Origin of the sequence: Acinetobacter sp. AG1 (assembly GCF_001005525.1) — a bacterium.
In the GTDB taxonomy this organism is placed as follows: Bacteria; Pseudomonadota; Gammaproteobacteria; order Pseudomonadales; family Moraxellaceae; genus Acinetobacter; species Acinetobacter modestus.
Window position 1 is genome coordinate 1 of sequence record NZ_LBMZ01000104.1, and the last position, 57,671, is coordinate 57,671.

The following is a 57,671-nucleotide window of genomic DNA, read 5'->3' on the forward strand; positions in this document are numbered from 1 at the left end:
TTCTGAATATCCTGCACATGACTCAGGTCATGTGTTGACTGAGATGATTCTTGTTTGGGTTCATCTGTATAAAACTCCTCCACAATATCCACCCCCTCTTCACCACCGACCTCAAAGCTGGCATTGCCGTAACCCTGCCTTGCCACATAATCCAAAGCCTCCTGATAAAATCCTGCTGCCTTACTCTGCTCATCAATTTGTTTGGCTGAAGTAATCGCTTCTTTAAGATTTGTGCCGTCACGTAAGGTTAAATCCACGTAATAGATCGGAGTACGATAACTTTGTGTAGTGCTTTTACCTCGTAAAGTCAGTTGTAATGGCAAGCATGAAAGTAAATCACCTGAAGCTGCATGGTAATAACTCAGTCGTGCTGCCAGCGTCCGAATACTATTAAAGCCTGTGGTTCTAAAGATAAATGTACCAAACTCATCTGATTCATCTAAATTGACATAGAGTCTTCCGTAGGGCTTGCATAGTCCACCCTGTGCCAGTGGACATAAATCAGGTGATGGGCATGAGTGTTGTTCAATGCCATTTGGTCCAAGTCGCTGACAGCTTTCGCCATTGCCTGAGCAGATTAAACGTCCTGTTTGTCGATCAAATAAGCTGTACTCTGCTCGTAGGTTCAATTCAGGATCATTGAAAATCATCCGTACTGGAATGGTTCTGAGTTTTTGGTTTTGATTGGGTGCTTTAGCACGTAGTTGCTCATCTAATGGATGTTTCACCCAACCATCCTTATTTTGGATTTGGCTGGTAATGGTAAACTGATCATCCTTTTCAGGCAGTCTTTTTCCATTCTTTTCGACAATCTTGCCGATGCTGATACGACCGAGTACAGGTGGGGTAATAGCTAAACCTTTAATCATGGTGATGTCCTCTATAGTGATGTATAAATTCGGGTAAATAAAATTTTGCGCATAAAAAATCCCATACCTATTGAGGCATGGGATCAGTGATTTTTTGATATTGATTGATTTGATACGTAGTTAGGAAATAAATGGTGGATATGCGTTTCTTCCTTATCCACCATTCGGGTAGATTTGAAATCTTCGCGTTCCTGCTTTAGTTTGAGGGAACTGCTGTAGGTATTCAGGATGCTCTTTCAGTAAGGATTTACTGTCTAGGCTGACCGAGTCTTGAGACTTTTTCCAAGTGACTGATCCACCTGTAAATACCGCTCTCTCTGCATCTTTCATCATCATTTGTAGTTGATGTTTGAGTTCATCAAAATACTGTTGGTGTTGCTCAACCTTATGCCTTTCCTCAAGCAATTGGTTAAATAAATAGTTGGCTTGTTCATTTTGGCTGAGGTCTTCTACTGATAACGGAATTTGCTGAGGGTAGAGTTGCTGCAAAGCTTTGGCTGCTGAATCAGAAGCATCGACACTCGGTGGAATATCTGATTCCACACATTGCCAGAAGTGACGTTCGGCATTAATGATGTGCTGGATCACGGTTTCATTCCGTGTGACTTTGAAAATCTTGGTTTCATGTCCACAGATCAAGGCACAAATATGTGCGGCTTGTTTACCTGTGACTGCCAGTTGATGTTGTACCTGACAGAGGACATAAAGTGGTACACCATCTCGCCAAAGCTTAGAGCCATATTCCCCCACGGTTTTACATTCCAAGATTTGAACTTCTTCACTACCCACTACGGCATAATCCAAATTCGCCAACATAAAGCGTTTGTCTTCATCAGGGTGTTGCAGCACTGCATTGACTCGACGCACCTTATTATTGGTGTGCATGCTGTAGTATTCAGCGACCAATGGTTCAAGTTGTTTGCCCCAGTACAAAGGGGCATAGCCTGCACTTTCATCCTCGATGTTTTGTTGCATCCGACCTGTTTTGATCATCCACAGTTCCAACATCGACATATAAGGATTCAGTCCACAAGCGGTAGCGGCATCACTGCTGCCAATCCCCTGTTTTCTGACTTCGAGCCATTGCTGATAATTCATCTGCTTGGTATTGGCGAGACGCTTGGCTACTGGAGCTTTGGTTTTTCGTGGTTGCGTATTCGGTCGATCACGTTTGCTTCGGGTTCCTACCTCAATCTGCTGGGTTGATGAGTTTTGTGTGAGTTGATTTAAGTTAGGTACATAGGGTTGTAGTGGTGGGTTATTTAGTGTGTTCTGAATCTGAGTATTCGTATTCATTAGAAATATTCCTGTAGCGGTAAAAGTGTAAAAGCTGAATTTCGAGCATAAAAAAAGCCACATCGGGGATGATGTGGCGAAATGAGAATTGCAATGCTTGTTACGGCTTTACCGTATGTTTAAATTAATTGGCTTAGCTTAAATAAAACTGAAAATAATTTCAGCGAGTCAAATAGTTTTAAGCCACCATTCGCAGGGCTTGTTCAAGTCCTCGTTGTTTAATCGCTGCCCCTGCACCGAACCATGCTGAATCGAGTCGATGATCAGTACTCATCGCTCGACGTTCATGATCACAAAATTCTGTGATAGAGCAAAGTAAACCATACGCCGTATCTTTGGCTGAGCTGAGTTCTGCCCCTCGCCCATGTCCGTTAAACATAGTCATGACTTTCGACATGGCACGTCCATTCGGTTCAGTTTTATTATCAGCTTTACTTACTGGCGTGATGCCTTGATTTGGCATGGCTGCATTGCGATAGAATTGAATGATGCTTTCATCCTGTTCTGCTGTACTCAGGCTAGTGTTGTTAAACACTGCATCAAAGTAGGCTGCTGCTTCCTGCTGGGTCACTTTACGCTGACTCAGTTGTTTCATTTCATACATATGGTCATCCCATGCACGCACTGAAATCCCCAATTGCTGTTTAACTTTCTCCGCATCGAACTTTGTACTGTGAGGGACTTTAACCACACCTGCACTATTATTCTGTCCTTTGAGGGCAATGGCTAAAGTATTGTTGCAGACAACTCGAATAGACGTGAATTGAGCGGTGGTTGCCAGTGTGCCATCACAGGCGGTTGCCAATAAAATATAGCCATTGCTGACATCCTTACCTTTTAAGGCTGAGCTTTGTCCTGTACGTGCCAGTGCCCAGAATTTCTTACCTCCTTTGAGTACCCCTGCGGTTTCCAGTTCAAAGCCTGATTGCTCAGTCAGGTCTTTATAGAAGTGTAGAATTTCCATCGGTTGCACTTCCTGAAAGCGTTGACTCACTACCGATAAAGGCTCATGCGTGTCAGAGCGGTAAAGTACGCGCTGTTCTTCAAAGGGCATAATAATGTTTTGTCCTCGATGGTTTTGTGCCATGTAACTGACATCCGAAGATTCAATCCGCCAATCCATACCTGCCTGTTGTGCCCAGACTTCGATGGGTTGGTTTGGAGTCAGTTGATTGCCCAAACCATGCCAAGGGGTTTGTCCAACAAATGCCATGGTTTCAACTAAATGTGCCATAAGAATCATTCCTATATAAAAGTGAAGTTGTTTAAAAATAAAATTGCGTAAAATCGGGTGTATACATTTGAGATTTGATACTGAAGCTTAAGCAGCCACAGCAAAGTTTTGTCCGCATTGCAGACAGCGGTAATGTTGGGCGGATTTATAATGCTGATAGAAATAATGCTGACTGACCAAGACCAGTGTTCCACCGACCACCACACCAATCAGCCCACCGATATACGGGGGAATGCCTGCTTCTTTTGCTAACTTGATACCCAGTGCAGCCATCGCTGGCGGTGAGAATGCATCGAGAATTTTTTCAAAATACTGCGGACTATTCGGTTGGGATTCTCTGAGAATCACCTGTTCAGAATGGCAATAAGGACAATGTACGCTGCTCATCACGGAAGTCCTGTAAGTCGATTTGGATGTTGAATATTTATGTCTGAATTTTTAGATTTTTCAGGCATAAAAAACCATGCCGCTTGGGCATGGTTGATGTGTGTGCTTTCGGTTTGTTATTTAAAGCTATAACTTGCTGCACCTTGATCAGTCTCAATATCGACCTTCACTACAGCATCGTAGGAACAGCGCAAGTACAGTTGTAGGGATTGTCCAATCTGGAAATAGGCAGGCAGCTTGATTGGATCATTGTATCGACCTGTATAGCTACAGCGTCCATTATTCACATCGACTTTGTTGAGTGTGATCGGTGTAGAGTCCACTGAACGTAAAGTCAAAATCACATAGGTTCGGTCATACAGTCCACCTTGGCTATATTCCGTATTGAGGTTGACTTCCATACGATCGGGGTTAAAACCTGAACCACATCCTGTCAATATCAGTGGCAATGTGATCAAGACAGGCAGTAATAATTTAGTTAATCGTTTCACAATTCTTTTTCCTTTATTCGGTTTACTTTCTTGAATGTTAGAACAGCACTCAGTCAGGTTGTGTCTTGGCTAGGTGCTGGGTCTTCAGAGAGGTAATATGTATTTGAAATTTCTTTATTCTGATTAAATATCCAAGCCATTCACATTGGACAAAGCTGCTAGGGTCTGCGATTAAGCGGATTCTAGAAATTCCTCTAAACAGTTGCGTGCTTGGTTCAGTTGTTGTGCCCGTTGTTCAATCAACTGTCGTACCGCTGGAGGCAATTGTTGGTATTGATCAGGATGGAAATCCGCCATCTTACGACGGTAAGCTTGGGTCAGCGTTTGACGATCCAACTGTTCAGGAGATATTTCGAGTAACTCACAAGCCGCTTGTTGTGCTTGAGTCAAGGTGTTGGTCGGCATGGAATACGAGAATGCTGAAGTACGCTCTTGTTCTGCTTCGCCATGGCCCGTCATAAATACGGGAAATTGTGCAAGAATATTTGATGCAGTTGCTTGATCAACATTGAAAGCTGTACTGATCTGAAAGAAATGGCTTCGTGCTGTTTCAACCTCAAAGTTCCTTTTTTCCATCAAGACCAGAACTTCTTCAAGCAAGCTATGGCATAGCTGTGGCGGCAGGGTGTTTTGAATCGAAGTCACTTCATCTAGGATTTCAAAAAAATCGAATTGCTGATCTTGTTGCATGAACTGAGTGAGGAAGCTTTGATCCTGTTGATGGATAAAATCACGGTCAAATAACTGACGCATCAATGTCCTCATCTGCTCATTCCACTCACCTCGCCACCCCAGTAATAAGTAGGCATACAGTTTGATGATCGGTTGTAGATTGGCAATGGTGTGATTGCTTTGTTGATGTTTTTGCCGTGTAGATGCAGATGACAATGAATCAGTCTGTGTTTTATAAAGCGCACAATATTGATTCAGGAAATCTGCCAATAGCCTTAACCCTGCCTTTTCAGGTTGAGCCAAAGTCACTTTAACAGTGCCATTGATCACTAACTGTTTACTGAGCATTCCCATCGCATAACCCACTGACGTGATTGCTTTCATTGGATAGGTATTTGCATTGGCAAAAGCTTCTTTGAAATAGATGCCTTGTGTCGTCAGACATAATCCATTTTTGCCCTGACCAAATACCGTTTCATCGACCAAGAGTAATACTTCTTCAGGCTTGGTCTTAGGAGGCAGATAGCTCATGGCACCTAGAATCTTGTTCATAGGAATCTGGGGTGTTAGGAAAATAGCGGGGTCAGCCTGTAATAAATCCAACTGCGGGAACTGTTGTTTAAATTGATTAAAGTCCATCATTATTTTTTCACTCTTCATCTTTATGATCGTGCTTAGTTCGATGCAACCAATTGCCAGCCTGTCTCTGAATCATAAGGACGTAGATGGACGACCTGATCTTTGAGGAAGGACTGCTGATATTCATCATCAAAGCGTTCAACCGTGATCTGACAGCGATAGATGTCGTATTTAGAACTTGTCCCTTCTTGCCCTGCAAACAGATTGCCAACCTGACATTGCTGTAACTTGATCTGGATCACTGAGGCATCTTGAGCATGTAATAACTGAAGCACTGCATCTGCTTGAGGCAATTCAGTCGGTGTGTGCTTACTGCCACATCCATACAGGCTGCCGAGTAACAACAGACCACACAGGAGTTGGATGTTTGGTACGGATTTATGTTTAAAGATCGCTAACATTTACAGTGCCCCCTCAATATCACTAGCCCCTGCATTGAGGCTAAGCTGGGTGATTTCTTCTTCAGTTGGTGGTCGAACATCGAGTTTAGGCTCAGCTTGTTGCTGTTCAGGCGGATGGTATTGCTTGAGACCAAACTGGAAAGGCAGCTTTTGTTTGAGTGGGTATGGCTGTTCTGAATTGAGTGCTTTGTTTGACTCATCTGCATTTAATGGGTGAGTGGTCAAATACAGTTGTGAGGGATTGATGGTGGCTAAGCGCAGATAACGATCATCATCGTTATTGTGCTGATACAGGATGGCTTGTTCTAAAACCAATTGCCCTTGCTGCATACTCAAAATAAAACCAAGATAGTTTCGCTTATCTCGTTCATCTCGTAGATTGCCTAAAATGATTTCTGCATCTTTGGCTGAAGCACCAAATACCAGATTGAGCTTGGATACAGTCGAATCATAGTAACCCGCTGCGTTGGTACTGGATGCCTGTATGTGCATGACTTGCCGATCCGCATCATACTGAGCTGAGTCTTCACTGGATGGGCTGAGTACATTGATCGCAATGGGATAAGCCAAATAATTTAAGGCATCTTCCAATCGTCCAAGCTCAACATTGAGATGGGCTGTGGCTTTTTTTAAAGTACCTTGTTCTGTCTGAATCCGTTGCTGGTATTGCTCGGTAGTTTCAAACTCCCCTTTGCTCTCTCCTGCAACTGGGGTCTTCAACATTCGTGCATGGTTAATCACTAAATCATTGGCACTGGCAAATAAGTCATTGTTGAGAAATTCCAGTAGCAATTCTTGATTGGGTTTTTCGATTCCTAAGAGCAAGATTTGATTGGGCTTGAGTTGCAGTTTTTCTCGGAATTGTAGCAATCCAGATCGATTGCCTGATTGACCATGCAAATAATCACGGAAGCCTGAAACATCAGATTCGGGCAGTTGTTGTTGATTAAGAAAAGGTTGTATTGCTTTGGCTTCGACCAAAACAGGTCGATGTGTTGGTGCGAGTCGTTGACTGAGTGCTGCATTTTCGTCAGGGCGTAAAACTTCAGTGGAAGCATTTTTATTTCCACAGCCGATCAGTAAAAATGATCCGAGCACACAGACAAACAGAGGATGGAGATCCTTCATTTGTTTACCCCAGATAAAATTATTGTTTTGGTTATGCTGTTATTGGTCTAACGATGACAAAGCCGTACACAGCACTGGGGTATATAAAAGAATGAGAAATTAAGAGGATTTAGACGCATGGGCGACTCCTTGTGTAATTAAAGAGCTCTACCACATCACTGTCATTTGATGGTGGCAGGAGCAATTGAGGGTTGACAGACTGGTACACAAGAAGCCAGCACGCACAAGGCGTCCCTCAATCACCCCTACCGCAACGATTGAGGGACGAACGAGTCCGCCACCAAAAAGCGAACTTTTTGGTGTCTTGTGTAATGGTCTGTCAAAACCAACTGACAATGTAGGTCAGCATCGAAAGGATAATCAGCAAATTTTAGAGTGTCAATGTTCTAACACCAGTGAATGTTTAGGTTATCTATATTTATTCACAAGTAATCATAATCACAGAGACTTAATAATAGCCGCAGCAGAGTGTTAGTTTTAGTGAAAAGACATCAAGCTTAGCTGAGAGTTTCAGGACTTCTATCTTGGTTATGGCGAAATGATGGGTTAACAAGCTAAGATATTGAATAAACCTCAAGTTGAGGTAATTCCACGTTCACTGATCTTTTGATCAATCCACGTATTAACCTCATGCGCAATCCAACCAACTCGTATGCCCCTCAAATTCCTCCATATCTAATCAAATAGATACAGAGGTTAATTGCTTCACATTTGATTTTTGAATCACCATTTTTTGCCATGAAAGGTTTTAAACCCACGTGTTAGGATACAAATCTTATTCATCTTTTCCGATACACTAGAAGCAACTTCAGGTACATCGTCTAAATCATCTAAAGGGGCTTTTGGCTCAGGAAATGCCAGAACTTCATCACGGCCCAAACCAAAAGGATTAGCTGCTGGCTGCTTAGCTTGCTCCTCATCTATAATCAATAACATTCCTAATCCATCAGTTGCTTCTTGCCATAATCGCTGTATCAAAGCTGAATAATTCGTATCAATAGAATAAAAAACTTTTTGAAAGGTTAAGTAAAAACGAATTACGTAGCAGTTTCTGTAGCTATCACGAATTAAGTGATAGTAAGTAAATATGACTTGGCCTCTAAACCAAGGTTGGCATTTCAAGTTTTTTTCAAATTTTCGAAAGGATCGAATCACCCAATTAATCGATTGCAGTTGCTCTGTTCCTGAAGGAAAACTCAGATAAAACTTAATATCTGGTGCATCTACACTTATCTTGCTCACTCCAATATAAGAATCTCGAATTTGATTGATATGCTTCTCATATTGCTCATTGCACTGATGTAAAAACTCAATAAAGCCCGTCGTCCAAAATAGTGTCTTGAGTTTTTCAAGAATCTGCTCAATCATCCATTTCTTAGTATATGTCGTATCTGGTACAAAGTAATACACACACGGATTTACCTGTGATAACACACAAAAATAAGCATTTCGAAATAGAGTAATCCAAAAGCCCAACTCAGCATCTCGATGCGAATACATCAAAAAATTCCAATCGTAAAAATAATCAGATAAAACCTGTAACCATTCCTGTTTCAGATTCTTTTCATTTTCAACATCGCTTTTCTTGGAACCTGAAGCCCCATAGCGCACCTGAGTAAAAAAATCATGCACATCTTTCTCTAGGCGTGGTGCTGTTTGGTGTTCAATGTATGTAATATCCATGGAGGTCGTTCTACAAGGTTGTGGATTTCATAGAACTGCCCCATCCATATTTTTTTACAGGCACTTAATCGGATATGAGTTGATAGTTACGCCCATGCACTCGGTAAATGCCTTTAAAGAAGGTTCTTTTATTAATCGGTTTAACTAACATCTGTTGTAGATACTTTTCTGGATTCGTTAAGTATTTAGCAACATTCAACGCATTTTGGAACTCTTTTGGATGCTTACGGTGAATCATGCCAATACCCAGTAAGCCTTTAATGGCAAACTGTTCCTTGTTTTCTTTAGTATTACCATTCCTCCCATATCCCCAGCTATGTGTAATAGCACGCCATTTTAGAATGACCTGATCCCCGAGATACCAATCCTGACAGCGTTCTGAGCCGTTATAGACTAGCATTAGATGCGCATGATAACCCTTTTTATACCCTTGCTCTAAAGCTAAACCGTAACCCAATAAATGCTTAAAACAGCCATTCTTATCTTTTAGATACTTGCATAGAGACTGGATATGGAGATAGAAGTCATGAACTGTAACATTTGACATAGAGTCTTTTAAATAGCCCAAATCCACACGAACAATCAGAACTTGATAATGATCTTGAATCATTTGCTGAACATAAGTCAGAAAGTTATCTTGATTAGCTGATTCCTGCTGCCTGAATAAGCGAATCTCATCTAGAATCTGACTACGGTGACTCCTCAATCTTCGCACTAACTTTAATACTTCAATTGAAGATAGCTGAAATAAATAATCCTCAAGACATAAAGTCCCTCTTAGTGCCTCGATGACTTGAGTCATATCTTTAAAAGCCTGAATGGATGCACTGTACTCAATATCGTCTTGATCAAAGATCTGAAATGCAGGAATCAGTGAGCAAAGATGTATGATAAAGGAAGATTGATTTAGCTCCAGATTCAGCACCCAGTCAACGAAGCCATCTACGGCTTTCATGACGCCAGCTTGATGAGTTAAGTCATATTGCATTGAGATGCTCCTTCGTTATGTTTGGTACATAACTAAGGAGAAAACATTATTTTTTTATGTATAAAAAAGCTTACATGGCGAATCCTACACCAAGATCCAGATCGATCTCAGGGTTAATCTTGATAAGTTGAATTTAGGGATAGTAGCGAATTGATTGACTGTTACAAGATTCCATAGACATCTTATTAAGTCTCTAATTTCACTATGGGTATATTAGTGATGTGTTTATGATTGAATTCATTAAGTATTTATTAATATTAATTTAATAGTATTATTTACCGACTTATCACAACACTCAGTAGTTGCAAAATCAATCGATTCATAGATCAATCTATTTTCCGCCACCCTATAAACCCTGTATTTTCAGAGAAAATCTCATTTACGAGAGTTAAGGCAGAAATTAGCATTTCTCATACAAAAGTCACTCAAATTTATCACCCAAGCATTTTTCGTTGAGTAGACCTAACTCGATTTGTTTCTTTAAATCGTAGTCTATTTGCTTGATAGAACGTTTATATGCCTTAATGACTGCTGATTCATAAATTTTAGGATCTGTAATCTTTGCCTCAGTATATTGAATACAAAACAGCTCATCATGCTTAAGATGAGAATCAGAACTAAAGTAAATTTTATGAGACATTAATTTGCCAACGCAACCTAGCGGCACCACTTTATTGTCATGTTTACGATCCGTAATCTCAGCCAGAACATCCAAAATATGGCTCAGCTCACTTCTATAGACATATTGTATAAGTAAAGACAGAATTTGCTGTTTCAAATGATTTTGAGCCATCATGATATCAGACAGCTTTATAAGAAGAGTATTGGCTTTTCGCTCTATCTGTTCTACAACCCTAACCTCCTTAAACGACTTCACCATCATAAGTTTTACATTTTCAGGCACCAAATGACCCTGTAGTTGGTGAATAGTTAAAGTGATGTAAGGACAATGAGATGCAAGATAACAAAACATATATTCCAGTCTTTTAAAATTTAATTCTTCTGTGTTTAACAATAGTTCTTTTTGTTCGGAAGCATGGCTACGTGATAGCTGAAACTCCTGATGAAACTTTGTATTAAATATTTCGCCTGTTTGCAGGATATTCGGGATTGAATATTCATTAGATTCGAGAATATAAGCATTTTCCACAGAATCTGATGTTTTATTTCGGTTTAGAATAAACTCTGTAGTTTTAAATTTACTCAAGGGTTCATTAGGATCCCATCTATCAACTGATTCAAGAAGCTGTTTTAAAATGGTGGTCTGTTGAGGGCGATTGAAAATTAAATATCTCCCAAAAATTCGTTTCTCGCCCCAAATCGCGTGAGAAAGGTTGAGAAAATAGATCGCAGAAACAAAACTCAAATATACATTGTTTAATGTCCCATCAAGTTTAGATCGAAGAATCCCCATGCTAAGTAATTCTGCAATCGCGCGTTGTAATGCATTACGGCTCATTCCTGTCCAATTAGATAATTCATAAGTTCCTACATTTAAAACAACTCCATTAGAATCACTTGACAGCACGATGTTCACTAACACAAGCCACTGCTTATAATTAAGCTCTAATAATTGATCAGCATTTTTTTGTTTATGGCTTATTTTGACATCAAATATTAGTCCAAACAGAATTTCTAAAAAATCATATCGTGGATAGCGAGCGGCAAGTTCAGAAGCAGTTTTTTTACCCCCCATTATTTTATGACTTTTTTTTGCCGATTTATTCTCTTTTAACTCTGCTGTAGATTGATCACCTTCTTTTGCTTTTTCCAAAGTAACAATCAACCGATCAGATGGCATCCACCTCCATCGATAACCCACTTGTCTGGGTAAAAGTCCTATATTCAACTTAAAGGATTTTTCATCTACCTGCTCACATAATCCTTTTTCGGCTAAAGCTTTTAATGATTTTTTTAATGTTAACCAATTCACCTTAACTTCTTCAGCTAGAGTTTTTAGGTCCGCTAATGAAATTTTCCGACCTCCATAACAGATCAATAATCTTAAAAAAATAATACGATCAATAGGAGCTAAATTGATTTCCATCTGCCTGAGCATAAGTATTGCAATCGCCTTTAGTTCTTCTTGTCTATTTAGCGATTTTTCATATTTTTTCATAAAAACAACTATTAAAAATAAATAATGATTAATTTAACTTAATATATAATGTTTATTAACATAAATAATCAAAAAATCGTTTTATCCTTAGTTTTTAAAAAATAAAATCGGTTTATTAGATATTTGAATTGGAGCTAAAAATGGGTCGACCTCAAATTTTTTTAAAAGATTGGTGCTTAGAAGACAGTCTGCTTAAAGCAGAATTTCTAAAAAAGGAAAGTGAAAATCAGGAAGGTCTTGTCAGAAGAACAAATGGAGGCTACATACCAAATTTGGATATCTATCCTCAATTCCAGCTGCAAGACTCAATTCATGGAATATTAAGTAATGGCATGCAAATTTGGCTCTCACCATCCTGTTACGAAAAGTTAAAAGCTAAGTTCCGAACTTTCAAGAAAAAAGTAAAAGACAAAAATAAAGTCAAAAAGCAATATCAACTAAACAAAGAAACTGCAAATTTTTTATCTGCATTTAAAGAACAGAATCATTATGATCGTGAGGAAGTTGTTGTTGAATATTTGGTCACAAAATATCAAAATCAAAAATTACAATTCGAGCATTTCGATAAGTTAGATAGATCTTCTATTCGTGTTCAACATTTAAAAAATGAACTAGATCATTGCAAAAAATTATGTGCGCAAAATGAAAGTGATAAGTTGTTTTTACAAGTTCATGTCAATGAGTTGAATGACCTCTTAGCTAGAGCTTACCTTTTAAATGAATTCCTTAAGGAAACACTAAAAGAACATGAAATAGAATATTATCAGCCAGTAATCAACGATGATGATGTTGAAAAGTATAAAGCTGAAATAAGAAATAATTTACGAACCTATCTGAAATGAGATGCTGCATATACTTGTATTAATGTAATGTATCTCTAGATGCCCCGAAAGCCCCCCTATTTGGAATCTTTTTCAATAATCTCTGCAAGCAGCTTTGGACAATTCCGTACATGATTAAGAAGTGTTTGTTCTTGATCATTCGAGTTAAAAGCGATTTTTTTCTTCAAAATATCTGCAACATTGTACGCTTTTAAAGCTTGTCTAAATTCCCTGTTTTTTTCTTCTAAGCTTTTAATGTAGTTGATGTATGTTCGATCCTGAATTTTGATATCACCAGCACGCTTATATCGCTTTTTATTATTTTCTAAAGCCTCCTGTAATTCTGCAATTTTGCTGGTATTTTCTGCTATACGATGTTTAACCCAATTTTGATCAAAAGCTTTGAGTTCTTTTTCCAGTGTCGGGTAAACATCATTAATTGCAGCCGTTACAGATTTCCAGCGTCCTTTTATTTTTGCAGTTTCTCGTAATACCCTATAAATGATCTCTCGCTTTTCATAGAGATTCCCTTCATAGCGCTTTTTCACATTTTTTATGCCATTGATTCGGCGTTGTAACTTAGGATGCTGAAAAACATGCTGATCGAAATCAAGTGCTAGGTATGCATAAAGTATTGGTTTATACCCAGCAACACTGTGTTTATTTTTTTGATTATCTTCCATATCCAATAATTCTTCTTTTAGTTGAGCAATACGATCTAGTAACCGATTCAGCTCATAAAACTGTGAGAGTTGAGCTTCTCCTCTGAGTGAAATCTCATCAGCCATACATTTTTTTATAAATTCAATTTCTTCAGCGGAGAATGCCTGTTGCTCTTCCAAATGCCCTACACCACCAATATGGTAAAGGTAACAATTAAGCATTTCTGCTTCTAGAATATTGATGTCTTCATTAGTAATTTTCATCACACTCAAAATTAAAATATTATAATAATTATAAATTTAACACATATTCTAGTATAATATTTTTTTATTTTTGTAGTATGCTAAAAAAAAACTCACTGAGTCACTACCATTAGGTCATGGACAGTCATTAAGTCGGCATCACATCAAAAGTCTGATTGAATCGAATTGATGATTGAGTAAAATTTGGCTCAATGGAAACTAGTAAAATGTTAGAGTCCCGTTATCGTGTAAAAGATTTAGTGAACTACCCTGAACGTCCAGCAAAAGACTATGTGGACCGTAGCGGTCGTAGACGCAAAGTTTCATATAAGCCTGCCAGCAAAGGCTTGTTGAATATCGCAGAATCCACTTTTTGGAAGATGGTCCGTCGTGGTGACTTCCCTGCACCGACCTACCTGACTGCAAGTATGCCAACATGGACTGAAAGCCAGATCAATGCTTGGCTTGAACAGAAAGTACTACAAGCGGCATAAAATGAAGCAGCCTGTCATCGACAGGCTGTTTTTCTTACACGTTCACATCATGTACAAAATATTGTCTGTACAGAAAATTGACATTTTCACACGAGAGTTTTATAGTTACTATGCTTAGTCGCAATTGTAAGAGTAATAAGCTAACTAGCGTCCATCTAAGTATCTAAATTTAATGCCCAAAAGTGAATGACGAAAATACAGCCAGCCATAGTGTCCAAATGTAATGATCAATGTATCTAAAGAAGTGACCAAAATAGTGCTAAATGAAATGTCAAAATATAGTGGCGAATATCCTACAGATCGTAATTAATGACTTGTAATGCTTGAGTAATAGGAAAATTAAGACTATGCAAATTTTCACTTATACCGATGCTCGCAATAATCTGAAAACGGTTTTAGACCGTGTTATTGATGATTCAGATGTTGCAGTAATTACGAGGAAAGAAGGTCAACATGCGGTTGTAATGGGACAAGACTATTACAACAGTATAATGGAAACATTGTACCTCATGTCTTCTCCAAGTAACGCAGCGCACCTAGCGAAATCAATTGCAGAATTACGGGCATCTAAAGCAATCGAAAGAGAACTTTTAGATGAAACGGAAGACTAGTTTTACCCCAACCTCTTGGGAGGATTATGTCTATTGGCAAAGCCAAGACAAAAAGACTCTTAAGCGCATCAACATCTTAATCAAAGAATGTCTCCGTACACCCTTTGAAGGTATTGGCAAGCCTGAACCATTACTCGGTGATTTATCGGGTTTATGGAGCAGACGAATAGATGAAAAAAATAGATTAGTCTATGAAGTAACTGATGCAGCGATAACCATCATTTCTTGTCGTTATCACTACGAATAAAAGAAGCCCTAACTTAATGTTAGGGCTTCTTTTCATAAAACATTTACTACATAACCCACGTATTTAATAGCAAGTGTGCCCACTTGATAGAAAAACCAAACTACTGAATGGCTTGAACTGAAGGAGCTTAAAGCTGCATAAACTGAAACAGGCTGTTTTTGATATCCTAATATTTAAATCACTGTTTAAATATTAGAATTTACATTCAATACAGATGAAAACTCTTGTCTACTAATTTTCCAATAATCTAGCAAGCAATATAAATAAGATTTAATATCAATAACATCTGGTAAAGTTGGATTTTGAGATTGCATTGCCATTTGTTCTAAACTTTTTGCAACTTGAAACATATGATTAATAGTTTCTGTTTTCGAGAAATACTCAGCCAATATATTTACAGGTAAATTCGATACTTCATTATCAAATCGCTGTCTTAAAAGCCTTGCGTGAATATCTCCCCCTTCTACATATTGACTAATCATATTCATTGAAAATTTGATTAAATCATTTGTTCCAGCTAATCCACGGCCTCCAAATAAAAATCCTTCTTTTAACTTTTCTATTCGTTCATGAGTTTCAAGAAAAGAAATTTCTCTCATACAGAAATCAATTCCTAAAGCAAGGTAAGAACAGATTAGATAAAGGCATCTGAGAGCTGTATTTCTTTCCCTTTCTCTTGTTAACACTAATTCTGCAAAAAACTTCCCTTCAGCAAGCCAAGAGTTACAGGAATCAAAATTAATTGGTTTTGATAAAATAGATTTACAATATTTCATTCTATTTTTCCAATCGCCATCTATTTTCTGCAATTCATATGAATCGATTAAATTGATTAACTTTTCCTCAACAAGTCTTTCTTCGTTAATATTCTGATTTCTTACTAATTTTGATAAAAACTTCCCATCCAACACCATTACATCTTGCTTCTTTGCGAAGCTTTTTATAAGTGGTCTAGAATCAGTAGTAGCAACTATAGCTTTATTACTATAGGTCGCTTGTTTTAACCCGTTTACCCAAAAAATTCTCTCTAAAGCATGGGGAACTTTTTTATTTTTTATATCAACAATTGTAATTTCTCTCGAGAATGAAGAAGCCCTTGAATAAACCCATAAATCAATATCTGTCACATCATCATTCTCATAAACAAAAGGAACTCCTCGAACAACATAAGCACCTGTCTTTAGAAAATAATCTCTTAGCACCTCTTCCAATGCCATACCTTTAGGCAGCGTAATTAAATCTGGCATTAAATCCCCCCCGTCCGTAAAGCATCTAACATATTGTTTGTGGCAGTTGGGTTAGTTTTTACTTGTTTTTTTCGACGTAAATCTCGATTTATTTCAGGTCCACTAAACTCTGTAACAGTTATTGAAGGAATAATACTACCACCAATTAATGCATGCTCACTTGCATTTCCAGAACTTAATACAAGCAATGCTATCTCACCAACCTCTTTTTTTAACAATTTCAAGTAAAATCGACCATTAGCATAAGGAATAACTTGTACAACACCTTTAAGTTCAAGTACTTTATAATCTTGTCCTATCGCTGTTACTGGACCTACTTGACCGCCACCTATTAGTTTTCTTAGAAGTGGCTCAATAGCTTGAATCTGTCCACGTTCGTAGGCACTTCTAGTCATTCCATATTTTAAAGAACTTATGAATGCTTTAGCTAAATCAAATGTATCATCAACAATTGAATTACTGCCAAATTTCGAGAAAGACTCAGGTAATGTTAAGAAACCAATCTCTTCTCTAGAGTTAGATACTATATTAACTTCATAAACACCAATAGGTAAAAGTTTATCTAAAAGCTTTTGTCCAAGAATACGAATGCCTTCATTTATAGATACACAACCTTCCGATTTTATTCTATCGTTAAGTTCATTTATTTTCGTACTTTCTTCTATAGTTAGTGATTGAAATACTTTACCAATCTTTTCAGAATATTGTCTCTTAAAAAGATTCCCATTAAACAACAATTTCCCTTTATCTGACAATGTCTCAACATCTGTAAACCCTATAGTCTCTGCTGATGAAAATAAGTATTCTAAATGAGTCTTTGAAAGTTTAAATTGATCACTTAACATCTCACCAATTTCAACTTGAAATACAGGTTCCTCTGATGCTTTCTCAGCTAAGAAAATTGAAGCATTTTCAATATCTTGAGTATTACTACTATATTGATCAAATATATTTGCAGTATGTTCTAAAATAGAATGTTGAGTTAAGCCTAAAGTTACTACATCACCTGAGCTGCTATAATCAATTAATTCTTTCTCCTTTAACAAATCTAATAATGGCTTTCTTTCCAAATTAGAGATTCCAGCATATGTACTTAAAGCTTGTACTCTTGAAGAGCTAATTTCAGACTCATCATCCTTTGATAAGGAAGATAAAAGTAAACCTGCTTTACCTGCTGTGAGTGTATTATCAAATGTATTATCCGCATATTTCACTTCACTTAATTTCTGAGCATGATGAATAATCCATGCCCCCTTAAGCTTGCTCTCTAACATAAACCACCCTACTTAAATATATAATTTAAAAAAAATAAATATACATATTAAAAATATTAATTAAAAAATCATGATTACACGACCAACCTTATATTAATTTTATATAAAAACAAAAGTAAAAAATCAAGCCAATTAAATAAATTTCAATCAAAAATCAACTCATTTCAATATCATAAAAAATTAAGTGTTATTACCCTTAGCAATCTATAAAAACTTCAGAATAATTATGTAACTGTATATGTATTTTTATTTCAACCATGTCAATCTGAAATAAAAACAAATTAGTCTAGTATTATAAAGATAAAATTTAAGCAAAAAATTTAAACAGCACGTCTAAAACATACTGTTTAAATTTAAAAACTTCACACCTAATTACAGAGTATTAATTAAATTAACAGTGTAAGATCTTAATTTCTCTGCTCTATCTACAATAAATCCATTAAAATCATCTTCAATTAATATTTTTTCTGAAATAAAGTTTGAACTAAAAATTTCATTAGCATCCCTCGGCATTAAATTCTGTCTATATTCAGAGGGACTTAAACAATCAATTTTTTTGTTATCCGCTCTCGAAAGCATACAAAAATTAGCTAAACAATTTACATCATATTTTTTATTCTCTTCGCTTACTTTACCCATAAATGCTTTAGGGTAAATATGATGAAACTCATTTTTATTATAATCTTTGAGCACATTAGAAAGGCTAATATTACTACCACTCAGAAAGCTCTTAGGACTATTCTGAGCAAGTAAAAGTATAAAAGTCTTCGTAACGACAGTATTCATAGTAAATTTATTATTAAAAAAGAAATCTGCATGAATTTCACAGCTTATTTGACTCAATTTACAAGAGACATCATTGTTTTTTAACTTAATTACTTCTTGAATATCTCTGTTTATTGTATTGGTTGTTGCAGAATGATACCTCTTAGAAAATGCTGTTTTCCAAAACCATGAAATCAAGGTTTTTTTTTGCTCATACGTATAATTAAAATGCTGGTTACCCGTATTAGAGAAAAATACTGTAAGCGGCATCAAATAATGTTCGTAAGGCATATTTGAAAGTTTTTCTATTTTCAAATTTTTCTTTAAAAAATCAATACTGCCCTTTATACCATTTAATACTTCTTCAAATCTTGCTCTGACGGTATTCCCATTCAACTCTATCAAACTTTTTGAACTTGTATCATGTGTCAGCACAGCAGAACATATTTTAAGCAACAAATCTGAGTTCTCACCTAACTCATCAAAGCCCATTGGATGTAACTCATCTTTTAAAGCGTAGAATTTATCTTGTAAATCAAAATTTTCGCTCCAAGTCCATGCTGTTAGGAGTTGTAAAGTGTCTAATGGAACTCCCTTCCTATTAATTCTCTCAAACACAATCGCAACCTTAGTTTTATCATCTGTTTCTAATGTTTGAAAAGGTATCTTTACTTCTTTAAAAATTGATTGCAATAAATCTATTTTCTCTACTATTTCTTCCTCTAGATTCTTTGTTGCTTTTCGATACTTTACAGTGTCAAATAAACAGTTTAATGGAAAATGGCGCTGTTGTATTACATCAGAATCTAATAAAGCAACAAATTGAGAATCTTGTGAATTCTCATCTGCGTGCAAGTCATAATAAATCTTAAAGGGGTTATCAGTATCATCTGACTCTATCTCTGTTTGAAATACACCAAAAATAGAAGTTATACGTTGCTGGCCATCTAGTACATAATCAATAGGATATTCAGCATCTCTATCAAAAAGTTGAAATGGTCCAAATTGTTTTTCTGTTTCTAATTTTTCTCTAGTTCTCCATAATTGAATCGTTCCGAAAGGATATCCCTTATATATACTATCCATTAAAAAAGCTACAGAATCTGCATCCCATACAAATCCTCTTTGGAAAGAAGGGATTCTTAAATTTCCTTTCCCAATTTGATTCAGAATATCTCGAATAGATATGTCAGCCATTATAACCCGCTATGTTTTATTAAAATTTCATGATAAATATTATACAATTAACAAAAAAAATCCTATGGTTTAATTAAAAGTAATGAATCAATATAATTCGCCCACTCCTGCATCATTTCCCGACGATTATTCAAAAACTTGGTACGGTTGTAAGCTGTACCATTATTGTCCTTTACCTTATGTGCCAGTTGATGCTCAATAAAATCCACACGCTGCTCTAAAATCTCATCCAACATAGTTCGAGCAGTTGCCCTAAAACCATGTGCCGTTTGCTCACCACCATAGCCTAAACGCTTTAAAGCGGAGTTGATGGTATTGTCTGAAATAAAGGTCTTACCATCTCGCCCCACAAAGATGTATTCGCTGTACGGATGCAGATCAATGATGGACTCAATTAAGTCAAAGGCTTGATCTGACAATGGCACAATATGAAGTTGCTTGGTTTTACTGGCTGTAAATTTAAAGCAGCGTTCCTCACGATAGAAATACTCCTTTTTCAGCTTGCGGATCTCCCCAGGTCGCTGAAATGTCAGCACAGAGGTTTTTAAGGCCACCTGCGTTGTCAGTAAACAGCGTGTGTAAAGTTTGGAGTAGTTCCAAATCTTATTTAACATTGGAGCTAAATCATGCTCTTCTGTCACGGCTGCAAAGTTCCCACCTTGTGGTTTTGGCAGTTCAATATCTTCAATCGGATTGTACTGGATCAGCTTTTTCTTACGGGCTGATTTAAATATCTGATTGAGGTCTGATTTAAGGCGTTTGGCAACAGATAAAGCTCCACGCTCAATAATGCGTTTAAAGACCTTAATCTCAAGAATTTCTAAGGTAAGCTGCGGAAAGGTTAAATCACCAATATAGGGATAGACATCATGCTTTAAACGACGGACGGTTTCTTCATCCTGCTTTTGCTCTAACTCACGTTTATACAACCATAATTCTGCGACAACACGAAAGGTATTTTCAGCCTCTTTTTGTTTCTGAGACTTAGTTTCAATCCGCTCCATTGCTGGATCAATGCCCTGCTTGATGAGTTTCTTATATTCATCACGAATAGTGCGGGCATCATCCAGTGAAACTTCAGGATAAGTACCCAAAGATAAATCGTTACGCTTGCCTAAGAATGGACGTGTGTAATTGAAGATCCAGTACTTACTACCGCTTTGGTCAATACGCAAATACAAATTTCCACCGTCTGACAGCTTATACATCTTGTCAGGATCAGGTTTGGCTTTTTTGACTTGTAAAGCACTAAGCTTATTGATTCCACGAGTTGCCATAATTCAGACATAAAAAAATGCAGTAAGAAATAATCTTACTGCATTTTTTACTACTTTATAACTACCGATTGGCGTAGTGCGTCACGTATTGTTATATCGTATATTTCCAACTTTAACCTTATAAATCATTAACTTATATAGTGTTAAACAGTGTCAGAAACTTGAATTTGGCGGAAGCGGTGAGATTCGAACTCACGGAGGACTCACACCCTCGTCGGTTTTCAAGACCGGTGCATTAAACCGCTCTGCCACGCTTCCAATGGCGGCTATCATATAAATAAAAATTAGAATTGGCAAATCTTTTATTCAAAATAATCAATCAAATGCTCAAAATAAAATCAAAACAGTAAAAATTTAAGCATTTTTAGATTTTTCATAGCAAATTGAGTTGATATACCACACTTTTTTTCCTAATGGAGTAATGACTTCCACCTCATCATCCACCTCTTTGCTCAATAATGCACGTGCCATTGGAGACTCAATCGAAATATGCTGGGGATGATGATCATAAATTTCATCTATCCCAACAATCCTTAATTTTTTTTGCTCCCCGTCATCATTTTCAATCTCTACCCAAGCTCCAAAATAAACTTTACCCTCTTGTTCAGGCATATAATCGACAATTTTTAATTCTTCTAAACGTTTACCTAAATACCGGACACGACGATCTATTTTTCTGAGTATTTGTTTATTGTATTGATAATCTGCATTTTCTGAACGATCTCCTAAACTTGCAGCCCAATTTACTTTTTTAGTAATTTCTGGGCGTTCGTCATGCCATAGTCTTTTCAACTCGGCAACCAATAAATCATGTCCAGTTCGCGTAATTAAGTTCGATTTCATGGGTTCAAATACGTTAAAACAACATTCTATTTACAAGTTTTTGCATTGTATTCCTTATTTTAGCATGACAACAGTGTATAAATTTTATTCTTTTTCAAATCATGCATTTGTGAGGTATTTCTCATTTTTTTATTGATCAAAATTTGACAATCCTTTTTTCGGCGCTTAATATGCGCCCCTAAGTTGGTTTTGTTTAATTTTTGTACACTTTGTGAATGATGTGTAACACGAACATCATTTCTCCCATTAATCCTATGTCATTTTGAATGGCGTCATGACTTGCCCACCCTTATTGAATTTATCAACTTTTAAAAGTTAAAGCTTTGTTTTGCTGAACTTTTTGGGCATAAATTACCTGTAGCGGAGACAACATGCACAGTAATTCAAGTTCTGGGTCGAGGCCTAGCCTTAACTCTTTATCTTCTAAACTTTCATTTCAAACGATGGTATTAGGAATCGCAATCCTTCCATTTAATAGTTTGAACGCAGAAAAATCACATCAATACAATACAGTTGTAACAACCAATACATTAACTGTAGTTGCTGTTGAAAACCCAACAACTGTATTTAAAGACGGGCAATTTTTGCATGGTTTTGGCTATGATTTAGCACGAAATTATGCCCAGAGTTTAAATGTCAAACTCGATTTTAAAACGGTTCCTGATAATGCAACTGCGTTAAAGTGGATTGCTCAAGGTAAAGCTAATCTTGCGATGACAACTGCAAATTTAGCAACCATTGAAAGTAAACAACTTGTCTCTTTTTCTGCAAGTTGTGGTGATCAAGCTACTTTAAGTAAAAATGGATTAAATCCTCAACTCAATTGGGTACTTAAGCAAGCTGATGATCCGTTAACGCTCACTGCAAGTGGATTTGTTTGTCAAAGCAAACAGCTTGGTATAACCCAACAACTTGCTTCCTTTTATAATCGCAATGTGGTTAAACCTGAAGCATGGTCTACGATTCAAAAAGACCTGAATCAGCGTTTGCCAATTTATAAAGCAAGCTTTAAACAAAGTGCCTCTAAATATAATTTAGATTGGCATTTGCTCGCTGCAATTGGCTATCAAGAGTCTTATCTTAAACCCACATCGGTTTCTCCCACTGGTGTACGCGGTTTGATGATGTTGACCAATAGCACCGCTCAAGCAATGGGTGTAAGCAACCGATCTGATCCAATACAAAGTATTCAAGGTGGTGCGAAATATTTTGATCTGATGCTAGATCAATTTTCGAATGTACCTTATCCAGACCGTAATTGGTATGCTTTGGTCGCTTATAACATGGGACCAGGTGCAGTCAATCAGATTCAAAGCCGAATCAAAAACCAAGGGAAAAACCCAAATCAATGGGTAAATTTATATGATTATTTACAGCGTAACCAAGCGCGAAATGGTCGATATAAACAAGCAGTTCAATACGTGACACGTATTCGAACTTACTTAGAACATTTAAAGACCAACAGTCGTATTGATGTCTAAGTTGAAAATAAAAAAGCTTACCTCTCGGTAAGCTTTTTTATAAGAAAAGGACTTAAGCAGTTTGCTCAAGTACTTTCTTAAATAAATCTTTTTGTTCTTGGCTTGGCTTCGCTGTTTGTAAAGCCATAAGTTGAGACATATCACCTTGTACTTTGATTTTACCAGTCATAAACGCTTGCATCGCAGCAGCCATATCAAACTCTAAGAATACTTTACGTAATGTTTCAGCATCCATGTTTAAAGTTGTTTTAGCGTTTGTAGACAAACCTTTTTGGATTTTACCAGCATCTAAAGCCAATTCGGTATTACCAGCTGCATCTGTTACAACTAAGTTAATCGCTAAATTCGCAAGTGCTGGTGGTAAATTTAAATCACCCGCTTCAGCAGTAAGTTTTTCAACAGTTGCAAACCAATCATCAGTTAAAAATGCAGCCATGATTATTCCTCAAATATATTTGTTCAATTTCTTGTGTCATCTATCCAGATAACATTAAATGAAGCAATTTGCTTGTGCCCTGTTATAGCACGTAATTTTTATTTTAGGCTATGGCTTTTTGTACGAAGAATTCACTTTTTAGCTCTTTTTTATAAAAAAAAAGACACTTAAATAAGTGCCTTTTCAAAAAGTTTTACATTTTATTCAGCAGCAAAACTCAAGTTCACTACATCAAGACGATTTTTCATCTCTTCAGGGTCTTTCATATCAAATTCACGTTGCCCATCTAAGGCTTCGAAATCAAACAATTCACGGTCAGCCAATTGTGAAGGCGATACATTCTGTAAGGCACCAAAGATGCTATGTAAACGTTTTGGATGTTGTTTATCCCATTCACGTAGCATGTCATTAATAATTGCACGTTGTAAGTTTTCTTGTGAACCACATAAGTTACATGGAATGATTGGGAACTTTCGTAGATCAGCATATTTAATAATGTCTTTTTCTTCGACATAGGCTAAAGGACGAATCAATATATTCTTTTTATCTGAAGAAAGAAGTTTTGGTGGCATTGCTTTTAAGCTACCGCCATGAAATAAATTTAAAAAGAAAGTCGCCATAATGTCATCGCGATGATGACCTAATGCAACTTTGGTTGCACCGATTTCTTGTGCGAAGCCATATAACGAACCACGGCGTAGGCGTGAACATACCGCACAGTAGGTTTTACCTTCAGGCGTTAGGCGTTTAGTAATCGTATAAGTGTCTTTTTCAAGAATGTAATATGGAATGTTATTTTCTTCCATATAACGTGGTAAAACATCTTCAGGGAACCCTGGTTGTTTTTGATCAAGATTCACAGCCACAACATCAAAGTTAATCGGCGCGATACGTTTAAACTGCAATAAAATATCAAGCAACGTGTAACTGTCTTTACCACCAGACACACAGACCATGACTTTATCGCCATCTTCGATCATGTTGTAATCACGAATTGCATGCCCTACTTGACGACGAAGCTTTTTCAACAGGCGATAATATGCCGAACTCGTCGGAAGCTCAGGCTTAAAATTAAATCCTTGGTTGGACTCCACTGGCGCGTACATAGACGTGATTTACTCATAAACAAAAATACCGCAAGATTTTATCCGATTCCGAAAAGATGCGCACCTAAAGAATTTTTCAATTTCGTGCAATCGTCATATTTCAGTTTCATACTGGTAAAATTCTGACCAAATTATGTCAAAACGGTCTGGATTGCTTATATTTCAAACTTTTCCACAGTTTTCCACAAAAGCTGTGGATAAAATTGTGGATTTCTTCGCTATTGACAAAGTATTTTTATGTGAGAACAAGGCTTACAATCAAATTGATCATTTTTTAACCAATGATTTTTAATTAATAAAAACAATGCTTTAAATATGTCAAGACTTAGATTTTAAAAAAAATAATTTAATTTTTTTTGCTGAACATTCGCACAAATCGACTTGCTTTTTGTAAGACAGTGGAAATAAAAAAATTGTAGCTAAAGTTTTTTTTATGCTTTTTTTTGTTACACTGCTGTGAAGAACTCATGCTCATCTTTTGTGAATATTATAATGATGGACAAAACAAAATATATTTTCGTCCTTTTTTTGGGGACAATCGGTTTTTTAAATACGACAGTATCTAGTTATGCTGGTCAAACCATTTATCAATTTAAAGATGATAATGGTACAACTTTGCTTACCAATAAAAAGAAAGCTGAATACAATCACCTAAAAGTGATTAAAGCGACCTATTATCCTGATAGCAATATTCACAGCTATAGTAACTGGGGGTCAAGTGAAGCCTCTGTTCTACCAAGTTATAGTCGTAATAAAAATGCTTTTGATCAGATGATCCGTCAAGCAGCGCAACAGCATGGCGTTTCAGAAGGTCTCATTAAAGCCGTTATGCATACTGAGTCAGGTTTTAATATTAATGCGCGATCCCCTGTCGGTGCTCAAGGATTAATGCAACTGATGCCTGCCACTGCACGGCGTTTTAATGTGAGTAATGCTTACGACCCTCAACAAAATATTTTTGGTGGTGCTAGATATCTAAGTTGGTTGTTAAAACGTTTTAATGGTAATACGCAACTTGCAATTGCTGCTTATAATGCTGGTGAAGGCAATATTGATAAATACGGTGGAATACCGCCATTTCGTGAAACACAAGATTACGTCCGTCGTGTCACGAGTCGTTTTCAAAATCTCTATTCATCAGGTCTAAGTTCAACTTCGAGTTCTAATAATGCAAATACTCAAGTGATTGCTCAATCGGCAAATTATACATCTTCAAATTCAGAAGCTGTGTCCGCACCTAAACAATATAGCCGTCAAATTATCACATTGGCCGATGGTACTTTTACAGATGCACCAGGCACATATACCACAGCCAATGCAACTGCATCTGCACGAATCCGAGTAAGTGATTAAACAAAGAAATCACTTATTCTCACATCATGATTTTATTTGTTTTTTTCAAATAAATTAGTCGTTTCCCCCTTCTAAAAACACTTCTATTGTTTTATTAGCTTAATGTATCTACGCTCATTTTTTGCTTGAATTTTTAGGGTTCGCCCTGCATATTAGCGTTATGATTTATAATTTATAAATCAGATCAGTTTTTATTTATAAGAGGATTTTCTCAATGATGCGGATTGGTTTGTTCTTGCTGACCAACCTCGCGGTACTGGTTGTAGCTGGCATTATCTTGTCACTCTTCGGTGTCGGTAGTTACCATGGCGCGGGTGGCTTGAATCTAGGCAACCTTTTAGTCGTCTGTTTTGTCTTTGGTATGGTGGGTTCTTTAATTTCCTTATTCATGTCGAAGTGGATGGCGAAAAAAACCACTGGAACTGAATTAATTGACCCAAATGCTCCTCGTAGTCAAGCAGAAGCTTGGTTACTACAAGAAGTGGCGCAACTTTCTCAACGTGCAGGTATTAAAATGCCTGAAGTTGGTATTTTCCCTTCTTACCAATCAAATGCATTTGCGACAGGTTGGAATAAAAATGATGCTTTAGTCTCTGTTTCGACAGGCTTACTTGAGCGTATGAACAAAGATGAACTTCGTGCTGTACTTGCGCACGAAATCGGTCACGTTGCCAACGGCGACATGGTGACCCTTGCATTGATTCAAGGTGTAGTGAACGCCTTCGTGATGTTCTTTGCACGTATTGCAGGTGACTTTATTGACCGTAATGTTTTCGGTCGTGAAGATGGTGAAGCACCTGGTCTTGCTTATTTTGCTATTACGATTGTACTCGACATCGTATTTGGTATTTTGGCCTCGGCGATTGTAATGTGGTTCTCTCGCCAACGTGAATATCGCGCAGACGAAGCTGGTGCACGTTTAGCAGGCAAACAAGCAATGATTTCTGCTCTACTTCGTTTACAGGCAGAGTCAGAAATGCCAGATCAAATGCCAAAAGAAATGAAAGCATTTGCAATTGCGGAAGGTAAGGAACAAGGCTTTAGCTTAGCGGCTTTATTCCAAACTCACCCAACCATTGAACAACGTGTTGCCGCTTTACAGCAATTAAATGTTCAATAATCAGTATCAGATAAATGATAAAGCCTCCGTTATGGAGGCTTTATTTTTGCTTAAAATCTAGTGTGTTTGAAAAGATTGATAAAACTGCCACAGATAACTAAAACCTGCCCAAACTGCAACAACTAATAAAATTAGTACGGCAATACCCAATAAATCTGGGATATGTAACCAAATCCAACTTACGATCGGATTACGCCAGAAAGCTGAAGTTTTCTGCTTTTGTTCTAGGGATTCATGCAAGAATGGATGCACCACATGAATATCACTGTGCACTTGATATTCCTCACGGATATGGTCATGTACGATTTCCAGTGTCTTGCGACTTGGGCGAATAAATACGTCAAATAAGGTACCGACAATCGGTACAAAACCCACCAACATATCCATAATTGCCAGTTTGACCACACCCTTCAATTTATGCTGTGGTACGCCCACTTCTCTGGCTTTTTTAAAAGCATACAATGTTAAAACAAAACCTGCTATATCGCCCGCAAAGGGAATGGTACTCAATGCAGCATCTGCCCCGACTCCCTGTTTGGTAAAAGGAATCCGAACCAAACTATCCATGGTATTCGCAAATTTTGCTAAATCACGTTCAACAGCGATCGCTTGCTGCTGAGTTAATTTTTTTTGTTCTGTTGGAGCAGTCATTCACTCAACCTAAAAACCATGTTTATGCTTGAGAATAAAGTAGATTTTCCGTTTTGTCGGTACAATTATTATTACCAATCAAAATAAAATCATTGAGGCGATAAATAGATACACCAATACTCCAGTTGCATCACAAATTGAAGTGACCAAGGGTGCCGAAGCACTGGCAGGGTCAAGTCCAGCCTTATTTAAAATAAATGGTAAGCTCATACCAATCAGACAACCCATGAGTACAATTCCCATCATACTCAGCGCCAAAACTAAAGCTACCATCTCATCACCACGGAAATAACCCAGCAATGACACGGCAACCGCCATAGTTCCCCCTAAGCATAAAGCGACCAAGCTTTCCCGTCCGAGCAGATGAAACCAGTCTTTAAATTGCACATCACCTGTCGCTAAAGCACGTACCATCAGTGTTGAAGACTGAGAACCAGCATTGCCTCCACTTCCCACCAATAGTGGTAAAAAGAATACTAAGACAAGATTTTTCGCAATCACATCTTCATAATGAGCAATACCAATCCCTGACAACAAGCTACCAAACACGAGAAATACTAACCAAAACACTCGTTTCTGGTAAAGTTGCAAAATGGGGGCAGACTTGATACTGAGTTTAGAAGATGCATTGACGGCACCGACTTTTAAGAAGTCTTCGGTTGCTTCTTCACTGGCTACATCCATCGCATCATCGTAGGTCACGATTCCGACCATCATCTGTTGATGATCAATAATCGGCAATGCAAGTAAGTCATAACGGGCAATGGTTTTTGCCACCTCATCTTGGTCTGTATCTACATAAGCGGTTAAGACATTGGTCTCCATCAACTCATTGATATTTTGCTCTTCAGGTGCAAGTATCAGTTGCTTTAAAGACAATACGCCCAAAATCTTACGCGCTTCATCCAGTACATAAGCGAAATAGATCATTTCGGTATCAGGTGCTTCTAGGCGTAACATTTTAATCGCATCATTGACCAGCATATTCGGTTTTAAAGTCGCATATTCCGAGCTCATGATTGAGCCTGCCGTTCCCTCTAAATAGGAAGATAGTTGACGTATATCTTCTCGTTCTGCTTGTGCCAAAGCAGGCAACAACGCATTTTGTTGTTCTTGATCCAAGCATTTGAACACGTCCGCACGTTTATCCGAGGACATTTCGCCAATAATTTCAGCCAAAATATTTCTGGGCATGGCTTGGGCAAATTTGACTTGTTCACTGGGAGGAAGATAGGAAAAGACATAAGCGCGATCAGGTAAATGTGTGAGCAGCAATTGACTTTGTTCAGCAGAAAGCTGCGTTAATACATCTGCAATATCTATGGCTTGAAAAGTTTTAATTGATGCAAGTGCAAGATCAATATGATTATTTTTGAGTGCGTCGCTTAATAAATATAAAAAGTTATTGTAGCTCATTTCTGCCTCTTCACTACAAATCATCTGCAATGAAGGGTCAAACGCAGCTTATTTTACTGTCGAATAAGAACCTTCATTCAGATTTTGATGAATATAAAAATGTGTAATTTGGATTAAACTACAACTCTGCGTGTCCATTTAGGGCATTAAACCTAGTTAAACCGTTTATACGGCAGAGCCATACTACAAATATTTTTTTATATTCTCAACTTACACAACAAAAATGAACAATTCATGTCTTAAATGAATTCATGAATAATTCATTTCTATTGCTTGGCTTTCATTATTTTTATTTAAAAATTTCAATTTCTTCTTTAGGTTTAAAGATATTGGCAACAAGTACAAACATAAATGGAATAAATATCAGTACCAACACTGTTCCGAATATCACACCACCTAAAACACTGATACCAATTTCCTGACGGCTTACAGCCCCTGCTCCAAATGCAAAAACCAGTGGAATGACTCCCGCGCCAAATGCAAAAGAAGTCATTAGAATAGGACGCAAACGCAGCCCTGCACCTTGTAGTGCTGCTTGAATGGCATTTTTTCCTTGTGTTTGTGCCATCGCTGCAAATTCAACAATCAAAATTGCATTTTTACAGGATAAGCCAATTGTTGTAAGTAAAGCGATCTGAAAGTAAACATCATTTGGTAAACCAAAAATATGGGCAAAAATAATACTACCGCCAATCCCTAAAGGAATTGCGGTCATCACAGCCATAGGAATACGCAGACTTTCATACAACGCGGCTAAACATAGAAAAATAAATGCAATAGAAATTAAATATAGCCAAATTGCTTGATTAGTCGATTGCTGCTCTTGATAAGAAAGCCCAGTCCATAGTAAACCTAAGCCTTCTTGTTGGCTCACCAACTGTTCAATATCTTTCATGGCTTGGCCTGAAGATTGACCACTGACAACGTTAGCTTGTAATTGCAAAGCACTGTATCCCATATAGCGTTGCACAATGCTTGGTGTTCCTCCCCATGATGTCGTTGAAAATGAACTAAAAGGTACCATTTGATTTTGATTATTGCGTACTGACCAGCTATATAAGTCTTCAGGCTTAGAACGGAATGGTGCATCACCTTGTAAAATAACTTGTTTAATTCGACCACGGTCAATAAAGTCATTCACATATGTCCCACCCCATGCGGTCGACAAAGTACTATTAATTTCATTTAGATTTAAACCATTTGCCATCGCTTGCTTATGGTCAATCTTCACATTCAAAGTAGCTTTACTATCAGTGGATTGTTTATCTAAGTTTTCAAAACTTGAATATTTTTGTCCCAACTGTTGCAGTTGTTTAAAACTTTGATCGAGGAATTGTTCACCTTGCCCATTGATATCCTGAATCCATAAATCCATTCCATCTGTTGCACCTAATCCATTTACAGAAGCAGGCAACGTCACATTAATCTGTGCATCGGGAAATTGGCTAAAATATTTAAGTGCTCTCTTGCGAATAGCTTCAGCAGAGTTTTTCTTCCCAGTACGGTTGTCCCAATGATTTAATGAAACAAAGCCTTGTCCAAGATTTTGCCCCGTTCCAGAATTATTTCGTCCGTAGCGAATAAGCACTAAATTGACATTTGCTTTTTCATTCTGAAGAAAATACTGACGAATTGCCTCACCGACCTCCTGACTTTTTGAAAGTGGTGCACTATCCACTAATTTAAATTGAACACTTAATATCCCTTGGTCTTCTTTTGGTAAAAAACTACTTTGCAGACTGCTATAGAACAAAGCAAATACGGCAATTAATGCAATAAAAATCACAGATACAGAGATTTTATAACGAAGCATGGTTTGCACTAGAGATAAATACTTATTTTTAAGTGTGTCTATCCCGTTATTGAACCGAATCGCCCATGACTTAGGTTGATGGTTTGGCTTTAAAATCAGAGCACATAAAGCAGGTGTAAGTACCAAGGCGACCACTAAAGATAAGACCATCGCAGCAACCAAAGTGATTGAAAACTGACGATAGATAACCCCAATTGAACCAGCAAAGAAAGACATTGGAATAAAAACGGCTGTTAACACCATGGTAATTCCAATCAATGCACCGCTAATTTCTTGCATAGATTCAACGGCTGCTTGTTTGGGTGACAAATGCTGCTCGTGCATAAGCCGTTCAACATTTTCCACCACAACAATTGCATCATCAACCAACAAACCAATCGCAAGCACCAATGCAAAGAGAGTTAAGGTATTAATACTAAATCCAAGTAATTCAAGTACAGCAAAAGTCCCTAAAATCACGATCGGTACAGTAATACTTGGAATAAGCGTCGCACGCCAACTTTGAAGAAAAAGAAACATGACTAAAATAACTAAACCAATTGCTTCGACAAGTGTTTTAATCACCTCTTTAATAGACTCTTGCACAAAGGGAGTATTATCTCTTGGATAAACAATCTTATAACCTGTTGGAAGCTTACTAGAGAGTTCATCTAAAGTCTGATGAATAAGTTTAGATGTTTGAATTGCGTTGGCACCAGAAGATAAAGAAATGCCAAGACCTGCGGCTGGATAACCATTGATCGTATTAAATGATTGATAATTTTCTGCCCCTAATTCAATACGAGCAATATCTTTTAATTGCACAAAACTTCCAGATACATCTGATTTCACAATAATTTGTTCAAAGTCTTGAATCGTCTTTAAACGAGAACCTGCTGTTACTTTTGCATTCAAGTATTGACCTTGAACAACAGGCAAATCGCCGATCGCACCTGCTGCAACCTGTGTATTTTGAGTGGTAATCGCGGCAACGACATCATTTGGAATTAAATTATATTGAGTCAATTTATTTGGATCTAGCCAGATTCGCATTGCATACTGCGATCCAAAAACATCTGTTTCACCGACGCCATCAATCCGATTTAAATTATCAAGGACATGCGTAGATAGATAATCAGACAACGCAATATTATTTGCTTGCCCTGTACTGTCATACAGTCCAATTACCATAAAGGTATCACCCAAGGACTTAGTGACATTAACTCCCTGCCGTTGTACCGCATCTGGGAGACGGCGTATCACGCCACTAATTTTATTTTGTACTTGAACCTGTGCTGTATCGGGATTTGTGCCATTTTCAAAACTAATCGTAATACGGCTACGACCAGCTGCATCGCTGGTTGAACTAAAGTAAAGTAAATGGTCGAGACCTTGGATTTGCTGCTCTAAAACTTGAGTTACACTTTGTTCAACTGTTTTAGCATCAGCGCCACTATAGTTGGTCGATACTGTAATTTTCGGTGGGGCAATATCAGGATAACGTTCAACTGGCAAATTCAGAATTGCGAGTATTCCTAATGCCATAACAATAATGGCAAGCACACCTGCGAAAATTGGACGCTCAATAAAAAATTTAGATAGCATGGCTGCTCATTCCATCGTGGAAACAGTCAATTTTTTCAAAAAGATAGGAAAATAGAGGCACTTTCAGTCTACGATCATTACCGAGCCTTCAAGGAAACACCATCCTTATTAACATATCATTGCAAAAAGCGAAAATTACGGAGAAATAATGGATTTTTTATTGATCATCAGCATATCTCATCGAAAACAAATAAGGTCAAAAATTTAATTTACTATCCAATCAAATACTTCTTAATTTTAGATTGACACTCCACTCACTTAAACCGATAGTAGCACGCTCCCTGTTGCTCCCTTATTTTTCTAGGCATATATGAAGGCCAGTTTTAAACATTTTAATATTCTGCTCCTAATTCTATTGCCCGCATTAATTACTGGGGGATTACTTAGTATTGCTGGTAATTTATCTGATGGTTTAAGACTGGGATTCCTTTCTTTGCCAGGTGTAGGTTTAATTTGGCTTGCCATTAAAACACAAAAAAAATATTGGTATGGACTTACTGTTTTATGGTGGTTTGCGACTTGGCTTGATGTACTATTACGTTCGAGTACGTGGTTTTTATTTAATAGTGATAATGAAGCCTATTTTATTATTGAAGCAATTGCTAATACCAGTCAGCAGGAAACGTGGGAATTCATACAACTACACTTAAGCACAATCTTAAGTGTGATTTTTAGCCTACTTTGCTTGCTAATTATTTACAGTATTTCTACTTTCAAAGTTATTAAAGCTCACCATCTTGATCAGATGTGGCAGAGTCGAATTTATCGTAGTTGTATCGTTTTACTTGTTCTATTAACAATAACAAGTTATTTAATGAAGCCTTCACGTAAAGTTCATCCCATCATTTTTTGGTCAGACTATCAAACAAAACTTCAGGATTTTAAAAATAGAATTAAACAACATCAAAATGTACACAGACAATGGGACATCAGTGCAAAGCAAAATTTAACTCTAACAAAAAAACAGGATGAGAAACAAACACATGTGTTAATTCTCTCAGAGAGTTTAACAAGTTTAAATTTAGGTGTTTGTGGTTATCAACGCGAGACGACTCCAGAATTAGCAAAAAAACTTGATGAGTTAAAAATCTTTTGTAATGCATTTTCACCGTCACCTTCAACGATTAATGCGCTACGTGTTTTATTGACTGAAAGTCCTGCATCTGCGCATGATCAATATTCTTCAGAAAGCGTTTTAGCTTACGCTCGAGCAGCAGGCTATAAAATTTATTGGTTAAGCAATCAAGATGATAGTTATTTATCTTCATTATTTGGTTCTTATGCAGATACGGCTGTTTATAAAAATACACGATCAGGAAGAAGTAGTAATTCATTAGATGAAAAGCTTATTCCCGTTTATCAACAAGCTCTTGCAGATCCAGATCCTAAAAAACTGATTATTCTTCATTTGATTGGCGCACATCCAAATTACCAAGAACGTTACCCATTAGCGTTTAATAAATTTACTGGAGACAGTAATGATGCTGTCGAACTCGACCTCAAAAATCGCAATATTGATCCTTGGGTTCGTTCACTACGCAATGATTATGATAATGCAGTATTATATGAAGACTCGTTGCTTGCCAGATTTTTAGATGATCTAAAGGCTGATAATAATTCTGACTTTAGATCTTTTATGGTCGTTTCAGATCACGGAAATGAAGTTGGTCATGAGATTGACTATGCTGGTCACAGCCCGAATACAAAAGCGGGATACCAAGTTCCTGTGATTATGTGGCATGACAATATACAAGTCACGGGTGTCAATAAAGACAAAATACTCAATACAGCTGAACTCGATAACAACTTAATGCATATCATGGGTCTTAAAAATAAAACTGCTTCACCACAATCTTATTGGTTAGATCGTGATTATCGTTTTACGCCTGAAGTAAATTGGCCTTATTGGAAACAGAAGTCATAATCTCCCTCCATACCCCGCTTTATCAAAGCCTGAAATGAGATATTGAATTTCAAACATTCAGTTAAAAAATTTCATTATTTTCATAAAATTATCATCTGATTGTCATCCATTTGATAAATTAAAACGACAAGATCAATGCTTTAAGAAAAACTAATGAGTTAAATTATGTTCAAAAAAGCATTAGTCTGTGTCAGCTTGATCGGTCTGACAGCTTGCCATGATGACAACAAAGATCAACACAGCACGGCGCAACCTGAACTTCAATTACCACAAGTGATTGGACATCGTGGCGCAAGCGCACTTCGACCAGAACATACACTTGTATCCTATCAAAAAGCCATTGATGATGGTGCTGATTTTATTGAACCAGATTTGGTATCAATCACCATGAAAATGAGATCAGCGGCACAACCAATGTTGCAACGCTTCCTCAATTTGCAGACCGTAAAAGAACTAAAATCATTGATGGTGTGAGTTTAACAGGTTGGTTTACTGAAGATTTTACTTTGGCCGAGCTAAAACAGCTCAAAGCACGTGAGCGTATTCCCCAGTATCGTGCTGCCAATACACAATATAATGATCAATTTGAAATCCCGACACTTGATGAAATCATTGATTTAGCTGCAAAGCATTATCAAAAAACGGGAAAAATTATTGGTCTTTATCCAGAAACCAAACACCCGACCTATTTCCAAAAACAGAATTTGGCAATGGAAGATACTTTGTTAAAAACCTTATCCAAATACCAATATAGTCGCGATATTGCGCCTATTTATTTACAATCTTTTGAAGTTGGCAATTTAAAATATTTAAAAAACCAACTCGATTTACACAAGAGTGTTAAGCATGCACAATTAATTCAGCTCTATGATTCGCCTGAAGCAAGACCAGCAGATTATGTTGCACAAAACAATCCTAAAACCTATGCAGATCTGGCAACGGCACAAGGTCTCAAAGATGTTTCGACCTACGCTAATGGTGTGGGTCCATGGAAAGTCTATGTCTTTAAAGATGCCGCAATGACACAGACCACCTCTTTTATTGCGGATGCCCATAAAGCCAATTTAAAAGTACATCCTTATACCTTCCGTCCAGAAAACAACTTTCTACCAGACAGCTTAAAATGTAGTAAGGATACGTCAAAAGCAGCAGAGCGTTGTGAGGCAGGTTCAATTAAGGAAATACAGCTTTACTTCAAGGCTGGCGTAGATGGTGTATTTACTGATGATCCTGCATTAGGTCGTCAGGCAGTGCAAAGTTATCAAGCAACTAAATAAGTCAAAGTAGTGAATAAGGGCAGTTCTACTGCTCTTATTTTTAAGAAAGAGTGAGTTGCTTGTGTTTGACTTGTTCCCATTGCCACCAACCATATGCAGCCAACAACACAAAAGCAGCATACAATCCTGCGGTTAAAAATAATTCTTTATAAATAAACATACCTACATAGACAATATCGACAAATACCCAAAGTACCCAAGTTGCAATATGTTTACGACTCGTCCAATAGGTTGCCAATAAACTAAAAGCAGCAAGTTGGGCATCTAATAACGGTACAGCAGCATCGGTAAAATGTTTAAGCGTTAAACCAAACAATAATCCACCTATTGTTGCCAAACACATTTGCATCAGTACTGTTTTGACAGCAATTGGTTCGATCCGAATCTCATGGTCTTGGCGTTTACCTTTCAGCCAATAATAAAAACCATAGAAATTAATCAGCATAAATAAGAATTGTAAAATCGTCTCACCGTATAATTTAAAGGTGAAAAAAAGGTAAGCATATAAAATAAATGCCAAAAAATTAAACCACCAACACCACATATTCCGTTTTATCGTAAGCGCAACACCGAGCACACTAATAATAACGGCAATAATTTCTAAAGAAGACAAGAGTAAACAACTTTGAAAAACTGAATCACATCATTATCAAAAGATTCTTTATTTAAGCAACAAAAAAATTCTAACATCATTTTAGATTGAAATTATTTTTCAGATAACGACTACTTTTCGCTCAAGCCTTATGCTATAAAAATGAAAAGTTTTTTTAATTTTTTAATATGCTTCTCAACACAGTTTCCAAAATGCGTCTTATTGATATCTCACATTGTATTCCCGCCAATGCAATGTGGCGACGCGTCTGCATTTTTATGCGAGGGGACTTTGCACAGCTTCATCCGATGATCATTTAAACATCTCATCATTTGAAAAATAAAGGTCGCCTCAATCGCGACCTTTTTTATTGCCTTCATTTTTTTAATCACTCAAATACAGTATTGCTATCAAACTAAACAGGAGCATTTTCATGACACAGTTTCAACAAAAGAACTTTATACAAACGACACAGATTCAACCGACTGTAGCACCCAATGCCCCTCGCCTAGCTACAGTCGGTCAATTTATTGCAGTTGTGCTGATTTGGTCTTTTACTCCATTGGCGGCTGTCTGGACAGTACATGAAATTCATTGGGCGTGGGGCTTATTCATTCGATTCACTCTCGCCATTCCTCTTGCCCTAATTTGTCTTTTTTATTTTCGACTTAGACTCATTCTAAACTTTAAAGCCATGATGAGTTATGCCGCTGGCGCGCTTGGTTTATTTGGATCAATGGCATTCTGTTATATGGGAGCAACTAAGGTTTCATCTGGAATGATCTCGATTATTTATGGAACAGCACCTTTATGGTCAGGCCTGATTGCAGTTTTTATTTTAAAACGTGAGCATTTTTTTCAGCGTCAATGGTATGGATTATTGCTTGCCATTTTGGGGCTATCACTCACACTCGGTGTTGGCTCTAAGCAAATTAATATGGACCTCGTTGGTGTACTGTATGAAATTATTGCTGTGCTACTCTATGTAGTGTCAATGTTTCTCGTGGCTAAAATTGGTGCTTCGATTCATCCTATTATTCAAACGACAGGGTCAACAATTGTTTCATGGTTCGGCTATTTATGTTTATTACCATTCTTTATGGCTCAAATACCAGTGCAGTTGCCAAGTTTACAGGTGAGCCTTGCTTTGCTTTACAGCGCCGTTTTTTCATCAGTATTAGCTATGATTTTTTACTTTAATCTTATTCAAAAACTTAACCCAACGACAGTGATGCTGATTACGATTATGACGCCTGTATTAGCAAGTTTTTGGGGTATATTTTTCAATCATGAGCCGCTTAGCTCACATTTGATTTTAGGATTAATCTTTTTATGTGTGGGATTGTTCTTATATGCTTATCGCTCAAGCCCACATCGAATTAAATAGTATAAAACTGATAGGTCAATAAAATGACCTATCCTTTATAGTCTCAATCCGTTTCACACAGTAAACTACACACCATCCAATTAGAATTTCCCACAGATTTGCTCAAGGATGAAAGAATCTATGCGTTCAAATATTTTATGGCTTTGCTTTGGCATTTTTTTGCTATTACAAGGTTGTGTCAATGCGACAATTCAACCTCAAAAAATTCAATCGCAACCAACAGAATTAAAACAACGTTATTTTCAAGCAAAAACAATCGCATCAGATGGAACAATCATTGCCTTTACAGTGTATCAACCTCATTTAAAAATAGGACAAACAGCTCCTTTGCTGTTACATACCCATGGTTTTGGTTTATCTCGAATGAAAAGACCAGAATTAAGCTTATATGGTTTTTTACTTCCGACAGGTCAAGTAGCCAAAACAGCGTGGAAAAATGGCTATTGGGTAATCAGCTATGATCAACGTGGTCATGGAAATAGTCAGGGTAAAATTCGCTTAACCGATCCTGAAAAAGAAGCTCAAGATGTCATCAGCATCATGAACTGGGCTGAAAAAAATTTGCCGCAACTCGCACAAAACAAAAATGGGGTTCGTACGGGCATGATTGGCGAATCTTATGCTGGAGGTGTGCAATATATTGCTTCCGCTTTAGATCCTCGCTTACAAGCAATTGTACCTATCACAACTTGGTATGACATCGTCGAAAGTCTTGTGCCTAATGGTGTCCCTAAAGGTGACTGGCTAAGTTTCTTGAATTTGATTGGCGATTGGTGGAATTGGAACAAATTTGATCTGCAACTTAAACAAGCGTATCAAGATACCCAACAAGGTCAGTTGAAACAATCAACTTATGATTTTCTAAAGACACATCAAGCAAGTTGGTTTTGCGAAACTGCACAAGCCCCTCAAGCGGATGCTCTCATCATTCAAGGGTTTAGAGATGTTTTATTTCCTTTTAACCAAGGTGTAAAGGCAGCTCAATGTATTCACAAAGCGCAGCATGAAGTGCATTTAATCGGTGTACAAGGTGGACATTTACAACCATTTGCACAGCATTCTCCATTGGGTGATACTCCTTTTTGGTATATTGGTAAATCTGTCACCTGTGGAAATCAAAAAAAATATAAATTACAAGATACGATCATGGGATGGTTTGATCAAAAACTCAAAGACCAAACCGCAACAATTGATTTACCAGAATTATGCGTCGACAAAAGTCCGGTCTATAAGTTCAAAGATTTGGATGCAAAAACACAATACACGTTAAATAAAACTTGGATCGAACCTCAGAATTCGCAAGCTGTGTTTGTTCCGATCCATACGATAACTGAATTGACACATATCACAGGTACACCACAACTTACTTTAAAGATCGAAACGCCAAAAAATAAAGTAGAACCAACACTATTTATTTCTATGGCCATTAAATCTGGAAAAACGGGTAAATATGCTATTTTAAATGATCAAACAACAGCATTAAATCCAAGCAAAAAACATACTTTTGACCAAGTTATTTCTAATAAAGATTCAGCATCGAAAGAAAATCAAGCTATTGAATTACCTAGTATTAATGGACGTTTAAACAAAGGCGATACTTTAGGCTTACTGATTCAGACCGAAAGTATTTATTATCAAAAAATTAAACAACCTAAAATTGAAGCATGGATTTCAGGTCAAATTACTTTACCTAAATTTTGGAGTGATATTTCAAATAAGGAATGATTATAATTTCTAAATATCGAGAGTGAATTTTACCACTCTCGATTTGCAATCAATTGTTCCATTTCAATCTCAAAATAACCTGCTTCTTGCACAATCATCATCATAGCTTCAGCAATATAATCCGCAGCCGTATCATCTAAACTTGAATCTAGGTCTTCAAACTGGGGTTTCATCTCATTAATTGCGATCATTGTATGATGAGCAAAATGATATATTTCTGCTTCAGTTAAACCTGAACGACTCACCTTTTTGGAAAAGTATTTAATCTGTTGTTTAACTTCGGCAACGAGAATATCAGGATAATATTCATCATCAAACATGGGGAGAAGGAGATCTTCAAACATAAATAAAATAATATGCCAATAAAACGCCATGCTTATAACATAATCTCATACAAATCACGATATTTAGACATAAAAAAAGCGATCTTTCCGACCGCTTTTTAAAAAGATAATTTAGTCTTTTTTAGCGCTTAAACTTTTTGCGATCTTGGCAAGCTCTATAAATTCCTCACGCATTTGGTAAGAATCTGGTTTTGCAGATTGCTGGGCTAACTGAATAATTTGATCCCACCCCATAGCAGCATTGTATTGCCCGCCTTTTAGCTGCTGGGCATAGGAAGCCACTGCAATGGCAAAACGAGTATCACTATTGGCCTGAGCAAGGGACTTACTTTCAGCTTTTACAGCTTGGTTTAAAAGAATGCTCTTCTCTTGATTTGGTAATTTATAGCGCAAATTTACAAACGCATATTCAGATTTTTTTGTTGTATCTGTTTTTGTCGATGCCTGATAACGTGAATCATTGAGCCAGCCTTGTTGTCCAACTGGAACGATTTCATAAATTGCTGTTACGTTATGCCCTGCTCCAATATCTCCTGCATCGACTTTATCATTATTAAAATCTTCCTGTTTTAGCATCCGATTTTCATACCCCACCAAACGATATTCCTTCACCGTCGCGGGGTTAAATTCAACCTGAATTTTGACATCCTGAGCAACCGTTGCAAGTGTCGATGAAAGCTGTCGTTCTACGACTTTTTTTGCTTCATTTTTATTATCGATATAGCTGTAATTTCCATCACCTGCATCCGCCAATTGTTCCATGAGCTGTTCATTGTAGTTTCCAGTACCAAAACCTAATGTTGTGAGGGAAATACCACTTTTACGTTTCTCAGCGACCATGCCTTTTAAAGTGCTAAAGTCAGTAATACCAACATTAAAATCACCATCTGTCGCCAGTAAAATGCGGTTAATACCATTTTTCACAAAGGCTTTTTCTGCTTGCTTATAAGCCAGTTGAATCGCTTGTTCTCCTGCCGTTGCACCACTTGCTTGTAATGTATTAATCACTGCTAGAATCTTATCTTTTTCATTACCAGCTGTCGGTTCTAATACCAGTTTTTCGCCACTCGCATAAGTAATGATGGTGACTTTATCTTGAGGTCGGAGTTGCTCCGTGAGTAAACGCAAAGTTTGTTTAACTAATGGAAGTTTATCTACAGCATCCATACTGCCTGAAACATCAACCAAGAATACCAAATTGGCAGGTGGCAATTGTTTGGTGCTTAAATCTTTAGCTTGAATCCCAATTTTGATCAGCTTGGCATTTTCTTTCCACGGCGAGTCGACAGTTTCAGTACTGATTGAAAATGGATGTACATTATTTGGCTGCGGATACTGATAATCAAAATAATTAATCATCTCCTCTGCACGAACGGCGTCAACAGGTGGTAAACGTCCATCATTCAAAAAACGACGTGTATTGGTATAACTACCTGTATCTACATCAATACTAAAGGTTGAAATAGCTTGATCGGCAACTCGATGAACGGGATTAACATCATTCTTTTGGTATTTTTCAGTATCTTGTTCTAAACGCGATCTTTCCATTGTTGGCATCGCCGCAATGTATGATGCTGGTGCGATCATTTTCTGCGTGCTATTAATAAATGATGTTAGCGGTGCAGGCACGGGCATTCCGGTCTCAACAGCAACATGTGCTTGTTGTTTGACTGGATTACTGCACGCCATAATCATACAACTGAGCAAACTCAATGTAAGTATTTTTGTTAATTGATGCATTATTCAATTCCCCAATTTTATTTTGTCTTTTCAAATAAAGTAGATATATGCAGAATTGTATGAAAAAAAAGATAGATACATCGTGTTCGAATGTATCTATCTAAAAATTATTTATTTTCGATCTAAATTAAGTTTCTAATCAATTGCATAATTAATAGTGACGACCACACGGGCAATTTTATTAATAGTCGCTTTATCATAAGCACCCCCATAATCACTATCATCATCCGAACCACTTTCAGGCAGAATATAGAATGCACCTTGACTAGCTGAACGCATCATCCCCACATGAACATTACCAACTTTAGCAAACTCATTGGCACGGCTATACGCATTCTTGGTTGCATTGGCAATCAAGGACATTTTTATTTCTTCTAAATTCGAAACGAGATATTCAGGTTTCTGTTCAATGGCGATGCCCTTTTCATCCAAGACATAAGCATCTTTAGCCGCTTGTTCAATCTTCTTGATATCACGACTGTTGATCACTAAAGATTGTAATGCCATATAGCCTTTAAACTCACGATTGATCCGCCCTTCCCCCATATTCACTTCTTCATAATAGGGCTGAGAACTTTTATTTCCGAATTGCATATTTTCGGCTTTGAATCCGTGTTCAACAAAAAAACTTTGTAGTTCCTTCATTTGTTGATCGAGTAATTGATAAGCTTCTGGGATCGTTGCTGAAGTGTGGTTGGTTTGTAAGTTGATTTCCCAACGTGCTGAATCTGCTTGAATCGGTTTCTCAGCTAAACCTTTGACTGTAATTGAATTTTTGGTGCTATTAAACTGTTTAAGTGCATAGCCCATCACAGCAGCAGAAACAATAAAACCGAGGCTCAAAATAAGGGCAAACACCCATAAACTTTTATATGTTATTGTTTTATTTTCCATTTTTTAATATCACTCAATTTAATTATACATTTGTTATATTTAATCTGATTCAACAAGTCAATAGAGCCATTAGGCCCTATTGAGGTATACAAGTTTAATGATTTTGCATCATATTCCAGACTTTAATCGCATCGCTTGTGGCTTTAACATCATGCGCTCGTACAATACTAGCCCCCTGCTGAATACTCAACAAATGCCCTATTACACTCCCAACGGCACGTTCCTGCGCAGGTACACCATTTAGAGCTTCTCCAATAAAACGCTTACGCGATAGACCTGATAAAATTGGATACCCCATTCGATTGAGCTTCCAAAACTCATTCAGCAATTGAAAATTTTGCTGCGCATTTTTAGCAAAGCCAAAACCTGGGTCAATAATGATATTTTCGGGTTTAACACCAATCGCAAGAGCTTGATCTAAACGTTGTTGTAATTCTTGAATCACATCTTCAGTTACATCTTGATATTGATCGAGCTGATTCATATTGGTCGGTTCTCCACGCATATGCATCAGCACCACAGGAATATTCAACTCAGCAGCGGTTTCCAAAGCCTGTGGACGTGTTAATGCACGAACATCGTTCCAGATATGCGCACCGGCTTGTACCGCAGCACGCATCACTTCTGGCTGACTAGTATCAATCGAAATGATTACATCATAATTGGATAATGCTTCCACCACAGGAATCACTCGACGGAGTTCTTCTTTTAGCGCTACAGGTGATGCATTTGGACGTGTAGACTCTCCACCAATATCAATAATCTTTGCCCCATCTTCAATCATTTGTAAGGCATGTTGAACCGCCTGATCTTTTTGATGGTGCTGTCCGCCATCACTAAATGAGTCAGGTGTTACATTAAGAATACCCATAATCTGTGGCTGGGATAAATCCAATGTAAAATGACCACATTGTAACTGACACGGTGGTAATGGCATCAACTGCATCAAGCTTCTCCATTTCTAATAACGTATATTTTAGCAATGATCAGTTGATCTAGGTGTTCCTTTATTTTCAATCTTTTTTTGTCTGCTCAATTTTTCATTATAAATTTTCAAAAATGACAAAAAATTCATCCAAAAATTGATAATCCATATCAAGAATGAGTTTGTAATAACCCAGTTTTTTTCCCTGAAAAATATCAAGTTTGCAAATAAATATAGATTGAGAATAATTCTTGTCTACTTCTTGTAAAATAAATTCTGTCTGAAATTGAAGTAAATCAAAATCACATCATATATCTGAATCATTCAAAGTATTTTTCTAAAACATTCTATCTAAATATCTATAAACTAAATTTTCAACCTTCAAAAATAATCCTGATAATCTTTCAACTCTGGACATTTTAATTCACTCTTTTTATTCGGCCATAAAAAAGAGCCGCTCTTGAGCAGCTCTTTTTTGAATTCAATGATTAGCCCATTGCTGGTAATGGTGGTGGTGTAGATGGACCATCTTTTGGTGGTTCAAATGCAGCCACTGGATTTTCAGCAATATAAACTTTAGGTGGTTGTGGTTCACGGCCTTCCATAATGTCACGGATTTGGTCGCGATCAATGGTTTCCCATTCCATCAACGCTTTCACCATTGCATGTGCGATATCCTTATTATTTTCCAAGATATCACGAGCAACTTTATATTGTTCATCCAAGATACGACGTACTTCTTCATCAACTTTTTGCTGAGTTGCTTCTGAAATTGTACGGCTACCCACATTACCAAAGAAACCATTTTGGTTTTCATCTTCGTAAACCATTACACCAAGGGCATCAGACATACCATATTTAGTCACCATTGCACGCGCCATTTTAGTTGCACGTTCAAAGTCGTTTGATGCACCTGTCGACATTTGGTTAATGAACACTTCTTCAGCAATACGACCACCAAATAAGATTGAAAGCTCATTCAACATCTTATCTTTGTAATGGCTGGTTTGATCTTGTTCAGGCAACTGCCAAGTTACACCCAATGCCCAACCACGTGGCATGATTGTTACTTTATGAACTGGATCTGTACCCGGTAAAATTTCAGCAACAATTGCATGTCCAGCTTCATGGTAAGCAGTCGCACGACGTTCTTCTTCACGAATAACCATCGATCTACGTTCTGGGCCCATGTAAATCTTGTCTTTTGCATCTTCAAAGTCATGCATATCGACCGTGTTTTTATTACGGCGAGCAGCAAACAACGCAGCTTCGTTGACTAAGTTCGCAAGTTGAGCACCTGAGAATCCTGGAGTACCACGTGCTAGAACTTTAACATCCACACCTGTAACAGATGGAAGTTTCTTCAAATGAACATTTAAGATTTGCTCACGACCACGGATGTCAGGTAAACCAACCATCACTTGGCGGTCAAAACGGCCTGGACGAAGTAATGCTTTATCTAGCACATCAACACGGTTGGTTGCTGCAATGACAATCACACCCTCATTACCTTCAAAACCATCCATCTCAACAAGCATTTGGTTCAAGGTTTGTTCACGCTCATCATGACCACCTCCTGTACCAGAACCACGATGGCGACCAACAGCATCAATCTCATCGATGAAAATGATACATGGTGCATGACGTTTCGCTTGTTCAAACATGTCACGAACACGTGAAGCGCCGACACCAACAAACATTTCAACGAAGTCAGAGCCTGAGATACTAAAGAATGGAACTTTAGCTTCACCAGCGATTGCTTTGGCCAATAATGTTTTACCAGTACCTGGAGGACCAACCATCAATACACCACGAGGAATGGTTGCACCAAGACGTTTGAACTTAGAAGGATCTTTCAAGAAGTCAACGATTTCAACTACTTCTTGCTTGGCTTCATCACAACCTGCAACATCAGTAAACGTAATCTTAATCTGATCTTCAGATAACATTTTCGCTTTTGACTTACCAAAACTCATTGGGCTGTTTTTGCCACCAGCGCCCCCACCCATATTACGCATAAAGAACATGAATAATAAGATGATCAGTAATACAGGGAAGCTTGCAATGAGAAGTTGCATCAAAATGCCTTGACGTTGTGGCGCAGTACCTTCAACGACTACATTCTGTTTATTCAAGCTTGGAAGCAATTCAGTGTCTTCTACTTGTGGACGAACCGTTTCAAAAGAAGAACCATTGGTTTTTTCACCACTAATGTTTAAACCGTCAATTGTGACTTGTTTAATTTGCCCAGCATTCACCGCCGCAACGAAATCAGAATATTTCATCGCTGCAGGCTTATTGCGGTCACTGACGTTGCTAAAAATCAAAATCAGAACACCGAGTATGATGAGCCACAATACGGCATTCTTGAAGTAATCGCTCAAGGCTTTATTCCCATATCAATCTAATTTGATCATACCTAATCTTGGCTGACCTTCACAAAAACAGCAATGAATTTGCGTTGCAAAAAACTTAAAAGGTACAAAATGCACAATTTTTAACAACTTGGCAAGTACACTTTTATTGCAATGCCTTTTTACGACCTTGACCAATCAAAAAAACTTCTTTTGATCGAGCACGAGATGCCGCAGGTTTGGCTGTTTTTAATACATCAAAACTATCGACAACTTGTTTTCTGAACTCATCAAATCCAGAGCCTTGGAACACCTTAACAATAAACTGTCCATTTGGGCCTAAAACTTTTTGAGCAAAATCCAATGCCAACTCACATAAGTAAATCTGGCGTGGTTGATCGACAGCCCTATTACCTGATGTATTGGGGGCCATATCTGAAATTACAACGTCTACTTGACGTCCATTTAAAATATTTAACAATTTTTCGAAAACTTCTTCTTCTCGGAAGTCGCCTTGCAAAAATGTCACATCTGGAAGAGCGTCCATTGCGAGAATATCTGAAGCAATCACTAAACCATTTGCGCCGACTAATTTACCTGCAATTTGTGACCAACTGCCTGGTGCTGCACCAAGATCGACAACGGTCATACCCGGCTTGATCATTTTATATTTTTCTTGGATTTCAAGTAATTTATACGCTGCACGTGCGCGATAACCTTCCTTCTGTGCTTTCTTTACAAAAGGGTCATCTAAGTGCTCTCTCATCCATGCACGACTGCTTTTAGACAATTTTTGATTGGTAATGCGTGTCGCCATAACTCACTAAATTTCAAAAAACTTCTGATTGGTCATTGTACGTGAAAATTACTCCCATTACAGTACGGATGTAGTTCATTCACACGAACTTTTACAGATTTTTTCCGATTGTAATGATTGGCTATTTGCCTAATTTTCACATATTTGTTTCAAGTGCCTGTCTGCTAAATCTATCTTAGAAACGGGATGCAAGCTATACTAGGTCGTTTTCCCAATCAGGTATTTTTAATGGCGGCTTTATCTATCCATGAACGTAAGCGTTTACGTCAAATTGGCCACGCACTTAATCCAGTTGTAATGATTGGTGGCCAAGGTCTTACAGAAAACGTCATTGAAGAAACTCATCGCGCACTAAATGATCATGAACTCATTAAAGTGAAAATTGCAGGTGAAGATCGTGATGCACGTGCAGCAGTGATTGATGCCATTGTTGAAGCAACAGGTGCGGAATCTGTACAGAAAATTGGTAAAATTGTTTTGCTTTATAAAAAAGCAGCAAAGCAAAACCAACACCTGTCTAATTTAGTTCGTTTTGCTCACTTAAGTAACAAGTAATCAAAATGGCAAGTTATGAACTTTCTGCTTTCGATCGCTTTAATGCTATTACTGTCGTTGGAGCAATTGAGCAACAAACACCAGCGACATTAAATGTTGGTTTTTGGGTTCGTGATCCCAATCAGTTTCTGATTTACCCAGATCAAGTCAAGGCTCATCCTCGCCAAGACTTTTTATGGGAACAGACTTGTTTTGAGATTTTTATTGGTGTGAAAGATGAAGATTTTTATCGTGAAATCAATCTTTCTCCTTCTCAAGCTTGGCAAACCTATCAATTTGAAGAATATCGTTTCCCTGAGGATATGCCGCCCGTTGCTGCATATGACATTGAGTTAAATCATTTACAACGCACACATTATGGTTTAAATGTCAGTCTAGATTTATCTAAATTTATGCAACAGAATAAATTGAAATGGTCTGACTTATATTTAGGTTTAAGTGCGGTTTTTAATACCACTCAAGGTAATCACTATTTTGCAATGCAACATAGTAGCCCACAAGCCGACTTTCATAATAAACGCGATTGGTTACATCAATTCTAAAAAATAAAAAAAGCGAGAATGATCTCGCTTTTTTTATTTAAATACTTGTTAGCTAGCGCGAACTTTATTCCAAGCTTCTACTGCTTGCTCTTTAGTGCGCTTAAAACTACCGACCAAAGTATCTTTATGCTTCACTGAAATTTGACTTATATCATCTTTCAACTCTTTGCTGACCTTCGTTAAGTCTTCAATTAAAGCATTTAACTCAGTTTTTAATGCATTCGTTAATTCAACTAAATTGCCTTGTGATGAATTCAATTGAGTTTTAATAACATCAATACGCTGCAAGATATCTTGCTTAATTTGTGCAAGCTGATTCTGGATATTTTGGTTAAGTTCTTTCGCTTCCGCCTCAATTTTTTCTTGAGTTTCAGCTAATACTTCTTTCACTTGCTCTTGAGTCTCAGCAATCACTTCTTTCGCTTGTTCCTGAGTCTCAGCAATCACTTCTTTCGCCTTCGCTGTTTTTTCAGCTACAACTTCTTTCGCTTTTGCAGTTTTCTCAGCAACCACATCTTTCACTTCTGCCGTCTTTTCAGCTACAGCTTCTTTGACTTCAGCGGTTTTCTCTGCAACAACCTCTTTTGCTTTCGCTGTTTTTTCAACCACAACTTCTTTAACTTCTTCAGTTGCTGGTGTAGTTTGATTATCAGCCATTGTGTTTCCCCTCTATATTGTTTGTTGATTTTTTGGCTAAATATAAGATAAAACGCTTTACTTTTAGACTATGAAAAAATTGTTAGACAATTTGCATAATATCTCATGATATAGATAGAAGAATGATTGATTTGGCAATAGACATAACAACAGTCCAACTTATAAAAGAAAAACTACAATTACTCGCTTTAGCCAATAAAACAGATAGACTTTTGAACTACTCATGCGTATAATGCGCTGTTAAGTTACAAGCGAGCAGACTGGAAGGAGGGGCATGTTTTTAAAGACAGCCTGCCTTTTTTTATGTCTTCTCGCTTTTTTACAGCCCTATTTTTGTGGTTTTAGTTCAGGAGCTTTGGTTTGAGCACCCCCGCCATTTTAGCCCTCGCAGATGGAACGATCTTTAAAGGAACGTCTATCGGTGCATCGGGAAGTACGACTGGTGAAGTCGTTTTTAATACAGCCATGACTGGCTACCAAGAAATTTTGACTGACCCAAGTTATGCGCAACAACTTGTGACGCTGACTTATCCTCATATTGGAAATACAGGCTGTAATAGCGAAGACGTTGAATCTGGTCGCATCCATAAAGTATGGGCGAACGGTTTAATTATTCGTGATCTTCCTTTATTACATAGTAATTTCCGTTCAGAACAATCTTTAAGTGAATATCTAGAACAACATAATGTTGTTGCAATCGCTGATATTGACACGCGTAAATTGACACGTATTTTACGTGACAAAGGTGCGCAAAACGGTTGCATTCTTGCTGGCGAAAATATCACTGAAGAAGAAGCCATTGCGAAAGCACGTGCCTTCGGTGGTTTAAATGGTTTAGACCTTGCAAAAGAATGCTGTGACCCTGAAGGTTTTGAATGGACTGAAGGTTCTTGGACTTTAGGTCAAGGCTTTACTCAACCTGAATTTAAATTTCATGTCGTTGCATACGATTATGGTGTCAAAACCAACATCTTACGTATGCTCGCAGACCGCGGTTGTAAATTAACAGTTGTTCCTGCACAAACTCCTGCTGAGAAAGTGCTCGCTTTAAATCCAGATGGCGTGTTTTTGTCAAATGGTCCTGGTGATCCAGCAGCATGTGACTATGCAATTGAAGCAGTAAAGACCATTGTTGAAACTACGACTTTACCTGTATTTGGTATTTGTTTAGGTCACCAAATTTTAGCACTCGCTTCTGGCGCGAAGACCATGAAAATGAATCATGGTCATCACGGTGCAAACCATCCTGTACAAAATCTTGAGAATGGTACAGTGATGATTACTTCTCAAAACCACGGCTTTGCTGTCGATGAGAGTACTTTACCTGCAAACTTAAAAGTGACACATCGCTCTCTGTTTGATGGTACAAACCAAGGTATTCATCGCACTGACAAACCAGCATTCAGCTTCCAAGGTCACCCTGAAGCAAGCCCTGGTCCACATGACTGTGCTCCATTGTTCGATCATTTCATCGAACTTATTGAAGCATCTAAGAAGTAATTAAGGAGCGAATAATGCCTAAACGTACGGATATTAAAAGCATCTTAATTATTGGTGCAGGTCCAATTGTGATCGGTCAAGCATGTGAGTTTGACTACTCAGGTGCGCAAGCATGTAAAGCACTTCGTGAAGAAGGCTATCGTGTTATTTTGGTGAACTCTAACCCAGCAACCATTATGACTGACCCTTCAATGGCGGATGCAACTTATATCGAGCCAATCACTTGGCAGACTGTTGCTCAAATCATTGAAAAAGAACGCCCAGATGCAGTCCTTCCTACCATGGGCGGCCAAACTGCATTGAACTGTGCGCTTGCATTAGATGCCAACGGTGTTTTAGAGAAATATAATGTTGAGTTGATTGGTGCATCAAAAGAAGCGATTGAAAAAGCAGAAGATCGTAAACTGTTTGACATCGCCATGCGTAAAATCGGCTTGGAATGTCCTCGTGCCGATGTTGCTGAAAGTATGGAACATGCACTGGAAATTCAGTCACGTTTCGGCTTCCCAGTGATTATTCGTCCATCATTTACGATGGGTGGTTCTGGTGGTGGTATCGCATACAATAAAGAAGAATTTATTGAAATCTGCGAACGTGGTTTCGATCTTTCTCCAACTAAACAATTATTGATCGACGAATCTTTAATTGGTTGGAAAGAATACGAAATGGAAGTTGTTCGTGACAAAAACGACAACTGTATTATCGTATGTGCGATTGAAAACTTCGACCCAATGGGCGTACACACAGGCGACTCAATCACGGTTGCCCCTGCGCAAACATTGACAGATAAAGAATATCAAATCATGCGTAATGCATCGGTTGCTGTTCTTCGTGAAATCGGTGTTGAAACAGGTGGTTCAAACGTTCAATTCGGTATTAACCCGAAAGACGGTCGTATGGTTGTGATCGAGATGAACCCTCGTGTTTCTCGTTCATCTGCGCTTGCATCTAAAGCAACAGGTTTCCCGATTGCGAAAATCGCGGCAAAACTTGCGGTTGGCTATACCCTTGATGAATTGAAAAATGACATCACTGGTGGTATTACTCCTGCAAGCTTCGAACCAGCAATTGACTATGTTGTAACCAAGATTCCTCGCTTTAACTTCGAAAAATTCCCACAAGCTGAGCCTGTATTGACAACTCAGATGAAATCTGTGGGCGAAGTAATGGCAATTGGTCGTAATTTCCAAGAATCTGTTCAAAAAGCACTGCGTGGTCTTGAAGTAGGTGTCAGCGGCTTTGATGAAAAAATCGAAGTTGGTACGGCTAATGCCAAAGATATCATCTTAAAAGAACTTAAAGTTCCAGGCCCTGAGCGTATTTGGTATGTAGCTGATGCATTCCGTCATGGTTTCTCATTAGATGACGTATTCGAAGCAACTAAGATTGACCGTTGGTTCTTGATCCAAATCGAAGACATCGTCAAAACTGAAGCTCAAGTAAAAACTTTAGGTTTTGGTGATTTAAACGCTGATAATATTCGTTCATTCAAACGCAAAGGTTTATCTGACCTTCGTATTGCTGATTTGATGGGTATTTCACAAAAACAATTCCGTAAACAACGTTGGAACTTGGGTGTATATCCAGTCTATAAACGTGTTGATACTTGTGCTGCTGAGTTCGAATCAGGTACAGCTTACATGTACTCAACTTACGACGAAGAATGTGAAGCAAATCCATCCAACCGCGATAAGATCATGGTGATTGGTGGTGGTCCAAACCGTATTGGTCAAGGGATCGAGTTTGATTACTGCTGTGTACACGCTGCGCTTGCGATGCGTGATGACGGTTATGAAACCATCATGGTGAACTGTAACCCTGAAACGGTTTCAACTGACTATGACACTTCAGATCGTTTGTACTTCGAACCTGTAACACTTGAAGATGTACTTGAAATCGTACGTACCGAAAAGCCTAAAGGCGTGATCGTACAGTACGGTGGTCAAACACCATTAAAATTGGCGCGTGCTTTAGAAGAAGCAGGTACACCAATCATTGGTACATCTCCTGATGCAATTGACCGTGCAGAAGACCGTGAACGTTTTCAACAAATGATTCAACGTCTACAGCTTCGTCAACCAAACAACAGCATCGTTAAATCTGCTGAAGAAGGTATTTCAGAAGCGGCTAAAGTCGGTTATCCATTGGTTGTTCGCCCATCTTATGTATTGGGTGGTCGTGCAATGGAAATCGTTTATAACGAAGATGAGCTAAAACGCTACCTTCGTGAAGCAGTTCAAGCGTCGAATGAAGCCCCTGTTCTACTTGACCGTTTCCTCGATGATGCAACTGAAGTTGACGTAGACTGCGTATCTGACGGAAAAGACGTTGTGATTGGCGGTATCATGCAGCACATCGAACAAGCAGGGATTCACTCAGGTGACTCAGCATGTTCAATCCCTCCTTACTCGCTTTCACAAGAAGTTCAGGATGAAATGCGTCGCCAAACTGTTGCAATGGCAAAAGAACTTGGCGTAATCGGCTTGATGAACGTTCAGTTTGCAGTAAAAGGCAACGACATTTATGTACTCGAAGTGAACCCACGTGCATCACGTACAGTTCCTTTCGTATCTAAGTGTATCGGTGAGTCTTTAGCAAAAGTTGCTGCACGTTGTATGGCTGGTCAATCTTTAGAATCTCAAGGATTCACCAAAGAGATCATCCCGACTCACTTTGCAGTAAAAGAAGCTGTATTCCCATTTGCTAAATTCCAAGGTGTTGATCCAATGCTTGGGCCTGAGATGAAATCTACAGGTGAAGTGATGGGTGTCGGTCAAACTTTCGGTGAAGCATTCTACAAAGCAGTACTTGGTTCAAACGAACGTTTACCAGGCTTGCCAACAGAAGGCGAAGTGAAACATGCATTCTTATCGGTTCGTGAATCAGACAAGAAATACATCGCAAACATTGCAAAACAGTTAATTGCTTATGGTTTTAAACTGGTTGCGACTAACGGTACTTACCAAGTGCTGAAAGAAGCTGGTTTAGAATGTGAAGCTGTCAATAAAGTCACTGAAGGTCGTCCACATATTGTAGACCGCTTGAAAAATGGTGAGATTCATCTTATTGTCAACACAACTGAAGGCAAACAAGCTCAATATGACTCTGCCATGATTCGTCGTGCTGCCCTACAAGGTAAAGTATATTACACTACGACCATTAATGGTGCTGAGGCTGTTTGCCAAGCATTTGCTGTGAAATTGCCAATGGATGTATACCGCTTGCAAGATTTACAAACTGTAGGTTAATTCTCTACCGATAAAGTCCCGTCACCTTATCGGTGGCGGGCTTTTTCTTTTTTTAATCCTGTATTTTCCCAACCAATTTAGAGGGACTGAAATGCAACGTTATCCTATGACTCCTGAAGGCAAGGTTGCCTTAGAGAAAGAATTACAACAGCTAAAAACAGTGGATCGCCCACGTATTATCCAAGCGATCGCGGAAGCTCGTGAGCACGGTGATTTAAAGGAAAATGCTGAATATCACGCTGCACGTGAACAGCAAGGTTTTTGTGAAGGTCGTATTCAGGATATCGAAGGCAAACTGGGTGCAGCTCAAGAGATTGATGTCAAAACACTTGAACAAAATGGTCGTGTTGTGTTTGGCGTTACAGTAACCATCGAAAACCTAGACACTGAAGAGCGTAAAACTTATAAAATCGTAGGTGATGATGAAGCAGATTTTAAAATCAATAAAATCTCAGTGAACTCGCCGATTGCCCGTGGTCTTTTAGGTAAAAGCGAAGGCGACGAAGCAAAAATTCAGACACCGCAAGGTGAGGTTGAATACGAAATCGTGAGCGTGGAATATATTTAATTCCAAGTCACTAACCCCTCTATTTGAGGGGTTTTTCTTCTCATTTATTTTTCTTTTATTAGCTTTTAAAAAACTTAGAAATCGTTTTAATTCTGAGAGTTTCAATCATAATCCATATCGTGAGATTTTAGAAATGAACGACTCTTTTCAATCTCTGGAATAAAAGAATCTTTCATGCCAACTCTTTCATCATTCATGAAGACGCAAAGAAAATATACCCATTCGGTATCATCCTTTTCTATTGCCTTATCAATGACTCGATCAAAAGAATTTTTTAGCTTATGAATATCTATCTCAGCTAAGTATCCATACAAAATTCTAGAGCCTGGCCAATTTAAATCCATAAAACCTTCTAATAACTGATCTAAGTTTTCTTCTACGATTTCTCGAGGAAGATATGGAATCATCATTGTCAGATTTTCCCATTCAGAACCACTATATGGCTGAATTAATACAGAGAAATCTAACTCCCTACTTCTCAATTTTCTTTTAATTTCAAATGCTAAATCAATTAAATCATGTATATATAAAAGTTTTTCACCAATAATTTTTAAAATTGAACTTTCATTTATTGGTTCAATCATTAATATTTATCCTTTTGTTATAATTCAGATATTATGTATTTATAAATGAATTCAGTTCAATATTTTTTTATTCTTTTCCTTTAAACCCATAATTTTATTACCAATAACGTCGATTAAATTAAATATGCAAAATTTACTCAATTATATCTAAAATGAATTTCTAACCGATTGAATGATTCTTTTGTTTCAAGAGCATCCTATTTCTAAATACAATAAAAATGAAATAAATGAATGCAAGATCGACTGATCAGTAGCATTATGTATGAGATTACTAGAATAATCCTATGGATTGCTGTTGTAATCGTATGAGCTTTCCATATCATTCTTATGACCAATGCAGTACGCTGTATGCTATTCTAGACTTTGTATTTCCGAATCAAATTCAATGTTTGTTGATTTGGTTTTGGAAATTCTTCTTCAACTAACGCTCTCTCCTGATATAAAAGCTATAATAGCGCCGATTTCTTTTAGTATTTTGTCTTAGTTATGGATTCATTGATCAACAACTCCCCTGTTAAACATTGGTGTGAATTCGAATTTATTTCCAAAACAGTAAAAAATCCAAATATCCATATCAAAGGTAATTATTCTTATTATTCTGCTTATTGGGATCAGGGCTTTGAACGTTGTGTGGTACGTTATCTACATGACAAACCTGCTACACCTGAAAAACGAATTGATCAACTGTATATTGGCAATTTTGTCTGCTTTGGTGCTGAATGCGTGATAATGATGGGTGGCAATCAATTACACCGTCCTGATTGGATTTCGACCTTCCCTTTTGATACCCGTAGTTTCCTGCCTGCTGGTGATACTGTCATTGCCGATGGTTGCTGGATTGGTAGCCGCGCCATGATTATGCAGGGAGTAAAATTGGGTGAAGGTGCTGTCGTGGCAACAGGTGCTGTGGTAACCCATGATGTACCGCCTTATGCAATTGTTGCTGGTGTTCCAGCCAAAGTTATTAAATACCGCTTTTCCTCAGCAGATATGGAAAAATTGCTTTCACTTAAACTCTACGACCTAGACGAAAAGCAGATTTTAAAAATGCGTGAACAGTTGCAGGCTGATGATATTAATCAACTTTTTCAGTTTCTAAAAATTGATAAGAAATAGCTACTTAGGATAATTCTAATGCAGAAGATTCTGAAATAAAGTTAACCATATCCTGAATTTCGTAATACTGCCCAACAAAATTATGTTTTGAATATTCAAAATTTTTCCATACAATTTTTAAAGGAGGCTGAACAGGTCTAATAATACTTCCATCTAAACAATCTCTTAATGCAGAAAAGTTAGCTCCCATATAACCTAGCACACCACACACTTCTTCACCAATATAGCAATACAAATCCAATTCAGATTTTATATAGTAGCCATCCAAAGTAATTTCTTTGACTTTTTCAGACTCATGATTTTCTAACCTAGCAAGAAAAAGAGCAATATGTAGCCAACATGTTTTCTCAAATAAATTCAAACTGAACCAATACTTTTCGCCACATTCATGATTTAAATATTTATAAATCAATTCTTTTCTTGTAAAAAAAGAGTCTAAATCAGAATATTCTTTATCACTATAAATTTCTTCTAATTCTTCCTTATTATGATAAATGACAAGATCATTTTCTTTATAAGCAAAATCAAAAGTAAAATATAGGCCATCCTCAATACTCTGATTCTTCCCCTCTTGATTGCAAGTTATTAAAATTCCGAAGTAATCATGTTTTTTATTATGAATTAATAAATTTAAATCCATCATTTCTTGCAGAATAATTTCTGACAAACAATTTTTAAAAATAATCTTCTCACTATCATAATAAAAATCATCAACAATTAAAGTATAAATTACATGCTCTATTTCATTTTCAAAATCATGTTTAAAAAAATTACTTTCATTTCTTGTTTGATCATTTAGCATCCAGAATTTTGTAAAAATTAACTATTCTTATATCTATATCAGATATATAAAATAAATTAGCAACTACCTTATGTAGATTACTATTTAAATGTTTTTTTGAAAAATATTCCTATAAATTTACTAGGTTTTATTTCATGAAAAATACAGGTAATATAAAAACATAGATCGTAATTTGCACAAAAAACATAAGTTTATTTAGTTTAAAATTGTAATAATAAGGAGTAATAACCATGTCTTATCAAAAAATCTTGGTTGCAATTGATGACTCTGAAATCTCCGATAATGTCATTCAACAAGCGGCTCAACTTGCAAAAGCCCTAAATAGTGAAATCACTGTGGTTGAAGTGATGACCTTAGACCCATATTTGGCAGATGCATACCTTAGACTCGGTCAAAGTAATGAATTAATTGAACGTGTTCGTAGCTATGTACAAGAAAATTTAACCAAAGCGGAAAAGAAATTTGAAGCTTTAGGACTGACAGTCGCAACTCAAGTGTTGGAAGGCTTCTCTGTAAATGGGGAAATTATCAGTGCTGCACAGAACTTAGGTGCTGATCTGATTATTATGGGATCACACGGTCGGACTGGTTTCAAAAAATTTATCTTAGGCAGCGTAGCTCAGAAAGTGTTAGGTGAAAGCCATATCCCTGTTTTGGTTGTACGTTAAATCTTCTAATTATTAGTTTAATATAACATCGTAACCCGCCTGAAACCTTAAGTTTCAGGCGGGTTATTTTGATTATTGAGTTTTTAATTCAATAGGTTTTGCTTTTTGTAAAACTTCTTTTGGTAACTCAGTCGTAGAAACGATTGTCAATGACTGTGTATTTGCTTGAATATTTTCTTTCTTAAGATCATTCAGTACAACATTGGTATCTTTAGTACTTAAGCTATACATTGCACCTGTTGCAGGATCGATAATTAATAAACCTAATACCCCACCAAATAATAGATTTCCAACATACCAACCATTTACGTGTGCAGAAATATTAATAGTTTTGGTTTCATAACCTTCTTTTTCAAACACTACAGTGTATTTTTCAGGAACAAAGAAGCCTGAACTTCTTTTTAAACTTACAGTCGCAGGTGCTTGTCCTACATGAACTTTTTTACCAGCTTTATTTAAAATCGTAATATTACTAAGTTCAGGTGTGCTCTCAAATGTCATTGTTTGAGTTCTTCCAGACATGATACTTGCGCATCCAGATAAACTAAGAACAGCAATCCCACACATAACAGCTAATTTTTTCATTTAAGTACCGATTATACATATGTATTCTTTATGTACAATTATTGTAAAATAAAATAAAAATAACAGCAACGATATTTATACAAACTAGTCTGTTTATTTTTTATATTAAGGCTGCCAACCAAATTCTTTTAAACTGACTTTACCATTAAGCAAGTAAATACCTTCTTGCTCCAACAAGCTTTGTTGCACATTCTCACCTTGCTGATTGATGCGAGTAACACTGATCTTTCCTTGTGAGTTTATCACTCGATACCAAGGGATTTCACTGCTCTTATCTAAATGCTTCAAAACATAACCGACTAAACGTGCATGCTTAGGC

Annotated in this window: 51 protein-coding genes, 1 tRNA gene and 1 pseudogene (1 of these 53 running past the window's edge); 18 read left to right on the top strand and 35 right to left on the bottom strand. The window is 37.4% G+C overall.

Features of this window, described 5'->3' with window-relative positions; genetic code table 11:
* The 11 genes from AAV96_RS06605 to AAV96_RS06655 form a co-directional block, all read right to left on the bottom strand.
* Window positions 1-869, bottom strand: an 869-nt coding sequence (locus tag AAV96_RS06605) for a hypothetical protein (RefSeq protein WP_046738743.1), incomplete at its 3' end; no start/stop codon positions are given.
* Between the two features lie 153 nt (window positions 870-1,022).
* Window positions 1,023-2,165, bottom strand: coding sequence for a YqaJ viral recombinase family protein (locus tag AAV96_RS06610; protein ID WP_046738744.1), 1,143 nt, complete (start codon window positions 2,163-2,165; stop codon window positions 1,023-1,025).
* Between the two features lie 178 nt (window positions 2,166-2,343).
* Entirely contained in the window at window positions 2,344-3,399 is a 1,056-nt protein-coding gene (locus tag AAV96_RS06615) for a DUF932 domain-containing protein (RefSeq protein WP_046738745.1), read from the bottom strand.
* Window positions 3,400-3,486: 87 nt separating this feature from the next.
* Window positions 3,487-3,786, bottom strand: coding sequence for a hypothetical protein (locus tag AAV96_RS06620; protein WP_046738746.1), 300 nt, complete (start codon window positions 3,784-3,786; stop codon window positions 3,487-3,489).
* Window positions 3,787-3,902: 116 nt separating this feature from the next.
* A complete protein-coding gene (locus AAV96_RS06625) occupies window positions 3,903-4,277 on the bottom strand; it encodes a hypothetical protein (RefSeq protein WP_046738747.1) in 375 nt (124 codons plus the stop codon).
* A gap of 171 nt (window positions 4,278-4,448) precedes the next feature.
* Window positions 4,449-5,591 carry a J domain-containing protein gene (locus AAV96_RS06630; protein WP_046738748.1) on the bottom strand — a complete coding sequence of 381 codons (1,143 nt, stop codon included), beginning with the start codon at window positions 5,589-5,591 and terminating at the stop codon, window positions 4,449-4,451.
* A 32-nt stretch (window positions 5,592-5,623) separates the two neighbouring features.
* Entirely contained in the window at window positions 5,624-5,989 is a 366-nt protein-coding gene (locus AAV96_RS06635; protein ID WP_046738749.1) for a hypothetical protein, read from the bottom strand.
* A complete protein-coding gene (locus AAV96_RS06640) occupies window positions 5,990-7,117 on the bottom strand; it encodes a hypothetical protein (protein ID WP_046738750.1) in 1,128 nt (375 codons plus the stop codon).
* A 723-nt stretch (window positions 7,118-7,840) separates the two neighbouring features.
* On the bottom strand, window positions 7,841-8,800 hold the full coding sequence (locus AAV96_RS06645) for a hypothetical protein (protein WP_046738751.1): 960 nt from the start codon (window positions 8,798-8,800) through the stop codon (window positions 7,841-7,843).
* A 64-nt stretch (window positions 8,801-8,864) separates the two neighbouring features.
* A complete protein-coding gene (locus tag AAV96_RS06650) occupies window positions 8,865-9,788 on the bottom strand; it encodes an inovirus-type Gp2 protein (RefSeq protein WP_046738752.1) in 924 nt (307 codons plus the stop codon).
* Window positions 9,789-10,209: 421 nt separating this feature from the next.
* A complete protein-coding gene (locus tag AAV96_RS06655; RefSeq protein WP_046738753.1) occupies window positions 10,210-11,907 on the bottom strand; it encodes a hypothetical protein in 1,698 nt (565 codons plus the stop codon).
* Window positions 11,908-12,047: 140 nt separating this feature from the next.
* Between AAV96_RS06655 and AAV96_RS06660 the strand changes: the two genes are divergently transcribed.
* Window positions 12,048-12,749: a hypothetical protein gene (locus AAV96_RS06660; RefSeq protein ID WP_046738754.1), complete on the top strand. Its 702-nt coding sequence runs from the start codon at window positions 12,048-12,050 to the stop codon at window positions 12,747-12,749.
* 56 nt (window positions 12,750-12,805) lie between these two features.
* Here AAV96_RS06660 and AAV96_RS06665 read toward each other — a convergent pair whose 3' ends face one another.
* Window positions 12,806-13,657, bottom strand: coding sequence for a hypothetical protein (locus AAV96_RS06665; protein WP_046738755.1), 852 nt, complete (start codon window positions 13,655-13,657; stop codon window positions 12,806-12,808).
* Window positions 13,658-13,860: 203 nt separating this feature from the next.
* Here AAV96_RS06665 and AAV96_RS06670 point away from each other — a divergent pair, with 203 nt between their 5' ends.
* The 3 genes from AAV96_RS06670 to AAV96_RS06680 all read left to right on the top strand — a co-directional run bounded on the left by AAV96_RS06670 (window position 13,861) and on the right by AAV96_RS06680 (window position 14,985).
* Window positions 13,861-14,127, top strand: a complete 267-nt coding sequence (locus AAV96_RS06670; RefSeq protein ID WP_046738756.1) for a helix-turn-helix transcriptional regulator — start codon at window positions 13,861-13,863, stop codon at window positions 14,125-14,127.
* Window positions 14,128-14,474: 347 nt separating this feature from the next.
* A complete protein-coding gene (locus tag AAV96_RS06675; protein WP_004671839.1) occupies window positions 14,475-14,738 on the top strand; it encodes a type II toxin-antitoxin system Phd/YefM family antitoxin in 264 nt (87 codons plus the stop codon).
* The gene (locus tag AAV96_RS06680; RefSeq protein ID WP_046738757.1) at window positions 14,722-14,985 is read left to right on the top strand and encodes a Txe/YoeB family addiction module toxin; all 264 of its coding nucleotides are present in this window, start codon (window positions 14,722-14,724) and stop codon (window positions 14,983-14,985) included. The genes AAV96_RS06675 and AAV96_RS06680 overlap by 17 nt, the downstream gene beginning before the upstream one ends.
* 185 nt (window positions 14,986-15,170) lie before the next feature.
* Here the strand turns inward: AAV96_RS06680 and AAV96_RS06685 are convergent, their stop codons facing one another.
* The 6 genes from AAV96_RS06685 to greB all read right to left on the bottom strand — a co-directional run bounded on the left by AAV96_RS06685 (window position 15,171) and on the right by greB (window position 21,588).
* The gene (locus AAV96_RS06685; RefSeq protein ID WP_046738758.1) at window positions 15,171-16,232 is read right to left on the bottom strand and encodes a hypothetical protein; all 1,062 of its coding nucleotides are present in this window, start codon (window positions 16,230-16,232) and stop codon (window positions 15,171-15,173) included.
* On the bottom strand, window positions 16,232-17,506 hold the full coding sequence (locus AAV96_RS06690; protein WP_046738759.1) for a hypothetical protein: 1,275 nt from the start codon (window positions 17,504-17,506) through the stop codon (window positions 16,232-16,234). The genes AAV96_RS06685 and AAV96_RS06690 overlap by 1 nt, the downstream gene beginning before the upstream one ends.
* Window positions 17,507-17,878: 372 nt before the next feature.
* Window positions 17,879-19,468 (bottom strand): DUF262 domain-containing protein, encoded by a 1,590-nt coding sequence (locus tag AAV96_RS06695; protein WP_046738760.1) that lies wholly within the window; start codon window positions 19,466-19,468, stop codon window positions 17,879-17,881.
* Between the two features lie 62 nt (window positions 19,469-19,530).
* The gene (locus AAV96_RS06700; protein ID WP_046738761.1) at window positions 19,531-20,745 is read right to left on the bottom strand and encodes a tyrosine-type recombinase/integrase; all 1,215 of its coding nucleotides are present in this window, start codon (window positions 20,743-20,745) and stop codon (window positions 19,531-19,533) included.
* Between the two features lie 168 nt (window positions 20,746-20,913).
* A tRNA-Ser gene (locus tag AAV96_RS06705) sits at window positions 20,914-21,003 on the bottom strand.
* Window positions 21,004-21,099: 96 nt separating this feature from the next.
* Complete coding sequence (gene greB, locus AAV96_RS06710; RefSeq protein WP_005214764.1) at window positions 21,100-21,588, bottom strand: transcription elongation factor GreB; 489 nt, start codon at window positions 21,586-21,588, stop codon at window positions 21,100-21,102.
* A gap of 371 nt (window positions 21,589-21,959) precedes the next feature.
* Here greB and AAV96_RS06715 point away from each other — a divergent pair, with 371 nt between their 5' ends.
* The gene (locus AAV96_RS06715) at window positions 21,960-23,069 is read left to right on the top strand and encodes a transglycosylase SLT domain-containing protein (protein ID WP_046738762.1); all 1,110 of its coding nucleotides are present in this window, start codon (window positions 21,960-21,962) and stop codon (window positions 23,067-23,069) included.
* A 52-nt stretch (window positions 23,070-23,121) separates the two neighbouring features.
* Here AAV96_RS06715 and AAV96_RS06720 read toward each other — a convergent pair whose 3' ends face one another.
* The gene (locus AAV96_RS06720; RefSeq protein WP_046738763.1) at window positions 23,122-23,505 is read right to left on the bottom strand and encodes an SCP2 sterol-binding domain-containing protein; all 384 of its coding nucleotides are present in this window, start codon (window positions 23,503-23,505) and stop codon (window positions 23,122-23,124) included.
* Window positions 23,506-23,705: 200 nt separating this feature from the next.
* Window positions 23,706-24,611, bottom strand: coding sequence for a tRNA 2-thiocytidine(32) synthetase TtcA (gene ttcA / locus AAV96_RS06725; protein ID WP_004660841.1), 906 nt, complete (start codon window positions 24,609-24,611; stop codon window positions 23,706-23,708).
* 492 nt (window positions 24,612-25,103) lie between these two features.
* Between ttcA and AAV96_RS06730 the strand changes: the two genes are divergently transcribed.
* Window positions 25,104-25,964 (top strand): lytic transglycosylase domain-containing protein, encoded by an 861-nt coding sequence (locus tag AAV96_RS06730; protein ID WP_004660839.1) that lies wholly within the window; start codon window positions 25,104-25,106, stop codon window positions 25,962-25,964.
* A gap of 214 nt (window positions 25,965-26,178) precedes the next feature.
* Window positions 26,179-27,084 carry a protease HtpX gene (htpX, locus tag AAV96_RS06735; RefSeq protein ID WP_004660837.1) on the top strand — a complete coding sequence of 302 codons (906 nt, stop codon included), beginning with the start codon at window positions 26,179-26,181 and terminating at the stop codon, window positions 27,082-27,084.
* A gap of 57 nt (window positions 27,085-27,141) precedes the next feature.
* Here htpX and AAV96_RS06740 read toward each other — a convergent pair whose 3' ends face one another.
* The 3 genes from AAV96_RS06740 to AAV96_RS06750 all read right to left on the bottom strand — a co-directional run bounded on the left by AAV96_RS06740 (window position 27,142) and on the right by AAV96_RS06750 (window position 32,548).
* A complete protein-coding gene (locus tag AAV96_RS06740; protein WP_046738764.1) occupies window positions 27,142-27,735 on the bottom strand; it encodes a DUF4112 domain-containing protein in 594 nt (197 codons plus the stop codon).
* A gap of 78 nt (window positions 27,736-27,813) precedes the next feature.
* Window positions 27,814-29,151, bottom strand: coding sequence for a magnesium transporter (gene mgtE / locus AAV96_RS06745; RefSeq protein ID WP_046738783.1), 1,338 nt, complete (start codon window positions 29,149-29,151; stop codon window positions 27,814-27,816).
* Between the two features lie 289 nt (window positions 29,152-29,440).
* Complete coding sequence (locus AAV96_RS06750) at window positions 29,441-32,548, bottom strand: multidrug efflux RND transporter permease subunit (protein ID WP_046738765.1); 3,108 nt, start codon at window positions 32,546-32,548, stop codon at window positions 29,441-29,443.
* Between the two features lie 310 nt (window positions 32,549-32,858).
* On the opposite strand from AAV96_RS06750, the gene AAV96_RS06755 reads away from it, so the two are divergent.
* Both AAV96_RS06755 and AAV96_RS06760 read left to right on the top strand, forming a co-directional pair.
* A complete protein-coding gene (locus AAV96_RS06755) occupies window positions 32,859-34,472 on the top strand; it encodes a phosphoethanolamine transferase (RefSeq protein WP_046738766.1) in 1,614 nt (537 codons plus the stop codon).
* Window positions 34,473-34,637: 165 nt separating this feature from the next.
* Window positions 34,638-35,749, top strand: a pseudogene (locus AAV96_RS06760) (glycerophosphodiester phosphodiesterase).
* Window positions 35,750-35,789: 40 nt separating this feature from the next.
* Here the strand turns inward: AAV96_RS06760 and pnuC are convergent.
* Entirely contained in the window at window positions 35,790-36,362 is a 573-nt protein-coding gene (gene pnuC, locus AAV96_RS06765) for a nicotinamide riboside transporter PnuC (protein WP_004660822.1), read from the bottom strand.
* Window positions 36,363-36,774: 412 nt separating this feature from the next.
* Here pnuC and AAV96_RS06770 point away from each other — a divergent pair, with 412 nt between their 5' ends.
* Complete coding sequence (locus tag AAV96_RS06770; RefSeq protein ID WP_046738767.1) at window positions 36,775-37,728, top strand: DMT family transporter; 954 nt, start codon at window positions 36,775-36,777, stop codon at window positions 37,726-37,728.
* Between the two features lie 120 nt (window positions 37,729-37,848).
* Window positions 37,849-39,453 (top strand): CocE/NonD family hydrolase, encoded by a 1,605-nt coding sequence (locus AAV96_RS06775; protein ID WP_046738768.1) that lies wholly within the window; start codon window positions 37,849-37,851, stop codon window positions 39,451-39,453.
* Window positions 39,454-39,482: 29 nt separating this feature from the next.
* Here the strand turns inward: AAV96_RS06775 and AAV96_RS06780 are convergent, their stop codons facing one another.
* From AAV96_RS06780 to rlmE, 6 genes are all read right to left on the bottom strand, one after another.
* Window positions 39,483-39,797, bottom strand: coding sequence for a DUF5713 family protein (locus AAV96_RS06780; RefSeq protein WP_034601677.1), 315 nt, complete (start codon window positions 39,795-39,797; stop codon window positions 39,483-39,485).
* 111 nt (window positions 39,798-39,908) lie between these two features.
* Window positions 39,909-41,537: a vWA domain-containing protein gene (locus AAV96_RS06785; RefSeq protein ID WP_046738769.1), complete on the bottom strand. Its 1,629-nt coding sequence runs from the start codon at window positions 41,535-41,537 to the stop codon at window positions 39,909-39,911.
* 135 nt (window positions 41,538-41,672) lie between these two features.
* Window positions 41,673-42,431, bottom strand: a complete 759-nt coding sequence (locus tag AAV96_RS06790; RefSeq protein WP_046738770.1) for an SIMPL domain-containing protein — start codon at window positions 42,429-42,431, stop codon at window positions 41,673-41,675.
* Between the two features lie 94 nt (window positions 42,432-42,525).
* Window positions 42,526-43,377 (bottom strand): dihydropteroate synthase, encoded by an 852-nt coding sequence (gene folP / locus AAV96_RS06795; RefSeq protein ID WP_046738771.1) that lies wholly within the window; start codon window positions 43,375-43,377, stop codon window positions 42,526-42,528.
* Between the two features lie 467 nt (window positions 43,378-43,844).
* A complete protein-coding gene (gene ftsH / locus AAV96_RS06800; protein ID WP_004660808.1) occupies window positions 43,845-45,740 on the bottom strand; it encodes an ATP-dependent zinc metalloprotease FtsH in 1,896 nt (631 codons plus the stop codon).
* 136 nt (window positions 45,741-45,876) lie between these two features.
* The gene (gene rlmE / locus AAV96_RS06805) at window positions 45,877-46,527 is read right to left on the bottom strand and encodes a 23S rRNA (uridine(2552)-2'-O)-methyltransferase RlmE (protein WP_004660807.1); all 651 of its coding nucleotides are present in this window, start codon (window positions 46,525-46,527) and stop codon (window positions 45,877-45,879) included.
* A gap of 228 nt (window positions 46,528-46,755) precedes the next feature.
* Between rlmE and yhbY the strand changes: the two genes are divergently transcribed.
* Together yhbY and AAV96_RS06815 are read left to right on the top strand one after the other, a co-directional pair.
* Window positions 46,756-47,082: a ribosome assembly RNA-binding protein YhbY gene (gene yhbY, locus AAV96_RS06810; protein ID WP_046738784.1), complete on the top strand. Its 327-nt coding sequence runs from the start codon at window positions 46,756-46,758 to the stop codon at window positions 47,080-47,082.
* 5 nt (window positions 47,083-47,087) lie between these two features.
* Entirely contained in the window at window positions 47,088-47,624 is a 537-nt protein-coding gene (locus AAV96_RS06815; protein WP_005214739.1) for a DOMON-like domain-containing protein, read from the top strand.
* 48 nt (window positions 47,625-47,672) lie between these two features.
* Here the strand turns inward: AAV96_RS06815 and AAV96_RS06820 are convergent, their stop codons facing one another.
* A complete protein-coding gene (locus AAV96_RS06820; protein ID WP_046738772.1) occupies window positions 47,673-48,281 on the bottom strand; it encodes a hypothetical protein in 609 nt (202 codons plus the stop codon).
* Window positions 48,282-48,641: 360 nt separating this feature from the next.
* Here AAV96_RS06820 and carA point away from each other — a divergent pair, with 360 nt between their 5' ends.
* The 3 genes from carA to greA all read left to right on the top strand — a co-directional run bounded on the left by carA (window position 48,642) and on the right by greA (window position 53,597).
* Entirely contained in the window at window positions 48,642-49,781 is a 1,140-nt protein-coding gene (gene carA, locus AAV96_RS06825) for a glutamine-hydrolyzing carbamoyl-phosphate synthase small subunit (RefSeq protein WP_004660800.1), read from the top strand.
* Between the two features lie 14 nt (window positions 49,782-49,795).
* A complete protein-coding gene (gene carB / locus AAV96_RS06830; RefSeq protein ID WP_046738773.1) occupies window positions 49,796-53,029 on the top strand; it encodes a carbamoyl-phosphate synthase large subunit in 3,234 nt (1,077 codons plus the stop codon).
* A gap of 91 nt (window positions 53,030-53,120) precedes the next feature.
* Window positions 53,121-53,597, top strand: a complete 477-nt coding sequence (greA, locus tag AAV96_RS06835; RefSeq protein ID WP_004660795.1) for a transcription elongation factor GreA — start codon at window positions 53,121-53,123, stop codon at window positions 53,595-53,597.
* A gap of 101 nt (window positions 53,598-53,698) precedes the next feature.
* On the opposite strand, the gene AAV96_RS06840 is transcribed toward greA, so the two are convergent.
* On the bottom strand, window positions 53,699-54,181 hold the full coding sequence (locus AAV96_RS06840; RefSeq protein WP_046738774.1) for a DUF5071 domain-containing protein: 483 nt from the start codon (window positions 54,179-54,181) through the stop codon (window positions 53,699-53,701).
* 486 nt (window positions 54,182-54,667) lie between these two features.
* Here AAV96_RS06840 and AAV96_RS06845 point away from each other — a divergent pair, with 486 nt between their 5' ends.
* Complete coding sequence (locus tag AAV96_RS06845) at window positions 54,668-55,297, top strand: CatB-related O-acetyltransferase (RefSeq protein WP_046738775.1); 630 nt, start codon at window positions 54,668-54,670, stop codon at window positions 55,295-55,297.
* A 4-nt stretch (window positions 55,298-55,301) separates the two neighbouring features.
* Here AAV96_RS06845 and AAV96_RS06850 read toward each other — a convergent pair whose 3' ends face one another.
* Entirely contained in the window at window positions 55,302-56,099 is a 798-nt protein-coding gene (locus AAV96_RS06850; protein ID WP_046738776.1) for a barstar family protein, read from the bottom strand.
* A gap of 230 nt (window positions 56,100-56,329) precedes the next feature.
* Between AAV96_RS06850 and AAV96_RS06855 the strand changes: the two genes are divergently transcribed.
* Window positions 56,330-56,767, top strand: a complete 438-nt coding sequence (locus tag AAV96_RS06855) for a universal stress protein (protein ID WP_046738777.1) — start codon at window positions 56,330-56,332, stop codon at window positions 56,765-56,767.
* 72 nt (window positions 56,768-56,839) lie between these two features.
* On the opposite strand, the gene AAV96_RS06860 is transcribed toward AAV96_RS06855, so the two are convergent.
* Both AAV96_RS06860 and AAV96_RS06865 read right to left on the bottom strand, forming a co-directional pair.
* Window positions 56,840-57,352, bottom strand: coding sequence for a hypothetical protein (locus tag AAV96_RS06860; RefSeq protein WP_046738778.1), 513 nt, complete (start codon window positions 57,350-57,352; stop codon window positions 56,840-56,842).
* Between the two features lie 105 nt (window positions 57,353-57,457).
* Window positions 57,458-57,671 carry the 3' portion of an MGMT family protein gene (locus tag AAV96_RS06865; RefSeq protein WP_046738779.1) on the bottom strand. 104 nt of this gene lie beyond the right edge of the window, so the window shows 214 of its 318 coding nt (coding positions 105-318); its start codon lies beyond the right edge, outside the window — the gene reads right to left on this strand; it ends in the stop codon at window positions 57,458-57,460.

Bases quoted from the DNA above. Each gene is read 5' to 3' on its own strand.
- greA (WP_004660795.1), top strand. From the start codon at position 53,121: ATGCAACGTTATCCTATGACTCCTGAAGGCAAGGTTGCCTTAGAGAAA.
- AAV96_RS06650 (WP_046738752.1), bottom strand. From the start codon at position 9,788: ATGCAATATGACTTAACTCATCAAGCTGGCGTCATGAAAGCCGTAGAT.
- AAV96_RS06720 (WP_046738763.1), bottom strand. From the start codon at position 23,505: ATGGCTGCATTTTTAACTGATGATTGGTTTGCAACTGTTGAAAAACTT.
- AAV96_RS06860 (WP_046738778.1), bottom strand. From the start codon at position 57,352: ATGAAAAAATTAGCTGTTATGTGTGGGATTGCTGTTCTTAGTTTATCT.
- AAV96_RS06730 (WP_004660839.1), top strand. From the start codon at position 25,104: ATGATGGACAAAACAAAATATATTTTCGTCCTTTTTTTGGGGACAATC.
- AAV96_RS06740 (WP_046738764.1), bottom strand. From the start codon at position 27,735: ATGACTGCTCCAACAGAACAAAAAAAATTAACTCAGCAGCAAGCGATC.
- AAV96_RS06645 (WP_046738751.1), bottom strand. From the start codon at position 8,800: ATGGATATTACATACATTGAACACCAAACAGCACCACGCCTAGAGAAA.
- AAV96_RS06630 (WP_046738748.1), bottom strand. From the start codon at position 5,591: ATGATGGACTTTAATCAATTTAAACAACAGTTCCCGCAGTTGGATTTA.
- mgtE (WP_046738783.1), bottom strand. From the start codon at position 29,151: ATGAGCTACAATAACTTTTTATATTTATTAAGCGACGCACTCAAAAAT.
- carB (WP_046738773.1), top strand. From the start codon at position 49,796: ATGCCTAAACGTACGGATATTAAAAGCATCTTAATTATTGGTGCAGGT.
- AAV96_RS06680 (WP_046738757.1), top strand. From the start codon at position 14,722: ATGAAACGGAAGACTAGTTTTACCCCAACCTCTTGGGAGGATTATGTC.
- yhbY (WP_046738784.1), top strand. From the start codon at position 46,756: ATGGCGGCTTTATCTATCCATGAACGTAAGCGTTTACGTCAAATTGGC.
- AAV96_RS06690 (WP_046738759.1), bottom strand. From the start codon at position 17,506: ATGTTAGAGAGCAAGCTTAAGGGGGCATGGATTATTCATCATGCTCAG.
- AAV96_RS06615 (WP_046738745.1), bottom strand. From the start codon at position 3,399: ATGGCACATTTAGTTGAAACCATGGCATTTGTTGGACAAACCCCTTGG.
- AAV96_RS06675 (WP_004671839.1), top strand. From the start codon at position 14,475: ATGCAAATTTTCACTTATACCGATGCTCGCAATAATCTGAAAACGGTT.
- AAV96_RS06610 (WP_046738744.1), bottom strand. From the start codon at position 2,165: ATGAATACGAATACTCAGATTCAGAACACACTAAATAACCCACCACTA.
- AAV96_RS06775 (WP_046738768.1), top strand. From the start codon at position 37,849: ATGCGTTCAAATATTTTATGGCTTTGCTTTGGCATTTTTTTGCTATTA.
- AAV96_RS06620 (WP_046738746.1), bottom strand. From the start codon at position 3,786: ATGAGCAGCGTACATTGTCCTTATTGCCATTCTGAACAGGTGATTCTC.
- AAV96_RS06660 (WP_046738754.1), top strand. From the start codon at position 12,048: ATGGGTCGACCTCAAATTTTTTTAAAAGATTGGTGCTTAGAAGACAGT.
- AAV96_RS06815 (WP_005214739.1), top strand. From the start codon at position 47,088: ATGGCAAGTTATGAACTTTCTGCTTTCGATCGCTTTAATGCTATTACT.
- AAV96_RS06785 (WP_046738769.1), bottom strand. From the start codon at position 41,537: ATGCATCAATTAACAAAAATACTTACATTGAGTTTGCTCAGTTGTATG.
- folP (WP_046738771.1), bottom strand. From the start codon at position 43,377: ATGCAGTTGATGCCATTACCACCGTGTCAGTTACAATGTGGTCATTTT.
- AAV96_RS06700 (WP_046738761.1), bottom strand. From the start codon at position 20,745: ATGGCAACTCGTGGAATCAATAAGCTTAGTGCTTTACAAGTCAAAAAA.
- AAV96_RS06845 (WP_046738775.1), top strand. From the start codon at position 54,668: ATGGATTCATTGATCAACAACTCCCCTGTTAAACATTGGTGTGAATTC.
- AAV96_RS06820 (WP_046738772.1), bottom strand. From the start codon at position 48,281: ATGGCTGATAATCAAACTACACCAGCAACTGAAGAAGTTAAAGAAGTT.
- AAV96_RS06770 (WP_046738767.1), top strand. From the start codon at position 36,775: ATGACACAGTTTCAACAAAAGAACTTTATACAAACGACACAGATTCAA.
- AAV96_RS06670 (WP_046738756.1), top strand. From the start codon at position 13,861: ATGTTAGAGTCCCGTTATCGTGTAAAAGATTTAGTGAACTACCCTGAA.
- rlmE (WP_004660807.1), bottom strand. From the start codon at position 46,527: ATGGCGACACGCATTACCAATCAAAAATTGTCTAAAAGCAGTCGTGCA.
- AAV96_RS06715 (WP_046738762.1), top strand. From the start codon at position 21,960: ATGCACAGTAATTCAAGTTCTGGGTCGAGGCCTAGCCTTAACTCTTTA.
- AAV96_RS06685 (WP_046738758.1), bottom strand. From the start codon at position 16,232: ATGCCAGATTTAATTACGCTGCCTAAAGGTATGGCATTGGAAGAGGTG.
- AAV96_RS06655 (WP_046738753.1), bottom strand. From the start codon at position 11,907: ATGAAAAAATATGAAAAATCGCTAAATAGACAAGAAGAACTAAAGGCG.
- AAV96_RS06755 (WP_046738766.1), top strand. From the start codon at position 32,859: ATGAAGGCCAGTTTTAAACATTTTAATATTCTGCTCCTAATTCTATTG.
- ttcA (WP_004660841.1), bottom strand. From the start codon at position 24,611: ATGTACGCGCCAGTGGAGTCCAACCAAGGATTTAATTTTAAGCCTGAG.
- AAV96_RS06695 (WP_046738760.1), bottom strand. From the start codon at position 19,468: ATGGCTGACATATCTATTCGAGATATTCTGAATCAAATTGGGAAAGGA.
- AAV96_RS06855 (WP_046738777.1), top strand. From the start codon at position 56,330: ATGTCTTATCAAAAAATCTTGGTTGCAATTGATGACTCTGAAATCTCC.
- AAV96_RS06635 (WP_046738749.1), bottom strand. From the start codon at position 5,989: ATGTTAGCGATCTTTAAACATAAATCCGTACCAAACATCCAACTCCTG.
- AAV96_RS06850 (WP_046738776.1), bottom strand. From the start codon at position 56,099: ATGCTAAATGATCAAACAAGAAATGAAAGTAATTTTTTTAAACATGAT.
- AAV96_RS06780 (WP_034601677.1), bottom strand. From the start codon at position 39,797: ATGTTTGAAGATCTCCTTCTCCCCATGTTTGATGATGAATATTATCCT.
- AAV96_RS06790 (WP_046738770.1), bottom strand. From the start codon at position 42,431: ATGGAAAATAAAACAATAACATATAAAAGTTTATGGGTGTTTGCCCTT.
- AAV96_RS06840 (WP_046738774.1), bottom strand. From the start codon at position 54,181: ATGATTGAACCAATAAATGAAAGTTCAATTTTAAAAATTATTGGTGAA.
- greB (WP_005214764.1), bottom strand. From the start codon at position 21,588: ATGAAATCGAACTTAATTACGCGAACTGGACATGATTTATTGGTTGCC.
- AAV96_RS06640 (WP_046738750.1), bottom strand. From the start codon at position 7,117: ATGAAGGATCTCCATCCTCTGTTTGTCTGTGTGCTCGGATCATTTTTA.
- AAV96_RS06750 (WP_046738765.1), bottom strand. From the start codon at position 32,548: ATGCTATCTAAATTTTTTATTGAGCGTCCAATTTTCGCAGGTGTGCTT.
- htpX (WP_004660837.1), top strand. From the start codon at position 26,179: ATGATGCGGATTGGTTTGTTCTTGCTGACCAACCTCGCGGTACTGGTT.